Source organism: Paracoccus sp. M683 (assembly GCF_007096355.1).
In the GTDB taxonomy this organism is placed as follows: domain Bacteria; phylum Pseudomonadota; class Alphaproteobacteria; order Rhodobacterales; family Rhodobacteraceae; genus Paracoccus.
The window spans coordinates 1-57671 of record NZ_VKDF01000005.1 but is presented as its reverse complement, the minus strand read 5'-3'; the positions used below and the strand labels follow the sequence as shown (position 1 = coordinate 57671).

Genomic DNA, 57671 nt, shown 5'->3' with positions numbered 1-57671 from the left:
AGCTTGAAGATCAGCGCCACATCCGCGACGTAATCCGATGCCGCCGGGTCGAAGGTAAAGATGCCCTGCGCCCAGGCCATGAACCTGACCATTTCCCCGCCATCCAGATGTTGCAGCGAGACAAAGATCGTCAGCAGCCCCAGCACAAGCTGCGCCAGAAGCAGGCCCAGAATGGCGATGTCCCAGAAGCTGGAATTGCGCCGGATGCGCGGGTCGGTCCAGCGGCGATGGAACAGCATCCCCCCGCCGATCAGCGCCATCACACCGGCAATGCCGCCGGCGACGACCGCCAGAATCTGTTTCGCGCCATGGCTGACGCCAAGCATGTCAAAGACCCAGATCGGCGTCAGCAGGCCGACCAGATGGCCGAAGAAGATAACCAGAACGCCAACATGAAACAGCACCGAGCCGATGACCAGTTGCCGCCGCCTCAGCAATTGCGAGGAGGATGATTTCCAGGTGAAGGGATCGCGTTCATAGCGCGCAATGGTCCCCATGATCCCCACGCCAAGCGCGATATAGGGATAGATGCCGAACAGGAAATGGTTCATCTGATGCCTCCCTTCACTCTGCCACCACGCCGCGCGGGGCGGGGCTGATCGGTTGGTCCATGCGCGACAGCATGTCGCGCATCTGCGGGCAGCCGGCATTGGGATCGGGGCCAAAGATGACCTCGCTTTCCTGCCAGACCTCGTCCAGCGCCTGCAAATCGTTGGGATCGGTCTCGGGCTGGTCCAGCAGTTCGGCCACGGCCTGCTTGTCGGCACTGACCCCGGCCAGTTGCAACAGCGCCGCCGGCACCGCCGCATAGGCACTTTCGCGGCGTTCCAGCCGGGTGCGCAGCGCCTCTAGAATGGGCGCGGCATCGGCCAGAATTTCCTGCGCCTCGGCCTTTGGCTGGGTCGACAGAAACTCCAGCAGCACCGGCAGATGGTCGGGCAGTTCGGTTGTCACCGGCTCGAAACCCGCCTCGCGATAGGTTTCCAGCAGCGACACCATCGCCCCGCCCCGGTCCCGGCTTTCGCCATGAACATGTTCGAACAGGTTCAGCGACAAGGTGCGCGAACGGTCGAACAGCATCACGAACCGTTCCTGCAAGTCATAGGGATCGCCCTGGCCAAGTTCCTGAACCAGCGGGCGCAACGCCCGCCGGGTGGCTGCGGTCAGCCGCGTCTCGGCGGCCAGCACGCCGCCGATCTCGGGCATGGCATCCTGCAAGGCTGGCGTGGGATAACACAGCAGCAGAGACAGCGCCTTCAGCGTGCGGTCTTGGGTTTGCAGGGTCATCAGCGCACCTCCTCGGGCATTTTCAGCGGACGTTTCGAGCCGCCGAAAAGCGAGCCCTTGGACATGCCGGTCGAGCAGCCATTGCCATCGGTAAAGCCGCAGCCGCCGCGCAGGTCGTAAGCCTCTTCGACCTGTTCGCGATGGGTGGTCGGGATGACAAAGCGATCCTCGTAATCGGCCAGCGCGAGGATGCGATACATATCCTCGATCACCGCGCCCGACAGGCCCACCCGTTCGGCGATGCCTTCGTCAATCACGCCCTCGACCGTCTTCGACCGCATATAGGCCCGCATGGCCAGCATGCGTTCCAGCGCGGTGGCAATCGGCGCCTCGTCCCCTGCCGTCAGCATATTCGCCAGATAGCGCAGCGGAATGCGCAGATTGCGCACATCGGGCATGGCGCCGTCCATGCCGATGGCACCGGCCTGCGCGGCGTTCTGGATGGGCGACAGCGGCGGGATATACCACACCATCGGCAGCGTCCGGTATTCTGGATGCAGCGGGAATGCCAGCTTCCACTCCATCGCCATCTTCCAGATCGGGCTGTCCTGCGCGGCCTTGATCCAATCCTCGGGCACACCATCGGCACGCGCGGCGGCGATCACCTGCGGGTCGTTCGGGTCCATGAAAACGCCAAGCTGCGCATCATAAAGGTCCATGACCTCGGCCGCATTCGCCGCCTCTTCGATGCGGTCGGCGTCATACAGGATCACCCCGATATAGCGGATGCGCCCGACGCAGGTTTCCGAACAGACCGTCGGGTTACCGCTTTCGATGCGCGGATAGCACAGGGTGCATTTTTCCGATTTGCCGGTCGACCAGTTGTAATAAACCTTTTTATAGGGGCAGCCCGACACGCACATCCGCCAGCCCCGGCATTTTTCCTGGTCTATCAGGACGATGCCGTCCTCTTCGCGCTTATAGATCGCGCCCGAGGGGCAACTGGCGGCACAGGCCGGGTTAAGGCAATGTTCGCACAGACGCGGCAGATACATCATGAAGGTGTTTTCGTATTCACCATAGATCTGCTTTTCGACGCCCTCGAAATTGTAGTCCTGCGACCGCTTGGAAAATTCGCCGCCAAGGATTTCGTCCCAGTTCGGGCCTTTCTCGATCTTCTCGATCCGCTCGCCGCTGATCTTGGAACGCGGGCGGGCGGTCGGAAAGGCCTCCATCTCGGGCGCGGATTTCAGGTGGTCATAGTCGAAATCGAAGGGTTCATAATAATCGTCGATCTCGGGCAGGTCGGGATTTGCAAAGATATTCGCCAGAATCCGCCACTTGCCGCCCTGCCGGGGTTGCAGCTTGCCCGAGCGGGTGCGTTCCCAGCCACCGCGCCAGCGATCCTGATTTTCCCAATCGGTCGGATAGCCGGTGCCGGGCTTGGATTCGACATTGTTGAACCATGCATATTCAACGCCGTCGCGGCTGGTCCAGACGTTCTTGCAGGTCACTGAACAGGTATGGCAGCCGATGCATTTGTCCAGGTTCAGCACCATGCCGATTTGCGCACGTATCTTCATTCCGCTGCCTCCTTCGGGGTCGCTTCGCGATCGAGCCAGTCGACCTTGTTCATTTTCCTGACGACGACGAATTCGTCCCGGTTCGAACCCACGGTGCCGTAATAGTTGAAGCCGTAGGATTGATGGGCATAGCCGCCGATCATATGGGTAGGTTTCAGCACCACGCGGGTCACCGAATTGTGGATGCCGCCGCGCTTGCCGGTCTTTTCGGAACCGGGCGTGTTCACGATCTTTTCCTGCGCGTGATACATGAAGGTCGAGCCCTCTTTGATCCGCTGCGACACCACGGCCCGCGCCGTCAGGGCGCCATTCGCGTTGTAAAGTTCGACCCAGTCATTATCGACGATCCCGGCCTTTTGCGCGTCCCGTTCGGACATCCAGATCACCGGGCCGCCGCGATTCAGCGTCAGCATCAGCAGGTTGTCGGTATAGGTCGAGTGGATGCCCCATTTCTGATGCGGCGTCAGGAAGTTCAGCACCACATGCGGGCGGTCCTTGTCGGTATGAACCGCATCGGTAATGGCCTTCAGGTCCAGTGGCGGGCGATAGGCCACGAAACCCTCGCCAAACACCCGCATCCACAGATGATCCTGATACAGCTGCTGCCGCCCCGTCAGGGTGCGCCACGGGATCAGTTCATGCACGTTGGTATAGCCCGCATTATAGCTGACCTTCTCGCTTTCGATGCCCGACCATGTGGGGGACGAGATGATCTTTCGCGGCTGCGCGGCGATATCGCGAAAGCGGATCTTCTGGTGATGCTCGCCCTCGGCCAGGTGCACGTGATCGCGGCCGGTGAATTTGCCAAGCGCCTGCCAGGCCTTGACCGCGACATCGCCATTGGTTTCAGGCGCCAGCATCAGCACCACCTCGGCCGCGTCGATGGCGCTGTCGATGACAGGGCGCCCCTTGGCCGCGCCATCGCGACGCACACCGTTCAGATCGCCCAGTGCGGCGATTTCCTTTTCGGTGTTCCAGCCTATGCCCTTGCCGCCATTGCCCAGCTTGTCCAGTAACGGCCCAAGCGCGGTAAAACGATCATAGATCGCGCCATAGTCCCGCTGAACCGCGATGAAATTCGGCGCGGTCTTGCCGGGAATCAGATCGCATTCGCCCTTTTTCCAATCCAGCACCTGATCCTGCGCGATCTCGGCCGGGGTGTCGTGCAGGATCGGCAGGGCGACGATATCGGTTTCTTCGCCCAGATAGCCGGGAACGATTTCCTGGAACTTCTTCGCGATGGATTTGAAGATTTCCCAGTCTGATCGGGACTCGTATGCCGGATCAACCGCCGCTTGCAGCGGGTGGATGAACGGATGCATGTCCGAGGTGTTCAGATCGTCCTTTTCATACCAGCTGGCCGTGGGCAGCACGATGTCGGAATAGACGCAGGTGGTCGACATGCGGAAGTCGATGGTGACCAGCAGGTCCAGCTTGCCGCGCGCCCCTTTCTCGTGCCAGCGCGCCTCTTTGGGCAGTTGCCGCCCCTCTTCGCCCAGATCGCGGCCCATCACGCCGTCATCGGTGCCCAGCAGGTGACGCAGGAAATACTCATGCCCCTTGCCCGACGATCCCAACAGGTTGGACCGCCAGACAAACAAGTTGCGCGGCCAGTTGGCCGGGTCGTCCGGGTCTTCGCAGGACATCTGCAAGCCGCCCGATTTCAACTGCTCGGTCACGTATTCGGCCGGCTCTTTCCCGGCCGCCTTGGCAAAGTGGGCAACCTCCAGCGGGTTGGTCTTCAACTGCGGCGCCGAGGGCAGCCAGCCCATCCGTTCAGCCTGAATGTTATAGTCGATCAGCGAAATGTCCCAATCGCCACTGGGCGCAGTGGGCGATACTAGCTCATCCGCCGCGACCGTCTCATAGCGCCACTGATCGGAATGGGCATACCAGGCAGAGGTGGAATTCATGTGCCGTGGCGGGCGGTTCCAGTCCAGCGCGAAAGCCAAGGGCAGCCAGCCCGTCTGCGGGCGCAGCTTTTCCTGACCGACATAATGCGCCCAGCCCCCGCCCGACTGGCCGACGCAACCGCACATCACCAGCATGTTGATGACGCCGCGATAATTCATGTCCATGTGGAACCAGTGGTTCATCGCCGCGCCAATGATGATCATCGAGCGGCCCTGCGTCTTCTCGGCGTTCTGCGCGAACTCGCGGGCGACATGGATGATCTTGTCGGCCGAAACGCCGGTGATCTTTTCGGCCCATGCCGGCGTGCCCGGCACATCCTCGGAATATTCGGATGCAACCCAATCGCCACCCAGCCCACGATCCAGCCCGTAATTGGCGCAGAACAGGTCGAATACCGTGGCCACGGCCACCTCAGCCCCATCCGCCAGCTTGATCCGCCGAACCGGGATATTCCGGGTCAGCACACCCGGCCGGGCATCGCCGGTCGAGAATGCGGGGGTCGCCTGTGCACCGAAATAGGGGAAATCGACGCCCAGAATATCGTCGTGATCTTCCTCCATCACCAGCGTCATTTTCAGCTTGGTTTCGGCATCGGCGGCGCGTTCTTCCAGATTCCATTCGCCCTGCTGGCCCCAACGGAACCCGATAGAGCCGTTGGGCGCGACATAGCCGCCCGAAATCTCGTCAACGGCCACGGTCTTCCAGTCGGGGTTGTTATCCTCGCCCAGGCCGCCATCCAGATCGGATGCGCGCAGGAAACGGCCGGGGATCAGGCGGCCATCCTGTTCGTCCAGCCGCACCAGCATCGGGAAGTCGGAGTATTTGCGGCAGTATTCCTCGAAATAGGGGATCTGCTGGTCCAGATGAAATTCGCGCAGGATGACATGGCCGAACGCCATGGCCAGCGCCGCATCGGTGCCCTGCTTCACGTTCAGCCAGACATCGCCAAACTTGGCGGCCTCGGAATAGTCGGGGCAGATGACGGCGGATTTCGTGCCCTTGTAGCGCACCTCGGTATAGAAATGCGCATCCGGCGTACGGGTCTGTGGCACGTTCGAACCCCAGATCAGCAGATAGCCCGAATTATACCAATCGGCGCTTTCGGGCACATCGGTCTGTTCGCCCCATGTCATCGGCGAGGCCGGCGGCAGATCGCAATACCAGTCATAAAAACTCATGCAGACGCCGCCCAGCAGACTGAGATAGCGAGAGCCAGCAGCATAGGAAATCATCGACATGGCCGGGATCGGTGAAAAGCCGAACACGCGATCGGGGCCATAGGTCTTGGCGGTATAGGCATTGGCCGCCGCCGTGATCTCGGTCGCCTCGTCCCAGGTGGCACGAACGAAACCGCCCTTGCCGCGCGTCTCGACATAGGATGCGCGCAGGATCGGATCGTTCTGGATCGCCGTCCATGCGTCAATCGGCGACATGGTGGCCCGCATCCGCCGCCAGGCCTTCATCAGCCGGCCACGCACCAGCGGGTTCTTCACCCGGTTCGCGGAATACAGATACCAGCTGTAGGATGCGCCGCGCGCGCAGCCGCGCGGTTCGTGATTGGGCAGGTCGGGGCGCGTGCGCGGATAGTCGGTCTGCTGGGTTTCCCATGTCACGATGCCGGATTTGACATAGATCTTCCACGAACATGACCCGGTGCAGTTCACCCCATGGGTCGAGCGCACGATCTTGTCGTGACGCCAGCGGTTGCGGTAGCTGTCCTCCCAGTCACGGTTCTCGCGCGTGACCTGGCCGTAACCGTCCGAGAAGGTCCCCAGTTGTTTTGGCTGAAGAAAGTTCAGCCGGTCCAGCAGATGGCTCATATCGCTATCCTTTTCAGTGTTGATCCGGGATGCGGGCGATCGTCGTGACCGCCCGCACCCATCGCGTCGGTCGTTATCGGGCCGGGCTGGCGGGGCTGGCCGCGCCGGATGCGGCGGATGCGGCGGATGCGGCGAGATTGCCCGCCTTGCCGCGCTCTAATGCGTGCAACAGCCCGCCGGGGCGCGTGTAATAGGCCCAGGTCAGCGCCAGGCAGATCACATAGAAGCCCAGGAAGCCCCACAGCGCGGCCACTGGCCCGCCGGTCCAGGCGATCGAGGTGCCATAGGCCTTGGGGATGAAGAAGGCGCCATAGGCGGCGATCGCCGAGGTAAAGGCGATGATCGCGGCGCTTTCACGCTCGGCCTGGCGGCGGGTTGCGTCAGCATCCAGACCGGGCATCAGCCGCGGCACCTCGCGCCCCATGATCGCGGGGATCATCTGGAAGGTCGAGGCATTGCCAACGCCGGTCAGGAAGAACAGCGCGATGAAACCCGCGAAAAAGGCCAGGAAGCTGCCCGCGCCAAGCGCCGCGATCACCCCGAATGTCGCCACGATCATGGCGCCAAAGGTCCAGAAGGTGACCCGCCCGCCACCAAAGCGGTCGCTGACCCAGCCCGTTCCCGCCCGGCTAAACGCGCCGACAAACGGCCCGATGAACACATATCGCAGCGCGTCGACCTCGGGGAAGGCAAGTTTGGTCAGCAGGGGGAAGCCCGCCGAAAAGCCGATGAAACTGCCGAATGTGCCGGTATAGAGGATGCACATCAGCCAGTTATGCTTGCGGCTGAAGATGATCGCCTGTTCGCGGAAACTGGCCCGCGCGTCGGCGATGTCGTTCATCCCCAGCCAGGCGGCGGCCGTGGCGATCAGGATGAAGGGCACCCAGACGAAACCGGCATTCTGCATCCACAGCTGACCGCCCGCAGTCAGTTCCTGCGGCGCCCCGCCCATGGCGCCGAACACGCCCGCAGTGACGACGATCGGCACCAGGAATTGCATGACCGAGACGCCCAGATTGCCCAGCCCCGCATTCAGCGCCAGCGCATTGCCCTTTTCCGCCTTGGGGAAGAAGAAGGCGATATTGGCCATGGACGAGGCAAAGTTCCCGCCGCCAAACCCGCAAAGAAGCGCCAGAGTCAGAAAGATCAGATAGGGCGTATCGGGGTTCTGCACGGCATAGCCGATCCCCATCGCTGGCAGCAGCAGCGAGGCGGTCGACAGCGTCGTCCACAGCCGCCCGCCAAAGATCGGCACCATGAAGCTGTAGAAGATGCGCAGTGTCGCGCCCGACAGACCCGGCAGCGCCGCCAGCCAGAACAGTTGCCCGGTCGAGAACTGGAACCCGATCACCGGCAATTGCGCCACGACCATCGACCAGACCATCCAGACGGCAAAGGCCAGAAGCAGTGCCGGAATCGAAATCCACAGGTTGCGCCTTGCGATCCTGCGGCCCTTTTCCGCCCAGAATTGCGGATCTTCGGGGCGCCAATCCTCCAGCACGCGCGGCATGGCGGTGCGCGCGGGATCGTGGATCTCTTGCATTTCGGGCAGGGCCGGCAACTGGTCCAAGGCCTCGCCATGCACCTTGCGTTCCATCGCGCGCACCGACAGGTGCATCCAGCCAAGCGCCACCGTGACCAGCACGAACAAAAGCGCGAAACAGGACGTGTAAATCCCCGTCAGGTCCAGCAGCGCGCCGAACGCCATGGGCAGGACAAAGCCGCCCAGGCCCCCGATCATGCCGACCAGACCGCCGACGGCGCCCACGTGATCGGGGTAATAGACCGGGATATGCTTGAACACGGCCGCCTTGCCCAGGCTCATGAAGAAACCCAGTGCGAACAGCAGCGCGACAAAGGGCCACAGCCCCATCGAGGTCGAGAACGAGATCAGCCCGTCCTTGCCCTGAATGATGTAATCCGTCGGCGGATAGGACAGCATGAACAGCAGGATCATCGAAAAGCCGAAGGTCCAGTACATGACCGTCCGCGCGCCGAACTTGTCGCTGAGATGGCCGCCATAGGCGCGGAACAGGCTGGCCGACAGGCTGAAAGAGGCCGCCGCCATGCCTGCTGTTTTCACATCGACGCCATAGACGTCGATCAGGTAATGCGGCAACCACAGCGCCAGCGCCACGAAGGCCCCGAAAACAAAGAAATAATACAGCGAGAAGCGCCAGACCTGAAGGTTCTTCAGCGGCGCGAACTGTTCGGCAAAGGAAGGCGCGCGAATGCCTTTCTGCCGCCGCTCGACCAGTTTCGGATCGTCCTTGGCAAACAGGAAGAAAGCCACACCCATCAGCGCCAGCCCCGCGGCCCAGGCATAGGCGACCCCGTGCCAGCCATAGGCGACCATGACGAAGGGGGCCACGAATTTCGTCACCGCCGCGCCGACATTGCCCGCGCCGAAAATCCCAAGCGCGGTGCCCTGATGGGCGGCATCATACCAGCGCGACACATAGGCCACGCCGATAATGAACGACCCGCCCGCCAACCCGACGCCAAGCGCGGCGATCAGGTATGAAATATAGGTGTCGGCCAGCGTCAGCGCCCAGGTCGCCAGCGCGGTCAGGATCATCTGCGCCGAAAAGACGATGCGACCGCCATAGCGTTCGGTCCAGACGCCCAGAAACAGGCGCGTGACCGAGCCGGTCAGAATCGGCGTGGCGACCAGAAGGCCGAACTGGAATTCGGTCAGGCCCAGTTCGGATTTGATCGCGACGCCGATGATGGAAAAGATCGTCCAGACCGCGAAACAGGCGGTGAAGGCGATGGTGCTCAGCCCGAGCGCCCGGTTCTGATCGGCGCGCGAGGCTGTGGCTGCTGTCTGCATGGCTTTGCCTCCGAGAGCGTTTCAGCGGAACCCGGCCGGATGTCCCCGTCACCGAATGCCCCTGATCATTGCGACCCGGCGGATAACATAATTCGAAAATAATTGTTAGAAATAAATGACTTACAGAAATTTGTCATGCATTCAGATGGGCGGAATCAAACCGATGGGTGACAGCGGAAAAGTCATGCCTTGACATTTATCAAGTGCGGTGTTGACATCCTTTGGACGACATCCAGTGCAGGAATTTCTGACAACATGGCGGAAGCGCAGCTATCGGATGTCCGTGACCTGGATTTGTTCTGCGCCATGGCGGATGAACATTTCGAAACGCTGATGCGCGCCTCTTATGTGCAGACCTTTCCGCCCAGGATCGAGCTGATCCAGGAGGGCGATCTCAGCGATTTTCTGCATATCGTGCTGACCGGCTCGGTCGAACTGTTCTCGACCTGGAACGGGCGCGAGACCAGCATGGCGACGGTGCGGCCCGTATCGACCTTCATTCTTGCCGCGACGGTCCGCAACTCGCCCTATCTGATGTCGGCGCGCACATTGGAAAAAAGCCGGGTCGTGCTGATCCCCAGCCAGGATATTCGCACCGCCTTCGACATGGATCTTGGATTTGCCCGCGCCATCGTCAGCGAATTGGCGCAATGCTATCGCGCCGTCATCAAGAACACCAAGGATCTGAAACTGCGCAGTTCGCTGGAACGGCTGGCCAATTACCTGATCCGCGAACAGCACCGCGCGGGCGGGCGCACGGCCTTTCAGCTGCCCTATGACAAGCGACGGCTGGCCTCGTTTCTGGGGATGACGCCGGAAAACCTGAGCCGCGCGTTCAAAAGCCTTCAAGATTACGGCGTCGAGGTCGATGGCGCGCGCATCACCATCGCCGATCAGCCGCGGATCGAACGCTTTGCCAAGCCTGACCGGCTGATCGACGATTATTCGGTCTAGCCGGGCGGCCCCGCGCCCCGATCAGCCCTTGTCGCCCAAGGCCCTTGCCCGGTCGCGCAGCAGGAATTTCTGGATCTTCCCTGTCGAGGTCTTGGGCAGGTCGTCGAAAACAAAGGTCTTGGGCACCTTGAACCGGGCCATGTGCTGCCGGCAGAAATCGGTCATCCCTTCGGCGGTTAGAACCTGCCCCGCCTTGGGCGTGACAAAGGCACAGGGGGTTTCACCCCAGGTCTCGTCGGGACGAGCGACGACGGCGGCCTCCAGCACACCGGGATGGCGATACAGCACGTCCTCGACCTCGACGGATGAGATGTTCTCGCCGCCCGAGATGATGATGTCCTTGGACCGGTCCTTGATCTCGATATAGCCATCGGGATGCATCACCCCCAGATCGCCCGAGGCGAACCAGCCGCCGCGAAAGGCCTTTTCCGTGGCCGAGGGGTTTTTCAGATAGCCCTTCATGACGACATTGCCGCGCATGAAGATCTCGCCGATGGTCTGGCCGTCATGGGGCACGGGATCCAGCGTTTCGGGATCGGCGACCATCAGCCCTTCCAGCGCGATGTTCGGAACGCCCTGCCGCGCCTTCAGACGCGCGCGGGCATCGGCGTCCAGACTGTCCCATTTCGACTGCCACGGGCTGACCACCGAGGGGCCATAGGTTTCCGTCAGCCCATAGACATGGGTGACGTCGACGCCCATCGCCTCCATATTGGCGATGACAGCGGCGGGGGGCGGGGCGCCGGCGGTCATCACCTTGACCTCGTGGGTGAAGTCCTTCAGCGCCTCGGGTGCGTTGACCAGCATATTCAGAATGATCGGCGCGCCGCAGAAATGGGTCACCTTCTCGTCGCGGATCAGCTGGAATATCGGCTCGGCCCGAACCGCCCGCAGGCAGACGCACAGCCCGGCATTGGCGGCAATGGTCCAGGGAAAGCACCAGCCGTTGCAGTGAAACATCGGCAGCGTCCACAGATAGCGCGAATGCTGCGCCATGTCCCAGGTGACGATATTCGACATCGCGTTCAGCAGCGCGCCTCGATGGTGATAGACCACGCCCTTGGGATCGCCCGTCGTGCCCGAGGTATAGTTCAGACTGATCGCGTCCCATTCGCTGCCGGGCAGCGACCAGACGAAATCCGGGTCGCCCTCGGCCAGCAGGCCGTCCCAGGTCAGGCTGCCGATCGGGCGGCCGCCATCGAAACTGGCATCCTCGATATCGACGATCAGCATGTCGGGGCGATGGGCTATCCCGACGGCGCGTTCGACCAGGTCGGCAAATTCCGGGTCGACCAGCAGCACCTGCGCCTCGGCATGGTTCAGGATGAAGGCGATGGTTTCGGCATCAAGCCTGGTGTTGATGGTGTTCAGAACCGCGCCCGACATGGGCACGCCGAAATGCGCCTCGAACATTTCGGGGATATTGGCGGCGATGATCGACACCGTATCCCCCTTGCCGATGCCGCGCCGGCTCAGCGCGCTGGCAAGACGGCGGGTGCGGGCATAGGTTTCGGCCCAGTTGCGGCGGATATGGCCATAGCTGATGGCGGGCAGGTCGGGATAGATCGCTGCCGTCCGCGCGATGAAGGACAATGGCGACAGCTGCGCGAAATTCGCCGCATTGGCGTCAAGACCAAGCGCATAGATATCAGTGGTATCTGTCATCTGCCTTCCCTTCCCTACCCTGCCCGAATCGGCCGCGAGGCAAGCATAGCAAACGGCGCGGCGCGCGTATTTGCCGGCGGCAGGCCGCCGGCCAGCTTGCACCGGGCTCAGGCGATCAGCACGTTCAGCAGGGCGCTGCGCCGTTCCTGCTGAACCACCTGCAAGGCCTGATCCAGAGCCGCGCGCAGATCACCGGGTTCACGCACCTCGCGCGTGAAGGCGCGGCTGGCCTGGGCCACCTTGCAGAAATCGGGGCTGGGCGTCAGGCCGGTCAGCGGCATGGTATTGGCCCGCGCGGCCGCCCCGCCGGGGTAAAGCCCCGCGACCGACTGGCGCACCGCGCCCCATTCGCCATTGTTCAGCACCATGATCAGCACCGGCAGATCCAGCGCCTCGGCGATCTGGTGGCAGGCCACCGGATTGGCGAACATATAGCTGCCATCTCCCATGGTCGCCACGCACAGCCGCCCCGGATCGGCCAGTTGCGCGCCAAGCGCGGCGGGGAACGCCCAGCCCAACCCGCCGGAATGAGGTTCCTGAAACCACGACCGATGATCGCGGCGGGGCAATGTGCCCAGCATCGCACCCAGTTCCGAAAAGACGGTGCTTGGCGCGTCCTGCGCATCCAGCGCCTCGCCCAGCACGCGGCTGACCATGGCCTTGGTCAGCCGGTCGCCCTGAGGCACGGCAGCCGCCACCAGCGCATCCCGCTGCGCAGCCGAGGCCTGCGCCAGACGTGCCCGGCGCTCGGCGATGGCCGGTTCGTCACGCGGCAGGTCCGACATGGCGCCGATCAGCGCCGGGATGGTCTGGGCGCTTTCGCCTGTGATTGCCAGGTCGGCGCGGAAATTCCTGACCGGAAAGCGGTGGAACAACGGATCGGGTCCGATATGGGCGATCCTCGCATCGGCGCGCGGGCCATGTGCATCCGGCATCCATGGCGCAAGGCAATCCAGCACCACGACCACATCGGCATCCGCCAGCCACGGCCCCGGATCGGCACCGACATGGCAGGGATGATCGGTCGCGATCGGCAGATGGGTGGCCCACCAGGAACAGACAGCGATACCCCAGTCCTGCGCCCAATCGGCAAAGGCTGCAAAGCTGTCCGCATCCCCTGCCCCGCGCTGCGCGATGACCAGAGGCGCGCGCGCTTGCGCCAGCCAGCCCGCCAATTGCGCCAGCGCGGCCGGATCGGGCGCGGCGGCGGCCGGACGCATCAGGGGTGGGGCGTCCAGCCCCGCCTCGGGGATCTGTTCGCACAGCACCTCGCGCGGGATCGACAGATAGACCGGGCCCTTGGGCGTGCTTTCCGCGATGGCCTGGGCGCGGTCCAGCAGCTGTGCGATCTGTTCGGGGAATTTCAGCTCATATTCCCATTTGCAGGCCTCGCGCACCAGCGCCGCCTGATCGCGCATCTCCTGCCCCCAGCCAATCGGCACGGTGCGCGCACCGAAACGGCCCTGTTCGGTCACCGGCGTGCGGCCGGACATCAGGATCATCGGCACATGTTCACAGGCCGCGTTGATCGCACCGATGGCGCCATTGGCCAGCCCCACATTGGTGTGCAGCATCACAGCCTGCGCCCGGCCCGTCATCAGGTAATAGCCATGGGCCATGCCCAACGCCGCTTGTTCATGCGGCATGACCAGCGCCTGAGGCAGATCCAGCCCATCGGCGGCGGCCTGGGCCAACCCCTCGATGATGGGCGGGAAATCGGTGCCGGAATTGGCAAAGACCACATCCACGCCAAGCGCCTTGAGACGCGGGAAGATCGCGCCCCCCGCAGTTACGGTAGGTTCGGTCATGTCGTCTCTCTATCCCCTTAACAGATAGGGCAGCCACAATGTCAGCGCCGGAAAGGCCAGCAACAGCGCCACGCGCAGCAGCTCGGCCAGAAAGAAGGGCGCGACGCCCTTGAAGGTCTCGATCATCGGCACATCCTTGGCCATGGCCGAGATGATGAACACATTCATCCCCACCGGCGGCGTGATCAGCCCAAGTTCCACCACGATCAGCGCCAGAATGCCGAACCAGACCTTCAGATCCTCGGTGCTCATGCCGAAGCCGGCGCCCTCGGCACCCTGATAGATGCCGCCGTTGATCTCCATCAGCATGGGCCAGAAGAAGGGGATGACCAGCAGGATCATCGACAGCGAATCCATCAGACAGCCCAGCAGGATCAGCGCCACCAGCAGCAACACCATGACGGCCATCGGCGCCATGCCGCTTTCCGCGATCCAGGCGGCGGCCTGTTGCGGCAAGCCGATGCGGGACATGAAGATCTTCATCAGTTCCGCGCCCAGCAGGATCAGATAGATCATGCCGCTGGTCCTGGCGGTGGATTTCAGCGCCTCGGTCAGTTCCGCCCGCCCGATCAACCGCCGCACCGTGCCATAGAGCCAGACCAGGAACACCCCGATCGCAGCGGCGGGCGTGGGGTTGAAGAACCCGGCATAGATGCCGCCCAGCACCAGCCCGAAGATCACCATCACCGGCAAAAGGCCCATCGTCGCCGCGATGAACTCGGCCCGGTCGGCAGCACCGCCGGGCGGGCCTGCCTCGGGGCGGATGCGGACATAGATGGCGATGGTGACGATGAACAGGATCACCGCCATGATGCCGGGCAAAAGCGCCGCGGCGAACATGGTGACGATATTGGCCTCGACGATGACGGCATAGACGATCAGCACCACCGAGGGCGGGATCAGGATGCCCAGCACCCCCCCTGCCGCCAGCGATCCCGTCGCCAGCGCGGGCGAATAGCGATAGCGTCGCAATTCCGGCAGCGCCACCTTGCCCATGGTCGAGGCCGTGGCCAGCGACGATCCGCAGACCGAGCCGAAACCGGCGCATCCGGCGATGGCGGCCATGGCCGTGCCCCCGCGCATCCAGCCCAGCCAGGCATTCGCCCCCCTGAACAGCGCCGTGGATAGGCCCGCGACGGTGGCCAATTCGCCCATCAGCACGAACATCGGCACGACCGACAGGTCGTAGATCGAGAATTGCCCATAGGCCAGGGTCTTCAACTGGCTCAGCAGCAGTTGCGGGCCATTGACCAGCGCCACGCCGGCGCCGCCGACAAGGATCATAGCATAGGCGACCGGGATGCGGATGGCGATCAACGCAACCAGAATGACCAGCGCGGTGATGCCCAATGTGATCGGATCGCTGATCATTGGCGGATCTCGCGCAGGGCATCGCTCAGGCTGACAGCGGCGGCCGCGATCAGCAACCCGATCGAGATCAGCGCCGGCACAAAGGCCCACCAGATCGGGATCTGAAGAATGGTGGTGGTATAGTTATAGGCTTTCTGGTCCAGCATGCCCAAACCCATGCGCCACAAAAGGATGGCGGCAAAGCCAAAGGCGATGGCCGAGGCCAGCGCCCGCAGCACCCCAAGAACCGGCCGCGAGGCGCGGGCGGTGAAGATATCGGCGGTGACATTGGCGTCGGTCAGCTGGCAATAGGGCAGAAAGGCGAACACGGCGATGGCCACGCCCATTTCCGTCAGTTCGAAATCGCCGGGCACCGCAAAGCCGAAGATGCCGCCCAGCACCGTTGCCGCATTGACCAGAACCACCGCCAGCAGCAGCAACCCGCCCAACAGCGCCCAGCCTGTCACCAGCCGGGCGATCGCAGCGGAAATTCCGCTGCGGCCCTGTGTTTCCTCGTCGGCAAAGTTCATTGGCCGGTATTCTGGGCGATCAGCCCGCGAGCGGTTTCGACCAGCGTCGCGCCGTCGATACCCTGCCCCGACACATCCGTGATCCAGCGCTGCACCACGGGTTCCAGTGCTGTCTGGAAGGCGGCGGTTTCCTCTTCGGTCAGGGTCACATGGGTGTTGCCGGCATCGGTCGCGACCTTGATGCCGCGTTCGTCGATGTCGCGCCAGATCCGCCCCACCTCGGCAACCCAATCGCGATCCGAGGCATCGCGGAAGGCCTGCTGAATATCGGCGGGCAGCGCATCCCAACGCGCCTTGTTCATCGAGACCTGGAAGGTCGTCGTGCCAAGCCGCGCCTTGTCAAAACCCTCGATCTGGAAATCGGTCTGGTCCTGGACCTTCAGCGCCGGGATGATTTCCCACGGGATCAGCGCGCCGTCGACCACCTTCTTGGACAGGGCCTGCGGCAGGTCGGGCACCGGCATCGACACGGCCTGCGCGCCAAGCGCCTCGATCACCCAGGCACCGGTTCGCGTGGGAATGCGCAGCTTCAGGCCGGCCAGATCGGCGGGGCTGCGCACCTCTTTGTCGACCATCTGCATCGCCTGGCCGGCATGGACATGCAGAAACATCGGCTCGACGCCCTGATATTCGGGGGCAAGATGTTCGTCATACATGTCGAACAGCGCCAGATTGGCCGCCACCGGATCGTTGACATAGACGAAGGGCAGTTCCATCACCTCGGTGCGCGGAAACAGCCCCGGCGTATAGCCGTTGACGGTCCAGATCAGATCGACCACCCCGTCGCGGACCTGGTTGATCAGCTCGGGCGGGCGGCCGCCAAGCGTCATCGAGGGATAGATCTCGATCTTGACCTGCCCGCCCGAGTTTTCCTCGACCGCGCGGGCCCAGGGTTCCAGCATGTCGGTTTGGGCGGGTGCGCCCGCGCCAAGGAAATGGTGCAGCTTGAACACATATTCCTGCGCCCATGCACCGCCGCCGGTCAGCATGGCCAGCGTAGCACCCAGTGCCAGTTTCGTCAGTTTCCCCATCGTCTCCTCCCTTGTCAGATCGGGTAATGCAGATCGCCATCTTGCGTGGTGATCCAGCGAAGTTCGGTAAATTCGTTCACCCCCCAAATGCCGCCGAAACGACCGTAGCCGCTTTCCTTCATGCCACCAAAGGGCATTTGCGCCTCGTCATGAACGGTGGGGCCGTTCACATGGCAGATCCCGCTTTCGATGCGCTTGGCGACGGCCAATGCGCGGCTTTGGTCGTGCCCGAACACGGCGGCGGACAGGCCGAAATCGCTTTCATTCGCGACGCGGACGGCCTCGTCAACGCTGCCCACGCGGATGATCGCGGCGACCGGGCCAAAGCTTTCCTCGGCATAAAGCCGCATCGAGGGGGTCACCCCGTCCAGCGCGGCGGCGTTCAGCAAGGTGCCATCGCCGCCCCCGCCGATCAGCCGCGCGCCCTTGGTCACGGCATCCAGCGTCAGGTCGCGGATGCGGTCGGCGGCGGCGCTGTTCACCAGACTGCCCAGAGGCGCGCGCGCCTCGTCCGGGTTGCCGGCGGGCAGGCTTTCGACCTTGCGGGCAAAGGCCGCCACGAAATCATCGGCGATGGCGTCCATCACGATGATGCGTTCGGTCGACATGCAGATCTGGCCCTGGTTCATGAAGGCCCCGAAACCGGCCGCCGCAACCGCCGCGTCGATATCGGCATCATCCAGCACGATGAAGGGCGCCTTGCCGCCCAGTTCCAGCAGCGCCGGCTTAAGATGCCGGCCGCACAGTTCCGCGATGATCCGGCCCACGCGGGTCGAGCCGGTGAAATTCACCCGGCGCACGGCGGGCTGTGCAACCAGCGTCTCGACCAGTTCGGCCGCATCCTCGGGTGCGTTCGAGATGGCATTCACCACGCCCTTGGGCAGCCCGGCCTCGGCCACGGCTTCCAGGATCAGCGCATGGGTGCGGGGGCACAGTTCCGAGGTTTTCATCACCACCGTATTGCCGCAGGCCAGGGGCGTCGCGATCGAGCGCACGCCCAGAATGACCGGCGCGTTCCAGGGGGCCATGGCCAGCACCACCCCCGCCGGCTGGCGCACCGCATAGGCGGTCGAGCCGGGGCGGTTGGTGGGCAGGATCTCGCCCTTGATCTGGGTGCACAGGCTTGCCGCCTCGATCAGCATTTCGGTGGCCAGCATGACATTGAACCGCGCCCAGGACTCGGTCGCGCCGATCTCGGCCTTCATTGCGGCAACGATGTCATCGCCCCGACCCTCCAGTGCCTCGGCCGCCTTCAGCAGCATGCGGCGACGCTGGCCGGGCGGAACGGCGGCCCAACCCGGAAAGGCAGCGGCGGCGGCATCGACCGCGCGGATCGCATCGGCCTTGCTGGCGGCTGCCGCGCGGGTCGCGACCTGACCTGTGATCGGGTTGGCGCGTTCAAAAACGCGCTCATTCTCGGCGCTTACATGTTCGCCATTGATAAACAGGTTCAGACTTTCCACAGATATTCCTTTCTTTCCACTCACTGCAATGGCGGGGTCGGTGCCAGTTGCTTACGCCCCCGCCGCAACTCCTCCCAGAAATGCCCGCTGCACGGCCGGGTCATTCTGTAACTGCTGCGCCGTGCCCTCGCCCACGACGCGCCCTGCCTCCAGCAGATAGCCGCGTGTGGCCAGCCGCAGCGTGGCGCGCACATTCTGTTCCACGATCACCAGCGTCAGCCCGGTCTCGCGGATCCGGGCCAGCGCGGCGAACACCTCTTTCACCACGATGGGCGCCAGCCCAAGGCTGGGTTCGTCCAGCAGCAGAAGGTCGGGCTTGCTCATCAGCGCGCGGGCGATGGCGACCATCTGCTGCTCGCCCCCCGACATGGTGCCGACGATCTGGCGCGAGCGGTCGGCCAGACGCGGAAACAGGGCCAGAACCTCGGCCCGGCGGCGGTCGGCCCCCTCGCGTGCACGCGCCGGATGGGCGCCAAGCGCAAGGTTGTCGGCCACGTTCATCCGGCTAAAGACTCCGCGCCCCTCGGGGACCAGCGCGATGCCGCGCTCGACCATGGCAAAGGGCGGCACGGGGGCCATGTCGGCGCCCTCGTGCCGGATCGTCCCGCCGATGGCCGGCACAATGCCACCCACCGCCTTCAGCAGCGACGATTTTCCCGCCCCGTTGGCGCCAAGGATCACCACGCATTCGCCGCGCCCGACCCGCATGCTTACCCCGTCCAGCGCCCGGTGCATGCCATAGCTGACGGCGAGATTCTCGATCTCAAGCATCGGCATCCTCTCCCAGATAGGCGGCGATGACATGACGGTCCGCAAGCGCCTCGGAGGTGGGGCCATCCGCGATCAGCCGGCCCGAATTCATCACCACTGATCGCGGGCACAGGGCGCGCACGGCGTCTATGATATGTTCGACCATGATGATGGTCAGCCCGTCGCCCGACAGCTTGCGGATCAGGGCGATGCCGTCTTGCAGCTCGGTCGGGTTCAGCCCGGCCAGCCATTCATCCAGCAGCAACAGGCGCGGTCGGGCTGCCAGCGCTCGGGCCAATTCCAGCCGCTTCTGGTCGATATAGGTCAGATCGCCCGCGCTTTGATCCGCCCGTGCGTCCAGCCCGACGGCCGACAGGCAATCGCGCACCCGCGCCGCCAGCAGATCACCCCACAGCCGGTCCGGCCCATAGGCCGCGGGCACCATCACATTTTCCTTCAGCGTCAGCGAAGGCAGGATGCGCACCAGCTGAAAGGTCCGCGCAACGCCAGCCCGCGCGATCCGGTCCGGCCGCGCGCCGGTCATGTCGTGCCCGCCGATCCGCAGCCCTCCGCCCGAGGGCCGCAACGCCCCCGAGATCAGGTTCAAAAGCGTCGTCTTGCCCGAGCCGTTCGGCCCCAGCAGCCCCAGCACCTCGCCCGGCCGCACCGCCAGCGACACGCCATCGACCGCGACCAGCCCGCCAAAGCGTTTTGTCAGCCCCTGCGTTTCAAGGATCATGCCTTGGTCTCCTTCAGCACGGACGGTCGGCGGATACGTTCCAACGCGGCCAGCACGCCATCGGGCAGCGCATAGACCACGGCCAGGAACATCAGCCCCAGCAGGATCGAGAAATGATCGGGGAACCGTGCCGACAGCCATTCGAACAGCAGAAATAGCGGTACGGCACCGGCGACCGGGCCCCACAGCCGGTTGGCCCCGCCAAGCAGCGCCATGATCACCGTCAGAAAACTGACCGTCGGGTTGAACACGATCGAGGGCTCGACATAGACCCAACGCGGGGCCTGCACGGCGCCGACCAAAGTGATGATCGTGGCCGAGATGACGAACAGCACCAGCTTGGTCCGCGCCACCGGGATGCCGGCATGGGCGGCAACCACCTCGTCATCGCCGATCACCCGCAGCGCCAGCCCCAGCCGTGACCGCCTGATCCACCAGCCCGCGCCCAATGTCAGCACGGCCAGCGCCAGCAGCTGCCAATAAATGTCGCGCGCCGTCAGATCCAGAAAGATATAGCGGCCCAGGGTGCCGGTCACGTTGACCTCGAACCAGGTGATCAGCTGGCGCACCAGCTCGGCCAGGCCGAAGGTGAAGATGACGAAATAGATCCCCGCAAGCCGCAGTGTCGACAGCCCCACGACCAGCGCCATCCCGGCCCCGGTCAGCGCAGCACAGAACAGCACCACCGGATAGGGCAGCACCTCGTTCAGCACGGCCACGACATAGGCACCCACGCCAAAGAAGGCGACCGTCGCCAGCGAGACATAGCGCGTCGGCCCCGAAAACAGCGCCCAGGCACTGGCCAGCACGACATAGCCCATCAGCCCGACCAGCAGCCCGGTGCCATAATCCCCCGCAAACAGCGGCAGCACGGCCAAGAGGGCAAAGGCGATTGCGGAAAAAACATATCCCATGGCCTAGCCCCCCACCCGGCCGAACAGCCCCGTCGGCCGCCACAGCAACACGACCAGAAACAGCGCATAGGTCGCGGCCAGCGTCAGTCCGGGGTCGATGAAAGCGGCGACTAAGACCTCGGCCAGCCCCAGCAGCAGCCCCGCCACCAGCGCGCCCAGCACATTGCCCACACCGCCCATGATGACCACGATCAGGGCCTTCATGGTGAACACCACGCCATCAGCAGCCGAGAAGGTCAGGAACATGGAAACCAGCGCCCCGCCCGCGGCGGCCAGCGCGCCGCCCAGCGCAAATCCCTGTCTGCCCATCCGGTCCACGTCGATGCCGACCAGCCAGGCGCTTTGCGGCGCCAGCGCCACGGCGCGCATCGCCCGGCCCCAATTGCTGCGCATCAGCACCGCATAAAGTCCCAGCCCGATGGCCAGCGAAACCGCCAGCGCAACCAGCCTGTTGGCCGCCACCGTCACCCCCAGCAGCGATACGCCCTGATCGAGATAGCTGTAGGATGTGAAATCGCTGCCAAAGACGATCAGCATGATCCCCTGCAACACGAACAGCAGCCCGAATGTGGCCAGGATGGTGTCGACCTCCAGCCGGCCGGCATCGCCGCGCCGCAACAGCGGGCTCATCATGCCGGCATGGACCAGCCAGCCCAGCGCATAGCCTGCCGGCGTGACCACCAGCAACCCCAGCAGCGGGCCGATGCCCCAGGCCGTGAACAGCCCCGTCACCACAAAGCAGGACAGCAGCATGAACTCGCCATAGGCAAGGTTCAGGATCCGGGCGATGCCGTATTGCAGGGTCAGGCCCATGGCCAACAGCGCATAGGTGCCGCCAAGGATAATCCCCAGCGCAAGTGTCGAAGCAAGCATGTCAGTTCCTCGCAGGCGGGGCGGACGGGCACGCGGCACGCGCCCGGCCCCGGCCTGTTACCATTCGGGCTTGGGGATGACGGGGGCTGTCGCGCCCTGACGCTCGGCCGGGTTGACGGCGACGAATTTGTCGCCCTGCCACTGGCCGACCCACCACAGGTCGCGCAGCTGATTGTCCTGCATCTTCAGATCGCCCACGACGGTCTGAAACGTCCCGGTGGCGATTTCCTGCGCCAGCGCCTGATGATCCAGCCCAACCCGCTGGACCGCCTGTTCCAGCACCTCAAGCGAGGCATAGGTCACGGCGCTGGCCCAGCTGTCGGGCGGGCTGCCCGCGCTGTCGGTATGGCGCTGGAAATAATCCTGAATGGCGGGCGAAGCCGAGTCGACGCCACCGATGGACATCACGCCCCCGGCCTTGCCACCCGCGACCTGTGGGAAATTCGGGAAAGCCCCGCCGACGCCGACGTAAAAGACCTTGGGATTATAACCCATGGTCTGCGCCTGCTTGGTCACGCCGAAGCTGCCCGGCGGATAGGAAAAGGCCACGAAACTGTCGGCGCCCGAGCGTTGAACCTCGTTCATGATCGCCGCGAAGTCCGAGGTGCCCAGTGGATAGGTCTCGTCATAGGCAAGGGTGAAGCCGGCCGCTTCAAAGGCCGGGCGGGCGGCGCTGACCAGGTCGATGCCGAACCCGTCCGCGACCGAGATCATCGCAACCTGATCGTTGATCTGCCCGGCCTCGCGCGCGGCCACAAGCGTCTGGACCAGCGCCTCGGCATAGTCATGCCCGCCGCCCAGCATCCAGAAGGACCGCTTCCACCGGTCGGCAAATTCCGGCGCCTTGTCAGTGACCGAGGTGACCGCCAGATGCGGATAGCCGGCCTTGTCCATCAGCGGCGCAATGGCCAGGTTCGGCCCGGTTCCCCATGGCGGCAGGATCAGATCTACCTTGTCCTGTTCGGCAAGCCGGGCAATGGCGCGGACCAGATCCTCGGTATTCGAGCGGTCGTCATATTCCACCACCTCGATCATCCGGCGGCTGCCATCGGGCATTTCCAGCCCGCCCTGGGCATTCACCTCGGCCACCCACATCTGATAGTTCGGAATGGTGGTGATGCCAGCGCCCGTTGCATTGGGTCCGCTTTTGGCCACGGCATAGCCGATCCGCACCACGTCCTGCGCGGCACCAACTCCCGGCAGGGCCAGGGACAGCGCAATCGTCATCGGCAACGCCCCAAGCAGGGCGCGTCGTGATGTCATCGTCATTTCTATCCTCCGATTGATACCTTGGGCATCATTGTTGGGTGGCCGCACACCTTCCCCCCCCGGTCGGGCACGGCCGCCCTGGAAATAAGGCTAGGCGCTTTCTTAGCTTCATAAAATGCACTTATAATATTAATAATTGGACCAATACGTCGCATTTCGCCATTAGAGACCTCTTGTCAGAGCCGCATCACCCTCGTCCTGCCGCACCCATGCTGATGCCGATTCAGGTGCGCAGCCCCCTGTCCGAGACCACCTATGGGATCGGCGCGCGCCTGGCCTGTCTGGTGGTTCTGGATGCCGGCCGCGGGGATGTGCGGCGTGACGGTGGCAACATGCGGTTCGAGGCGCCGCGCCTGTTCTGGCTGGCACCCGGAGCGGCCGGCGAGCTGCGCCTGTCGCCAGGCAGCCGGGGCGAGATCCTGCTTTTGTCCCAGGGCGCGCTGTCCACCGCCATGCCCGCCAGCGCCTTTGGCGAGGAAATGGCGCTGCTGCTGCGGACCGATCTGTCGGCCACCCTTGGCACTGCCCAGACCGCCACCACCGACCGTATGGCCGAGTTGCGCCGTGAACTGGGCGAGGACGCGCCGGGTGCCGGCATGATGGCCCAGCATCTGATCGCCATGTTGATGATCTGCCTGTGGCGCGCTGCAAAAGAGGGGCGCGCGCGACCCGATGCGGTGCCCGGCGGCCTGGTGCAGGGCTTTATCCGGCTGGCGGGTCTGCATCTGCGCGATCATTGGCAGGTCGGCGATTACGCCGATGCGCTTGGCGTCACCCGCGACCGGCTTGCCGCCGCCGTCCGCCGCGCCACCGGCAAATCGCCGCAAGCCTGGCTGCACGAGGCGCTGCTGCGCGAGGCCGTGCAGCTGCTGACCCATTCCGGCCTGCCGGTGTCACAGGTCGGCTTTCGCCTCGGGTTCACCGACCCGGCCTATTTCAACCGATTTTTCAACAGGATGCAGGGCGAGCCGCCATCACGCTATCGGCGAAGGATGGCACGGCGGGCAGAACCCGCGCCATCCTATGCGGCATGGCCGTGACGGCGGCGACCGGGCGGGCGGGCGGGCGATGCCGCTAGGCCAGCCGGCTGGCACGCAGGTCGCCGGCCTCTTCGACGATGGGATAGGCGACATAGGTGAAATCGGTATTCACCTGCTTCAACGCCCGGACGGTTTCCTGATGCAGGTTCGTCGTCTCGACCGAGGCGCGGTTATTGGCCCGCAGCCGCGCCAGATGTGCATTCTGCAAGTCCTGCTCGGCTGCGCGGGTGCGGTCCTTTTCCTCGATCAGCTGGCGCGCGATTTCGCTGTCGGCGGTCATCAGCACGTTCAGCGCAAGCCGCGCATTGGACAGGACGCGATCATGAAAATCGGTCAATTCGCGCAGCCCGTCGGCTGAAAATACCACGCCCTGCTGATGCATCCGCCGTGCCAGATCGACCAGATTGGCCGAAATCTGGTCGCCGGCATCTTCCAGATGGTTCGCGATCATGGTGATCGCCATGGCGCGGCGCGACTGGTCGGCCGTCAAATCGGCCTCGCTAAGCCGCGAGAGATACAGCTTGATGTCATAATGCATCCGGTCCACCTGCTGCTCGCGCGCGGCGATCCGGTCAGAGATGGCGCCGTCCCAGGTCTGGAACAGGCCCAGCACGGGTTGCAGCATCAGATGGGTTTCCTCGGCCATGCGCAGCAATTCGCGCTGCGCATTGATCAGGGCCTGCGGCGGATTGGACAGCATCTGTTCGTCCAGCGCGCTTGGTCGGTCCTCGGCGCTGCCGCGCCCGGCAGGAAGCAGCGCGTCGGCCAACCGCGCCACGGCAGGGATGAAAGGCAGCGCCAGCAGGGCAACCGTCAGGTTGAAGGCAAGATGCAGGTTGATCGCCTGACGCGCCGCCCCCGCGCCCAGCAAGGCCAGAAGATCGGGCCGGGCCAGCAGCACCAGCAGCAGCGCAACCGCCCCGCCACCGCGCAGTAGCAGGTTCGACAGCATGATCTGCCGCGCCCGCCGCTCGCCACGCATGGTCAGCACAAAGGGGATGGCCGCCCCGCCCAGATTGGCACCCAACACCATCGCCGCCGCCGCATTGTCGGGCAGCAACCCCTGCGCGGCGAAGGTGACGAACATCAGCACCGCCGCGATCGAGGAATGCATCGCATAGGTGATCAGCGCCGCCAGCAGAAAGGCCGAGGCCGGATCGCTGCCCAGCCGCCCCAGCACGGCATCGACCAGCGGGTTGTCGCGCAGCGGCTCGGTCGCCTCGCGGATCAGGGAAAGTGACAGCAGCACCAGCGCAAGGCCGACAAGAATGCGGCCGGCCTGCCGGGGACGGCGGGATTCGGCTTTCAAAAACAGAGTCACGCCCAGAATCAGCAACACCGGCACAAGCCAATGGATCGGCGACAGCAGGATCTGCGCGGCAATGGCCGAGCCCAGATCCGCCCCAAGGATCAGCGCCACCCCGGCAATGATCGACAGCGTGCCGGTGGCTGCGAAACCCGCCGTCAGCATCGCCACCGCGGTCGAGCTTTGCAGCAGCACCGCCGAGCCAGCCCCCGCCGCCACCGCCCGCAACCGCGACCCGGTCGCCCGGCGCAGCAGCCGCCGCAGCGGTGACATGAACGCCCGCTCGACCCCGGTTCGGATCATCCGCACCGAGAAAAGCAGCAGGGCCACCGCCCCGGCCAGATTCACCATGAACAGGATCATGCACCGATATCCGTGATCACAGGGCCGTTGACGGCCCTGCCGCCACAGCAACACCGAAATGTTGTATATGCAACATTTTTTCTTGCCATAATTGGCAATTGCCAACAATCTGAACGGGCTGACCACGACAGTGACGACAACGCCTATGGATGTCGGACCGCATGACGCAACTGGACCAGCTGAAAACCTCTGCCTTGCCGCGGCTGCGCAAGGCCGACCGGCGCAAGCAGATCCTGCTTGATTTGAAGTTGCGGCCGCATCTGCGCATTTCCGAACTGGCCGAACGTTTCGGCGTCTCGACCGAGACGGTGCGCCGCGATGTCGATGCGCTGGCGGGCAAGGGGCTGATCGACCGCGCCCATGGCGGTGCCTCGCGGCCGGTGCCAGGGCCCTATCCTTCGCTGGACGAACGCCAGCGCGACAGGCGGATAGAACGGGAACGGATCGGCCGGCTTGCCGCCGGGCTGGTCCAACCGGGCGAGACGCTGATGGTCGATTCCGGCTCGACCACCTTGCAGATGGCGCGGTTTCTGGCCTTTGCCGGGACGCCCTGCCGGGTGATCACCAATTCGCTGCATATCGCCATGACCCTTGGCAGCAGTGACAGGGCCAGCGTGATCCTGTGTCCGGGCGACTATCTGGCCCGTGAATCCGCCGTGATCGGCGACGAGGCGTTGGAATTTCTGGCCCGCTATCATGTCGATCGCGCCATGATCGGCGCCACGGCGCTGCATATCGGCGGGGTGCTGGAAACGGTGCCCGGCTTTGCCGCGATCAAGCGCAGGATGCTGGCCCAGGCGGCACAGCGCCATCTGCTGATCCATGGCGATAAGTTCGGCGGCTCGGGCTTTCGCAAGACGGCGGATCTGGATCAGTTGCATTCAGTCCTGGTCGACCGCGCGCCCCCCGCCGATCTGGCGCGGGCCTTGCAGGCCGCCGGCACCCGGATCAGCATTGCCGATTGATCCGGGCTGCTGATCGGGATCCTCGGTCATCTGCCGCGCCAGATCGGTCATCCCGTCGCGCAGCAGGGCAAAGCGGTGCATCCGGGTCGCGGCCTGCGCGCGCGCGCTCGGCAAAGGCGCGGGCCGCACAGGCGCAGGCAGGCCATCACCATCCGCCACCTGCCGGATCCCTTCGGCGTGCAGCGCCATCTGCACCAATCCAAGTGCGGTCGTTTCCACCTCGGCCGCGCGGATCAGGGGGCGGCGCGTCAACCCGGCCAGAAAGCGCAGCAGATAGTCGTTGCGCGCCATGCCACCATCGACCGAGACCCGGCGCAAGGGCTGGATCGCCTCGATCGCGCGCAGATTTTCGGCCACCCGCAGCGCGATGCCTTCGATCAGCGCCTGCATCATCTGCTGGCGGCCGGTCTCCAGTGACAACCCGAACCAGGCGCCACGGGTCTGCCGATCCCAATGCGGACAAGCCAGACCCGCCAGCGCCGGCAAAAAGATCAGCCCGCTGTCGATGGCGGCGGGGCCGGCGAAATCGCTGATCTCGGCGAAGTCCTGAAACAAGCCCAGATCGCGCGCCCAATCCACCGCCGCCGCCGCCGTATAGACCGCCCCATCCAGCGCATAGCAGACCGGCTGATCGGGCAATTGCCAGGCCACGGTGGGCAAGGGGCCCGGTTGGATCGGCCGGACCAGCCCATCGGTCAGCGCCTGCACGAAGGCGCCGGTGCCGAAGGTGACCTTGGCATCGCCCGGCTGGCGGCAACCATGGCCGAACAGCGCGGCCTGCTGATCGACGAGACTGGCGACAAGCCGCGCCCCCGAGGGCAGCCATCCCAGATCCCCCGCCGTGGGCGTGATCGCCGGCAGCGCCTGGATGGGCACGCCGAACAGCGCGCAAAGCCGTTCGTCCCAGGCGCCTGTTTCCAGATTCATCAGCGACGTGCGCGAGGCCGTGGCGATGTCCGTCTCGAACCGGTCGGTCAGATGGTCGCGAAAAAAGGCGTCGGTGGTGCCCAGCCGCAATCGTCCCTGCCGCAGCAGGTCGCCCGCCTCGGGGCTGTGCCGCAGGATCCAGCCCAGCTTTGCCGCCGAGAAATAGGCGTCCAGCGGCAGTCCGGCGCGGGCCATTACCTCGGGGCCGGCGCCGGCATCGCGCAGCGTGCGCAGCATCGGCTCGGTCCGCTGGTCCTGCCAGACGATCACCGGGCTGATGGGGCGACCATCACGGGCATCCCAGGCGAGGCAGCTTTCGCCCTGATTGGCCAGCGCGACCAGTTCGACATCGGCGGTGGCGCAATCGGCGACATTGCGCAGCAGTTCTGCGGGGTCATGTTCGACATGGCCGGGCCTGGGCAGGTTCTGGCGGTGGCGGATCTGCCGCAGCAGCCGCAGCCCGGTCCCCTCGGCCCCGCCCAGGAAGGCGCGGGTCGAGGTCGTGCCCTGATCAATCGCCAGAACCTTCACCTGCGTTTCTCCAGTGCCAAGACCAGCGGGCCCTGCCCCAACCCCGGAGGGATTGGCATGGTAACGCGCCTTTCGGGTCGTGCGTCGATGCGCTGGCGGGCAATGACGCGGTCCTGCTGCATCAGGCGCAACTCGCCCACGACCGGGCGGGCGACGCGCAACTGGATATGGTCATGCCGGCCCGGTCCCGCCGGCAGGATCAGCTGCGGCAAGGCATAGCGGATCGCGTCGCCGTCGATCCGCAGCGGCAACGCCCCGGCACGGCCTGGCAGCGCGCCGGCCAGATGGGCGGCGATGGCATCTGCGGCGCGCAGGCCCTCGGCCCAGCAGGCACCGGCGGTTTCGACCGGACGCAGCAGATTGCCGGCGGCGAAAAAGCCCGGTTGATCCAACCGCCCGAAGCTGTCGATCACGGGGCCGGTGGACAGCGGGTCCAGCGCCAGCCCCGCCATGGCCAGCAACCCGGCCTCGGACCGGAAAGCGCCGGTCAGCAGCACCCCGTCGGCGGCGATCTGATGCGCGCCGTCCGGCCCCTCGACGGCAACCGCCTCGACCCGGTCGCGCCCGATGATCCGGGTGATCCGCGTCGTCAGCATCAGCGGCACACCCAACAGGCGCGGCAGCAGGCCGGCGCCGCGACGGGCGACGACGCGCGGTCCCGGCTCGATCATGGCGGCGGGACGGATGCCCGCCTGCCGACAGGTCAGCAGTGCCGAGAAGGAAACCACTTCCGTGCCCAGCACCACCGGGCGCAGAAAGGGCCGCTGGTGGTTCAGGTGAACGATGCCCTGAAGCGCGCCGGTCGTCAGGATGCCGCCGGGCTTTTGCCCGCCGATCATCCGCTGCACCCGGCTGGATTCGCGCGTGCCGGTGGCCAGAAGCACCGCCCGCGCCGACAGCCGGGTGACGCCGCCGGGGCCGGACAGTTCCAGCGCCGGTCCGGGCAGCAGCGCGATGGCGGTGGTGTCGCACAGGATCGTCGCCCCGGCGGCACGCGCACCAGCCGCCAGCCGGGCGGCATAGGCCTGCCCGCCCAGAATCCGGTGAAATTCACGCATGCCAAAGGGCGAGTGGCCGCAATGACGCGGGATGCCGCCGGGCTGCGGCTCGCGTTCGATCACCGCCACCCGGCCGATGCCCTGCGCGGCCAACCGCGTCGCGGCGGCAAGACCCGCCGGCCCGGCGCCGATGATGGCAATGTCAGCCTGCATTGCCATCCTCCCCGCCGCAGAAGGGTTGCGTGAACCGGCCCTCGGTCAGCTGTGCCAGCCGGGCCGAGCAATAAAAACCCTGACAGCGCCCCATCGTCACCCGCGTCCGTCGCTTCAATCCGGCCAAAGAATTGGCCGGCGCAGGGGCATCCAGCGCGGCCAGAATCTCTCGCTGCGTGACCCATTCGCAATGGCAGACGATGCCCTCATTCCCGGCGTCGCGCCAGTCGCGCCGCCCACCCTGCGCCAGCACCGGCATCTGCGGCCAGTGATCGGGCTGCCGCCTGGCCGCGCCCCCCACCAGCCGCGCCACATGGGCCGCGATGCCCAAAGCCGCCGACAACCCGGTCGAGCGGATACCGCCCACCGTAACCAGCCCCTGCCCCCGATCGGCGCGGATGCGATAGCCCTTTTCCTCGGTCGCAGGGCGCAGGCCGGCATAGGCGGCCGCCACCTCTTGCCCGGCCAGCGCGGGCAGAATGGCCTGCCCGGTCTGACGCAGCGCCGCCAGCGTCTCGGGGATCAGCATGGCGGTATCGCGGTCGTCCTGTTCCTCGGCGGTGGGACCGACCAGCAGGTTGCCGAACACCGTGCGGCAGACCACGACGCCCTTGGTCACCTTGCTGGGCACCGGCAGCAGGATATGCCTGGCCAGCGCCGCGGCGGGCTTGTCGAACAGGATGAACTGCCCCTTGCGCGGGCGGATCTGGAACCAGCTTTCCCCCGTCAGCAGCCGTTGGACATGGTCGCCCCACAACCCGGCTGCGTTGACGACCAGCGCCGCCTGAACCTCGCCCACAGTGGTCTGCAACTGCCAGCGATCCGACAGCCGCCGCCCGCCCGTGACCTCGGCCCGGCAGCGCAGCTGCGCGCCATGGGCGATCGCCTGATACAGATAGGCATGGGCTGCCGACCAGGGGTCGATCAGCGCCTCGCCCGGCACCCGGAACCCGGCCCGGACCGAGGGCGCCAGGTTCGGCTCGGCCGCCAGCAGCGCCTCGCGGTCCATCGGCTGAATGTCGGTCACGCCGTTGGCGCGGGCCTGTGCCATCAGCGCGGGCAGCGCGGCCTGTTCTTCATCGGTCCAGGCCAGAACCAGCGCGCCACACCGATCCAGAGGCAGGTTCAGCTGGTCATGTATGTCCAGATACTCGGCATGGCCGGCACGGATGCAATCCAGTTCCAGACTGTCCCCAGGCGCATCAAAACCCGTGTGCAGAATGGCACTGTTGCCCTTGGACGCGCCGTCCAGCACGTCATGGGCACGTTCCAGCAGCAGCACCCGCGCCCCATCGACGGCAAAGCGCCGGGCAATCGCGCAACCGACCACGCCCGCCCCGATCACTGCCACATCGAACCCGGTATCCGTTGCCAATGCCGCCTCCGCCTCTGTGATGGTTGTAGCCGTCAGTTGCCCGAATGGGCAAGCATCTTGCCCATACCGCAAGTTATTTTCGGCAAAATTGCCCCTTGATCAGGGAAATATGTTGACACGGGCGATGCTCGTGGGGTCGCATGGAGGAAAGGAATGGGACAGCGATGAAGCCACGCGACCGACGGCTGCAAATCGAGAGCATCATTCAGGAACAGGGCTCGGCCAGCGTCGAGCAGCTGGCAGAACGGTTCACCGTATCGACCGAGACCATCCGCCGCGATCTGTCGCGACTGGCACAGGCCGGACGGATCATGAAGGTTCATGGCGGGGCGCGCAGCACGCGGTTGCTTGCCGAACCCAGCATGCCGGTGCGCGCGGCGCTGGCCAATGCCGAAAAGACCCGGATCGGCCAGCGGCTTGCCCATGCGATTGAACCGGGCGACACGCTGTTCGTCGATACCGGCTCGACCACGCTTGCGGCCGCGCCGGCGCTGGCGGCGATACCGGGGCTGACGATCATCACGAATTCCTGGCAATTGGCCGACGCCCTGTCGCAGCAGGGGTCGGATGCCGCTATCTATCTGCTGGGCGGGCGCTATGTCGCCGGCAATGCGCAGACCGTGGGGCCGGCGGCCCTGGGACAGGTGGGCGATTTTCAGGCGGATCATTGCGTGCTGACCGTCGCCGCCCTGTCACCCGAGATCGGCGCCATGGATGCCAGCCATGACGAGGCCCAGATTGCCCGCGCGATGGTGGCCAATGCCCGCAACCTGATCATCCTGGCCGACAGCACCAAACTGGGTCGCCGCGCTGCCTTTACCGTCTGCCGGACCGACGAGATCGGTCTGGTCATCACCGATGACCGCGTTGGCGGGGCGGAACGCGCCGGGTTCGGGTCGCGGGGCGTCAAGGTCTGGGTCTGAAAGCAAGGGAAAGAAGGGGACGATGCCGGAAATCATTCGCAGATATGTGCGCGTCGTGGACCGGGTCAGCGATTGGGCCGGCTGGCTTGCGGCCTCGCTGATCTTCGTGATGGGGGCGACGCTGCTGCTGGATGCGGTGACGCGCAATGTCATCAATATCCCCGTTCACTGGGCGATCGAGCTGACCCAGTTCACGCTGGCCGCCTATTATTTCCTGGGCGGCCCCTTCACGCTGAAGCATGACGACCATGTGCGCATGGACCTGCTGTATTCACACCTGTCCGAACGCGGTCGCGCGCGGCTGGACCTGATCACCGTCTGGTGCCTGATCTTCTATCTGGGCGTGATGCTGGCCGGCGGGATCAGCAGCCTGCAATACGCCATCGCCACGGATGAGAGGCGGTTTTCCATGTGGAACCCCTCGGTCATTCCGATCAAGGCGCTGATGGTCTTTTGCCTCGTGCTGATGCTGCTTCAGGCCTTTTCGCTGGTCTTCAAGCACTGGGCCACCCTGAAGGGAGAGCCGATCGCATGAGCTATGAGGCCATAGCCCTTCTGATGTTCGCATCCATGGTGCTTCTGCTGGTCAGTGGCCAGCGGGTCTTTGCCGCCATCGGCTTTGTCGCCGCCGGTGCGGCGCTGCTGCTGTATGGGCAAGGCGCGATAGAGTTGCCGTTTAACCAGGTGTTCAAGCTGTTCAACTGGTACGCCATGCTGACCCTGCCGATGTTCATCTATATGGGTTACGTGCTGTCGGAATCGGGCATCGCGGAAGATCTGTACAAGATGCTTCATGTCTGGTTCGGCCGGCTTCCCGGCGGGCTGGCCATCGGAACCATTCTGCTGATGGTGATCATCTCGGCCATGAACGGGCTGTCGGTCGCCGGCATGGCCATCGGCGCGACCATCGCCCTGCCGGAAATGCTGCGGCGCGGATATGACAAGGTGCTGATCTCGGGCGTGGTGCAGGGCGGCGCGTCGCTTGGCATCCTGATCCCGCCCTCGGTGGTGATGGTGCTTTACGGCATGATCGCACGCCAGCCAGTGTCGAAACTGTGGTTCGCGGGACTGGTGCCCGGCCTGATCATGGCGGCGATGTTCGTGATCTATATCCTTGTCCGAGCACGGATGAACCCGGCGCTGGCCCCGGTCGTCGACGAGGAAGAACTGAACATGCCGCTTTCGGAAAAGCTGGCACTGGCGCGGGCCGGGATCATTCCCTTCCTGATCTTCTTCACCATGACCGGCCTGTTCGTCATGGGCTATACCTCGCTGGTCGAAAGCTCTGCCGTGGGGGCAACGGCGGCAACGCTGGCCGCGCTGTTGAAAGGTCGGGTGACGTGGCAGCTGATCAAGGACACCTCGCTGAAAACGCTCAGCGTCAGTTGCATGTTCCTGTGGCTGATCCTTGCGGCGCTGGCCTTTGGCGCGGTGTTCGACGGGCTGGGTGCCGTGCGGGCAATCGAGAATCTGTTCCTGAACACATGGGATATGGGGCCCTGGCAGGTCATCATCATGATGCAGCTTAGTTTTATCCTGATGGGCATCTTTCTTGATGACACCGCCATGCTGGTCATCGTCGCGCCGCTTTATGTGCCGCTGGTCGGCTCGCTGGATCTGGGCATCGACAACCAGTTGATCTGGTTCGGCGTGCTTTACACCATCACCTGCCAGATCGCCTATATCACCCCGCCCTTCGGCTATAACCTGTTCCTGATGCGATCACTCGCGCCCAAGGAAATCACGCTGGTCGATATCTATCGCTCGATCTGGCCCTTTGCGCTGATGATGGTGCTGACCATCATACTGGTGATGATCTGGCCGGGCCTCGCCATGTGGCTGCCCGAACATATGAGCGTCAGGGGCTGACCCCCCGCAAAACACCCCCCAAAAGACCCCGGCAAGAGGGTCGCAACCCCAACATCGGAGAGAAACGACATGACCAAGAAGCTGATTACCCCATCCGAACGCATCCTGTCCGGCCGGCGCGAGTTTCTGAAGCGCGCGGGTCTTGGCGCGGGGGCGGCCGCAGCCTCGACCCTTGCCGCGCCGGCAGTGCTGGCACAAGGCGCGCCGATCAAATGGCGTTTGCAATCCTATTCCGGCGCCCCGCTTGGCGCCCATGTCATCAAGCCGCAGATCGAGGCATTCAACGCCGCCGCCAATGGCGAGATGGAGATCGAACTGTATTACGCCGACCAGCTTGTTCCCACCGCCGACCTGTTCCGCGCCTTGCAGAACGGCACATTGGACGCGGTGCAATCGGACGAGGCGACGATGGCCTCGCCGGTCGACATCTCGGTCTTTGGCGGGTATTTCCCCTTTGCCACGCGCTACAGCCTGGATGTGCCTGCGCTGTTCAACTACTACGGGCTGAACGAGATCTGGGCCGAGGCTTACGGCGAGGTCGACAACGTCACATGGCTGTCAAGCGGCGCATGGGATCCGCTGCATATCTTCACCGTGGACAAGCCGATCCGCAGTCTGGCGGATATGAAGGGCCTGCGCGTCTTTGGCGTGCCCACGGCGGGCAAGTTCCTGTCGCGTTACGGGCTGATCCCGGTGACGATCCCATGGGACAACGTCGAAGTCGCCATGCAGACGGGCGAATTGGACGGCGTCGCATGGTGCGGATTTACCGAAGCCTATGAGGTGGGCTGGGCCGATGTCTGCAACTATGCGCTGACCAATTCCGTCACCGGCGCGTGGTTCGGCAGCTATTTCGCCAATACGGCAAGCTGGGAAAAGGTGCCGCCGCATTTGCAGCAACTGTTCCGCATCACCATCGACCAGTCCCATTACTACCGCAATGTCTGGTATTGGGGTGGCGAGGCCAAGCTGCGGGTCGAGGGCGAGAAAATGGAACTGACCAGCCTGCCCGAGGAAGAATGGGCACAGGTCACCAAGGATGCCGAGGGCTTCTGGGACGAGGTCGCCGGCTCCAGCGAGCGCGCCGGCCGCGTGGTTCAGGCCTTCAAGGATTACGCCGCGAATATGGAAAAGGCCGGCTATCCCTATCGCTAGGGCGGCCCTGTTTCCGCATTGCGACTGCCGGGCGCGGGTCATCCGCCGCGCCCGGCCTTATCCGAACGGAGGTGAACCATGCCCGCAAACCTGACCCTCGACAGCCTGAAAGCCGCCATCGACGCGGGCGAGATCGACACGGTCGCCGTGGCGCTGATCGACATGCAGGGCCGGCTGATGGGCAAGCGCTTTCACGCGCGGCATTTTCTGGATGCCCATGATGAAACGCATTGCTGCAACTATCTGCTGGCCACGGATTACGAAATGTTCACCGTGCCGGGCTTTGCTTCGGCCAGCTGGGAAAAGGGCTATGGCGATTATGTCATGCGCCCCGATCTGACCACGCTGCGCCGCCTGCCATGGGCGCCCGGCACGGCGCTGTGCATGGCCGATCTGCTGGATCATCACAGCCATCAGCCGGTGCCCCACGCCCCCCGCAACGTGCTGGCCGCTCAGGTCGCCCGCGCCCGCGCCATGGGGCTGGAACCCATGATGGCCACCGAGCTTGAGTTCTTCATGTTCGAGGAAAGCTTCAAGCAACTGTTCGACAGCGGTTATCGCGACCTGACGCCCACCGCGCGCTATAATGTCGATTACGCCCTGACCGAAACCGCGGGCGACGAGGTGGTGATGCGCGCGCTGCGCAACGGGCTTTACGATGCCGGCGTGCCCGTCGAATGTTCCAAGGGCGAGGCTGAACGCGGCCAGCACGAGATCAACGCCCGCTATTCCGACGCGCTGGATGCGGCCGATATGCATGTGCTGATCAAGGCCGCGACGCATGACATTGCGCGGCAGGCAGGGCGGTCAGCCACCTTCATGGCCAAGTATCACCACGACAAGGTCGGCAGTTCATCCCATGTGCATCAGTCGCTTTTCCGCGACGGCGCGAATGCCTTTGTCGATGCGGGCGATCCGCTTGGCATGTCCGCGCTGATGAAATCCTATGTCGCGGGGCAACTGGCCCATGCCAGCGCCATCACCCTGTTCCTTGCGCCGAATATCAACAGCTATAAGCGTTTCGTCACCGGCACGTTCGCCCCCACCCGCGCAGTATGGAGCGTGGACAACAGAACCGCCGGCTTCCGCCTGTGTGGCGAGGGCAGCAAGGCCGTGCGGATCGAATGTCGCATCGGCGGGGCCGATCTGAACCCCTATATGGCCTGCGCCGCGCTGCTGGCCGCCGGGCTGGACGGGATCGACAAGGGAATGACGCTTGATCCGCCCCTGACGGGCGATGCCTATCTGGTCGCCGACGCCCCGCAGGTGCCGCGCACGCTTGGCGATGCGGCGGCGGCGGCGATGGGATCGGACATGCTGCGCGCGGCCTTTGGGCAGGACGTGATGGCCCACTATCACCGCGCCGCGCTTTGGGAGATAGAAGAACAAAACCGCGTGGTAAGCGATTGGGAACTTGCCCGAGGATTCGAACGCGCCTGAGGCGCAGAAATGGAAGCCGCAAGATGACTGCCACGATCAAGCTGATCTCGCCCGTGGATGGCGCGGTCTATGTCGAACGCCCGGTGCTGACCACCGATCAGGCACGCGCCGCCGCCCAACGCGCCCGCGCCGCCCAACCCTCATGGGCCGCGCGCCCGCTGGCCGAACGTGTGGCGCTGGTCATGGCGGGCGTCGAGGCGCTGATTGCCATGAACGACCAGATCGTGCCGGAACTGGCCCGGATGATGGGTCGCCCCGTGCGCTACGGCGGCGAAATGGGCGGCGTGCGCGAACGCGCCGAATATATGGCCGGCATCGCCGCACAGGCTCTGGCCCCGCAGGTGGTCGAGGACAGCGACCGTTTCCGCCGCGAATTGCATCGCGCGCCCGTTGGCGTGGTGTTTGTGATTGCGCCCTGGAATTATCCCTTCCTGACGGCGATCAACGCCGTTGTTCCGGCGCTGATGGCGGGTAATTCGGTGGTGCTGAAACATGCCAGCCAGACCCTGCTGGCGGGCGAGCGGCTGGCTGAGGCCATGCATAAAGGCGGCGTGCCGGAAGACGTGTTCCAGAACCTCGTGCTGGATCACGCGACCACCGAAGCACTGATCCGCGACCGCGCATTCGGTTTCGTGAACTTCACCGGCTCGGTCGGTGGTGGTCAGGCGATCGAACGCGCGGCGGCGGGCGGTTTCACCGGCACCGGGCTGGAACTGGGCGGCAAGGACCCCGGCTATGTCGCCGAGGATGCCGATCTGGATGCTGCCGTGAACGGGCTGATGGATGGGGCGATGTTCAATTCGGGGCAGTGCTGCTGTGGGATTGAACGGATTTATGTGCATGAAAGCCTGTATGACGATTTCATTGCCAAGGCGACGGATTGGGTGCGCGGCCTGAACCTTGGCGATCCGACCCTGGCCGAGACGACCATGGGGCCGATGGCCAATACCCGCTTTGCCCGCATCGTCCGCGATCAGGTGGCCGAGGCCCTGGCCCAAGGCGCCCGCCCGCTGATCGCGCAGGGCGATTTTCCGGCGGATGACGGCGGCGCCTATCTGGCCCCGCAGGTGCTGGTCGATGTGACCCATGACATGCGGGTCATGCGCGAGGAAAGCTTTGGCCCGGTCGTGGGGATCATGAAGGTCACGGGCGATGATCAGGCTGTGGCGCTGATGAATGACAGCGATTACGGGCTGACGGCGTCGATCTGGACAGCCGACCCCGACCGAGCGGCGGATATCGGCAACCGGCTGGATACCGGCACCGTCTTCATGAACCGCTGCGATTATCTGGACCCGGCCTTGTGCTGGACCGGGGTGAAGGATACCGGCCGGGGCGCAAGCCTGTCCGCGCTTGGTTTCCATGCCGTCACCCGCCCCAAATCCTTCCATCTGAAAAAGGTCACGCAATGAGCAGCCCCCGCGCCAACTGGTCCTATCCCACCGCCGTCAAATTCGGCGCCGGCCGCATCAGCGAACTGGCCGATCAGTGCAAGGCCGTGGGCATGAAACGCCCGCTTCTGGTGACCGACCGGGCGCTGGCCAGCCTGCCGATCACCGCGCAGGCACTGGATATTCTGGACGATGCCGGCCTTGGCCGCGCCGTCTTTGCCGAGGTCGACCCCAACCCGAACGAGGGCAATATGCAGGCCGGGCTGGCCGCCTATCGCGCGGGCGGGCATGACGGCGTTGTCTGTTTCGGCGGCGGCTCGGCGCTGGATCTGGGCAAGATGATCGCGCTGATGGTGGATCAGCCGGTCTCGGTCTGGGATCTGGAGGATATCGGCGACTGGTGGACGCGCGCCAATCCCGACACCATCGCCCCGATCATCGCCGTGCCCACGACGGCGGGAACGGGGTCCGAGGTCGGCCGCGCGGGCGTGCTGACCAACAGCCAGACCCATAAGAAAAAGATCATCTTTCACCCGAAACTTCTGCCGGCAGTCACGATCTGTGATCCCGAACTGACCGTCGGCATGCCCCGCGCCATCACCGCCGGCACCGGCATGGATGCATTCGCGCATTGTCTGGAGGCTTACAGCAGCCCGCATTACCACCCGATGAGTCAGGGCATCGCGCTGGAAGGCATGCGGCTGGTGCTGGAAAACCTGCCCCGCGCCTATGCCACGCCCGATGATATCGAGGCCCGCGCCAATATGATGGCGGCCGCCGCCATGGGTGCGGTCGCCTTCCAGAAGGGACTGGGTGCGATTCACAGCCTCAGCCATCCGGTCGGTGCGGTCTATGGCACCCATCACGGCACCACGAATGCCGTGGTCATGCCCATGGTGCTGGATTTCAACCGCCCCGCCATCCGCAACCAGATCACCCGTGCCGCGAATTATCTGGGCATCAAGGGTGGTTTCGCCGGATTCCGTGGGCGCGTGCTGGAACTGCGCGCCGAACTGGGCATTCCCGGCAATCTGGCCGAAATGGGGGTCGAGGAAAGCCGGCTGGACGAGTTGACCGAAATGGCGCTGGAAGACCCGTCCTGCGGCGGCAACCCGGTCAAGATGACGGCAAAGAACACTCGCGCGCTGTTTCAGGCAGCCATGTCCGACGCGGTCTGATCTGCCGGGCCGGCCTATACGGCCGCGCGGATTTCCGCGACCATCGCGTTTTGCGCCGGCGTCGGCTGCCAGTCTATGCGATGGGTCAACCCGATGGGGCGCGGCGTCACACTGCCGGGATAGGGCAGCTCGGCCACAAGGCCGCGCTCGATCTCGCGCATGGCCTGGGCCTTGGACACGCAGGCCAGATGCCGCCCGTCGCCCACCACCTCGCGCATCAGGATGACCGAGCCTGTCTCGGTGATGCTGTCCGGCAACGGCAGGCCGGCATCGGTGAACAGCGCCTCGAACTGGGTCCGCGTCGGCGTGCCGATGCTGGGAACCAGCCAGGGACGCTGGCGCAATTGCGCCAGATCGGCACCCCCGGTCAGAAGCGGATCGGATGGGCCCGCAAGGATCGCCAGCACGTCATCGAACAGCGGCTCCTGCACCACATCGGCCACCGGCATCCGCTGACGCAGCGCGCCGATCAGAAAGTCGATCTCGCCCCGGCGCAGCCGGTCCAGCAGGTCATCGTAGACGCCATCGACGATGCGGATCGCCTGCAAGGGCCGGGTTTCGCGAAACCGGATCAGCGCATGCGGCAGGATATGGGATCGCGACAGTGGCATGGCGCCGATGACGACCTCACCCACCTCGGCCCCCTGCAATTCGGCCAGTTCGGCCACCGCCTGATCAAGCTCGGCAAAGGCCAGCTGTGCAGCCCGCGCCAGTGCCGCCGCCTGCCTTGTAGGCGCGACACCCACGGGGCTGCGCTGAAACAGCGCGCGTCCGACCGATGCCTCGATGGTGGTGATCGCGCGATGCACGGTTGGCTGGGCGATCCCCAGCCGATGCGCGGCCAGCGTGAAGTTCTGCGCCTCGACCGTGGCGATCAGCGCCTGCAATTGCGACCGGGTGGCAGTGATGGTCAGCCGGGGTGCGATGTCGCCAATCGCCGCGTCCAGCATGGCCAGCGCCCGCGCCACGCGACGGCGCAGCACCTGCCCTGCCTCGGTCGGGAACAACCCCTGCTGGGTGCGCAGGAACAGCGGCGCCCCTGCTTCGCATTCCAGCTTGGCAATGGCCTGGGTGACAGCGGGCTGCGAGACGAACCCCGCCGCCGCCGCCTTGGTGACCGAACCGGATTCGGCCACGCCCAGAAACACCCTCAGGTGCCGGAGATTGCCGACGAGCATAGCGCCTCTTCGATCATTACCAGCCGTTCGCGGACATCGCCATCAAGGCCGCGCAGTTCCAGGTCGCCGATGCGCTGCTGCCAATCGGCCGTGGCACCGGCCATGCTGCCATCCAGCCCAAGCGCCGCGACGGTCGCCGTGACCTCGCGCATCTCGGCGGCGCGACGCAGCCCGTGCTGCATCATCCGTTCCAGGTTGTATTCGGCCCGTTCGCGCCAGTCGCTTGGCGGTGCCGAGGCCTGCAAGGAATCCAGCACATCATCCAGCACCCCCGCCCGTTCCGCCGCGATGAAGCACTCGGCCGACAGCGCCTCGATCCCCTTGACCATGACCGAGCGGATCATCTTGACGGCAGAGGCCGAACCGATCTCGGCGCCGCGATAGCGATAATTCATCCCCATCTCGTCAAGGAAGGGCAAGGCCTCGGCCGGCCCGGCGATCAGCAGGGCCGTGCGGTGCAGCCCCGGATGGATCGGGGCCATGATGGCCATGTCGACATAGGTGCCGCCAGCCCCTTCGATGAGGGCGGCGGCCTCGCGCTTGCTGTCGGGGGCGCAGGAATTGCCGTCATACCAGATCGCGCCGGAGGCCAGATGCGGCGCCGCGCTGCGTGCGGCGGCAACCGCCTGATCGGCTGTCACAAGACACAGCACATGGCGCGCCTCGGCCAACGCCTCGGCCGGGGTTTCGGCAATGGCAACGCCGGTCTCGGCACCGGCCTGAAGGATCGCATCCGCCTCGTCGCCATGGATCTTCAGATCATAGGCAATCATCTCTTCCGTAGCCGGCCGTCCCCAACCCGAGGCGACGGCGCTGCCGGCCTCGCCAAATCCGATGAATGCTGTTTCCGCGGCCATATTCCCCTCCATGTTTCGCTGACCAACCTGCGGCAGGCCGCCCCCGGAACCAATAGATTATAGCAAGAACTTATCACATGGGAACGCTTTCTGAATTGTCGTTCCGGGCCTGCCGATGCGATCCATATGGCCAAGACGCCCCCGGCACGCCCACCAAAGGAACACGCCATGTCAGCCCCCACGACCGCCCCCAAGACCGCCTTGGTGATTTCCGCCCATGCCGCCGATTTCGTCTGGCGCTGTGGCGGCGCCATCGCCCTGCATGCCGCCATGGGATATCAGGTCACCGTGGTCTGCCTGTCCTTCGGCGAGCGCGGCGAAAGCGCGAAATTGTGGAAGGATCCCGGCATGACGCTGGACCGGGTGAAATCCGCCCGCCGCGCCGAGGCCGAGGCCGCCGCCGCCGCCCTGGGCGTGCATGACCTGATCGAGTTCGATCTGGGCGATTACCCGCTGCATCTGACCCAGGATGACAAGTTCCGGCTGGTCGATGTGATCCGCAAGGTTCAGCCGCGCTTCATGCTGAGCCACAGCCAATATGACCCCTATAACACCGATCACATGTATACGACGCAAGTGGCGCTGGAATGCCGGATGATCGCGCAGGCCTGGGGGCATAATCCCGGTGAAAAGGTGCTGGGCGCGCCGCAGCTTTACCTGTTCGAGCCGCACCAGACCGAGCAGATGGGCTGGAAGCCCGATACCTTCCTGGACATCACCCCGGTCTGGGACAAGAAGCGCGCCGCCATCGAATGCATGGAAGGCCAGGAACATCTGTGGGACTACTATACCCGCGTCGCCCAGAACCGCGCCAATCACTTCATGCGCAATTCGGGCGGTCAGGGCGGCGGGCGCAAGGCCCAGTTCGCCGAAGGCTTCCAGTCGATCTTTCCGCGCACCGTCGACGAACTGTAACGGCGCTGCGCGTGCCAAGGTCCGCATGTCAGGCGGGCGTCGCCCGCCGCCCCCTTGCGGCTGGCCGGCCGATTTTTGAGGAGGAGAAGATATCAGGAAAGCGATCTTCAACATCGCCGCCGCTGCGGTTCTGGGGCTGGGCGTGACCCTTGCTGCGCCCGTCGCCATGGCGGAAACCCGCGTTATCGTGCTGGGCACCGGCACGCCGGTTCCCAATGGCGACCGCGCCGGTTCCGGGCTGGCGATCATTCATGATGGCGAGGCCTATCTGTTCGATGCCGGCCACGGCATGATGCAGAACGCCATCAAGGCGTGGAAAGATCTCGACGCCGAAGAACTGAACCCCACGAAAATCAAGCAGGTCTTCATCACCCATCTGCACAGCGATCACACGCTGGACTATCCCGAACTGGCATCAACCTATTGGTGGCGGCGCGAAGAGCGGCTGAAGGCCATCGGCCCAAAGGGCCTGCAAGCGATGACCGACGGCTTTTACGAGATGATGCAGGCCGACATCGCGATCCGCACCAGCGGCGTCAACCCGGTCAAGGACCCGAGCATGTATCAGGTCGACGTGACCGAGATCGAACAGGACGGCGTGGTCTTTGACGAGAATGGCGTGACGGTAGAGGCGTTCACCGTCGATCACGGCGAAGTCAAGCCGGCTTATGGGTTCAAGGTCACCACGCCTGACAGAACCATCGTGATCTCGGGCGATACGGCCTATAGTGAAACGCTGATCGAAAAGGCCAAGGGGGTCGATATCCTTGTCCATGAGGTGATCGGCGAAGAAGGTCTGCGCGGGCTGTCCCCCGAATGGCAGGAATATCACCGTTCGGTCCATACGCTGACCAGCGAGTTGGCCGATATCGCCAATCAGGCCCAGCCCGGCACCTTGGTGCTGACCCATATCGCCACCTATGCCGCGCCGCTGGAAACCGCCAAGACCGAAGTCGAGGCGCTGTATGATGGCAAGGTCGTGCTGGCCAGCGATCTGGATGAATTCTGATATGTCGGTTGGGCGCTGCCTTGCGCCCGCCCAGACCGACCAAACGGGGATTTGCGATGCCTGAACCGACCAACCCGTCCTTCGACCTTGCCCATCTGGGCCATGTCGAGATGCTGACGGACCGCTTTGATGAAAGCCTCGATTTCTTCACCCGTGTCTATGGGCTGAAGCTGTCGGGGCAGGACGAAAACAGCGCCTATCTGCGCGCATGGGACGATTACGAATATCACAGCCTGAAGCTGACCCGGTCCGATCGTACCGGCGTCGGCCATATCGGCTATCGCGCCGCTTCCCCCGAGGCGCTTGACCGCCGGGTGAAGGCGATCGAGGCATCGGGTTATAAGACCCATGGCTGGGTCGAGGGCGATCAAGGTCATGGCCGCGCCTTCCGTTTCGAGGATCCCTTTGGTCATGTCTTTGAAATCTATTACGATACCGTCTGGTATGAAGCACAGGACGAGGCCGAGCGCGCGGCACTGAAAAACACCGCCAGCGCCTTTACAGGCGCCCCCCCGCGCCGGCTGGATCACCTGAACCTGCTTGCCGAGGACGTGGCCGAGTTCCGCCGCTTCATGGAGACCTGCCTTGGCAGCCGGGTGACCGAGATGATACAGTTGAACAATGGCCGCATCGGCGGCTGCTGGTTCACCGTCAATAACAAGACCTATGATCTGGCCTGCACCGAGGAACATGGCGGCGGCGCGGGCCGTCTGCATCACGTCACCTATGCCACCGACCAGCGCGAGGACATCCTGCGCGCGGCCGACATCTTCCTGCAAAACGGTGTCCATATCGAGACAGGCCCGCATAAACACGCCGTTCAGGGCACGTTCTTCCTGTATGTCTGGGAACCGGCCGGCAACCGGGTGGAACTGGCCAATGCCGGCGCCCGCCTGATCCTTGCGCCCGACTGGCAGCCCGTGATCTGGACCGAGACCGACCGCAAGAAGGGCCAGGCATGGGGCCTGAAAACCATCGAAACATTCCACACGCACGGCACTCCGCCGGTGCAGAAGAAAGGTTGAGCCATGGCTATTGTCGTCCAGAATATCGACCGTGCCGATCCCGATACGATCCGGGGGCTGGCCGATGCCGGCGTGGCCACCGTTCACGAGGCGCAGGGCCGCATCGGCTGTCTGGCCAGCCATATGCGCCCGATCTATCCCGGCCCGCGCATCGCCGGTTCGGCGGTGACGATCAGCGCGCCCCCCGGCGACAACTGGATGCTGCATGTCGCCATCGAGCAGTTGCAGGACGGCGATGTCCTGGTGCTGGCACCAACCTCGCCCTGTGACAACGGCTATTTCGGCGATCTTCTGGCCACCAGCGCCATGGCGCGGGGCTGTCGGGGGCTGGTGATCGACGCGGGTGTGCGCGATGTGCGCGACCTGACCCAGATGGGCTTTCCGGTCTGGTCCAAGGCCATCAGCGCGCAGGGAACGGTCAAGGAAACCTTGGGTTCGGTCAATGTGCCCATCGTCTGCGCCGGTCAGGCGATCGAGGCGGGCGATGTGATCGTTGCCGATGACGATGGCGTCTGTGTCGTGCGCCGTGCCGATGCCGCGCAGGTTCTGGCCGCCGCCCGCAAGCGCATGGATGCCGAAGAGGCAAAGCGCGCACGGCTGGCCTCGGGCGAGTCGGGACTGGACATTTATGACATGCGCGCCCGGCTTGAGGCCAAGGGGCTGCGCTATGTCTGATGCGGGATAAAGGGGGCGCTCGCGCCCCCTCTTGCCCGTGCCGGGCAATTCACCCCCCGAGGATATTGGGATGAAGAAGAAAGAGGACGAAAATGGCGAAAGCCGGGTCTGTTGATGGCATCCCCTGCCTTTGGATGCGCGGGGGAACCTCGAAGGGGGCATATTTTCTGGCCTCGGATCTGCCCACGGATGAGGTGTCGCGGGATGCGCTGCTGCTGCGGATCATGGGATCGCCCGATCCGCGCCAGATCGACGGGATTGGCGGGGCCGATCCGCTGACGTCGAAGGTGGCGATCCTGTCGCCCTCGACACGGGACGACGCGGATGTGGATTATCTGTTCTTGCAGGTCTTTGTCGATCAGCCGGTGGTCTCTGGCGCGCAGGGTTGCGGAAACATTCTGGCAGGCGTGGGGCCGGTCGCCATCGAACGGGGGTTGGTCGCCGCCGCTGGCGAGGTGACCCCGGTGCGCATCCACATGCTGAATACCGGCGAGGTCGCCGTGGCGACCGTGGCGACGCCCGGCGGGCGCGTCAGCTATCGCGGCGACGCGGCCATTGATGGGGTGCCGGGCACGGCAGCGGCGGTGCCGCTGATGTTTCAGAACATTGCCGGGTCGATGAGCGGCGCCCTGCTGCCGACGGGCCGGGCTGTCGATGTGATCGAGGGGGTCGAGTGCACCCTGATCGACAATGGCATGCCCTGCGTGATCATGCGGGCCGGGGATTTCGGGCTGACCGGGCAGGAAAGCCGCGAGGCATTGGAGGCCGCAACCGGGGTCAAGGCGCGGATCGAGGCGATCCGGCTGATCGCCGGGCCGATGATGAACCTTGGCGATGTCGCGGCGAAATCGGTGCCCAAGATGACGCTGGTATCGGCGCCGCGATCAGGCGGCGCGATCAGCACCCGCAGTTTCATTCCCCACCGCGCCCATGCCTCGATCGGGGTTTTTGCCGCCATCAGCGTGGCAACGGCCTGCACCCTGCCCGGCTCACCCGCAGCAGGGCTGGCGCATCTGCCAGAGGACGGGCGTTTCGCCATCGAGCATCCAAGCGGCGCCGCCGAAGTGCTGATCGAGCGCGGCTCCGACGGCCAGATGCTGCGTGCGGGAACGCTGCGAACCGCGCGCAAGCTGTTCGACGGCAGGGTGTTTGCCGACTGAGGCGATGATGCCGTCTTACGCGCTGGTCCGGTCGAGGAAGGTCGCCATCCGCTGATAAAGTTGATGCAGCACCGCGCCACCCCCGGCACGGGCCAGAAGCGCGGTCATCGGTGCCTCGACCGACAGGTCGATATTTGTGGGCAGCGCCCGCAGAAAGGCCGGCAGGTCGATCTGGCCGTCACCGGGGGCAAGACGCTCGGCGCGGGCTGCGTGCAGCAGGGCTTCGGTCGTATAGGGCGGCTGGCGTGGCGCATCGCAGATATGGGCAAAGGGCAGCCGCTTGGCGGGGATCGCTCGCAGCAAGGCCAGATCCCAGTTCGAGCGGTCGAAATGCAGGCTGTCGACCAGAATGCCCGGTTCCGCGCCGGCCTGTTGCACGACGTTCCAGCAGGTCGCGAGGTCGGGCACGTCGGTCCAGGGAAAGAATTCCAGCACCGGCTGAATGCCACGAGCGCGAGACAGCTCGGTGATCGCGGCCAGCGTTGCGGCAAGCCGCGACAGGTCGCTGTCATAGGGGGCGCAGATCAGGCGCCGCGCGCGCAGGGCCGCGCCGGCATCCAGCAACGGTTCCAGCGTTGCCGGGTTCAGATCGGCGGTAATGCGGACAAATTCGATGTCGCTGACCACAAGTCCCGTGGCTTGCTGCGCCGCTTGCGTCCTGCGCAGCGCGGCGGGATCATCCATCAGCGGATAGCCGGGGCTGTCATCCGTCACCCGCAGCAGACGCAGCCCGACACCGTCGAAGCCGGCGACCGAGGCAGTCTCGATGAAATCCGGGGGCGGCAGGGTAATCGCCGACAGGTGAGCGACAGACAGGTGATGTGGCACGGGGTCAGTATCCTTCTGCTGCGTCGCGACCGGCGATAAAGCCGAAGGTCAGGGCCGGGCCAAGATTGATCCCGCCCGCCGGGTAATGCCCGCCAAAGACGCTGAGACTGTCGGTTCCAGCGGCATAGAGGCCGGGGATCGCCATGCCCGCACTGTCCAGCACGCGTGCGCGGGCATCGGTTGCAATCCCCGCAAAGGTGCCGAAGCTGCCGGGCACGACCGGCACCGCATAGAACGGGCCGCATTCAATCGGCGCCAGGCAGGGGTTCGGCCGCTGTTCCGGGTCGCCCTGAAGGCGCATATAGGCCGTGGTGCCTCGGCCGAAATCGGGATCCTCGCCAGCACTGGCGTGACGGTTGAACCGCTCGATCGTGCGCAGCAGGCCGGTTGGCTCGATCCCGGCGGCCAGCGCCAGCGCAGTCAGCGTGTCGGCGCGCGTCAGATAGCCCGAGCGCACCCACCCCCCAAGCGGCAAGGGCGCCGGCCGCACGATGCCAAGGCCATAGCGGCGGATGAAACGGTGATCGCAGATCAGCCAGGATCGCGCCGGCTGATCCGCCGGCACCGCCGCCAGCAAGTCGCGAACATAGTCGTGATAGCCCAGCCCCTCGTTGCAGAACCGCCGGCCATCGGCCAGCACGCCGATCAGCCCCGGCTTGCCCCTGTCGATGATATGGGGAAAGCCCCCCTCGACGCCGCCCGGCCAGATCACCCGCGAGACCGGGCAGTATGCCGCCGGGGCGTCGGCTTCAACACTGAACGCCGCGCCCACAGAAAGCGCCAGCCGGGCGCCGTCGCCCGTGGCGGTGGGCACGGCCAGCGTCAGGTGTTCGGCGTTGCGGGCCAGCAGCCTGGCGCGCAGGGCCGGGTCATTGGGGAAGCCGCCCGTCGCCAGCACGACGCCCCGGTCCGCCAGGATCGCCCCGTCCGAGGTCTCGATTCCGGTGATCCGCGGGCCATGGCGGATCAGACCGGAAACCGTGACATCAGGGCGCAGATTGACACCCAGATCCAGTGCCGAGCGCAGCAGGCGGGCGATCAATGCGCTGCCATTGCGCAGCTGCATCGCGCGCCCATGGATGGCCAGATCGGCCGCATGGCGCGACACACGGCCCGCGACATGGGCGAAGGACCGGATATTGCGGGTCGCGGTCATGAAGGCCTTCAGGTCCGGGCCGGCCTGGATGGTCAGGCCGCGCAGGGTGGTTTCCGGCAGCGGCTGGCGCAGCAGCGCGATCTGCTTGCCCAGCCTGCGCCCGTCATAGGGCCTGGCGATGACCGATCGCCCGCCAGTGCCCGCAGCGGGTTGGTCGCCATAGGTGTCGGGAATATGCAGCCCGCCATCGAATTGCAGCGCTGTATGGGTTTCGAAGAAATCGACCATCTGCGGCGCCGCATCAAGAAAGGCGTCGACCCGCGCCCCGTCGAACCTGTCGCCCAGCACAGCCTGCAAATACCGGCGCGGGGCGCCTGCATCCTCGGTGATGCCGGCACGGGTCGCGACCGGATTGCCAGGCGCCCAGATCCAACCACCCGACCAGGCCGAGGTGCCCCCCATGACCGGCGCCTTTTCCAGTACCGCCACGCGCAGCCCGTAATGCGCAGCCGTTACCGCCGCCGACAGCCCGGCAGCCCCCGAACCCAGCACGATCAGATCAAAGCTTGCCGCCATCCGGTCCTCCTTGCCGGCACAATCGCGGATCGTGACCTAACGTCAAATATTCATTAGGCATTCAGATTAACCTGATGTTAAATCACCCGAAGGAGAGGGCCGTCATGCGCGAGATTACCCTGCGTCAGGTCGAGGTCATCCGCGCCGTGATGATGCGCGGAACGATCAGCGGCGCGGCCGAGCAGCTGAACGTGTCGGCCCCCGGCATCAGCAGGCTGGTCAAGCATACCGAGGAATCGCTTGGTATCCGCCTGTTCGAACGCCGTGCGGGCCGTTTCATCCCCTCGGTCGAGGCCGGCGCCGTCTTTGACCAGATCAGCAATGTCTACAAGGGCGTCGAAAACCTGCAACAGGCCATTCTGTCGCTGGAAAAGGGCCAGGATGTGCGGCTGGCCTTTGCCTCGGCGCCCTCGGTCGCGCAATTCATCGCGGCCCGCGCCATCCGCAGCATCCGCAAGCGATACCCGGACCTGTTCATCGACCTGAACATCCTGAAGATCGAAGAGACCGTCGACTATCTGTTGCTGGAACGTGGCGAGTTCGTCATCATGAGCTCGCTGATCGGGAATGCCGGGATCGAGAATGTAAAGCTGGCCGAGGCCCGGCTGGTCGCCATCCTGCCCGAGGGGCATCCGTTGGCGACGCGCAAGGTGATCTCGGTTCATGATCTGGCGGATCAGCCGCTGATCGGCGTGGATCTGAATGACCCTTACGGCGCCAAGCTGGCCGCGCCATTCATCGCCGCAGGGATCCAGCCGGTCCATTCCATGCGCGGGCGTTTCGCACAAACCGTGGTCAGCCTGGTGCGGCACGGGCTGGGCGTGGCGTTGATCGACGCCTTTTCGGTGGCCGAGGTCTATATGCCCGGTCTGGTGCGCCGCCCCCTGGCCGAGCCAAGCGGCGTTACCGTCTATGTGGCGCATAAGAAAGGGCGGGCGTTGTCGGGCTTTGCGGAATACGCGATCCAACGGTTTCGCAAGGAACTGGTGGCGACGGCCGAAGGCACCTTTGACCCGGTCACGACGACAGGTGATTAACATGACGTTAATATAACAAAGGTCTTGGTATTTGACGTTATGCGCCCCATTGCGCGATGATAAAACCACAACGGGCGAGGAGCATGGCCCGTCATGACATTGTTCAGGGAGGAAACCATGAAACATCTGATTATCGGCACCGTCTCGGCGCTGGCCTTCACCGCAACCGGCGCACTGGCGCAGGACTATCCCAGCAAGGAAATCGCCGGGATCATCCAATGGGGCGCGGGCGGCTCGACCGATACCGTAATGCGCGCCGTCACCCCCCATGCCGAGGACGTTCTGGGCGGCACGGTCGTCATGCAGAACGTCACCGGCGGCGTCGGCGCCATCGGCCTGAACCAGGTCGCCTCGGCCGCTGCCGATGGATATACCCTGCTGATGGGCGCGGAAAACCCGTTGCTCTACAAGGTCATGGGTCTGGGCCAGAAGGATTACAGCGACTTCGTGCCGATCAACATCCTGGCCCGTGGCACGCCGATCCTGGTGGCCGGCAAGGACGCGCCCTTCGACGATTACGCAGGCATGCTGGCCTATATCAAGGAAAACCCCGGCGAGGTTCGTTTCGGCTCGACCGGGCCGGGCGGCCTGCCGTCGGTCGTGACAGCGATGATCAACGCGGTCGAGGGCGAGCAGGACGTGATCTTCGTGCCCTATGATGGCGATGGCCCGGCGCTGACCGCCTTGCAGGGCGGCGCCATCGACGTGATGCCCGCCGTTCTGGGTGCCGCGATCGAGGGGATCAAGGCCGGCGCGATGAAGCCTCTGCTGGTGTTCGAACCCGAGGCCGTGGCCACCCTGCCCGACACGCCCACCGCGATTTCGGCCAATGAGGGCTACAACCAGTATCTGCCATGGGGCCCGTTCTTCGGCATCTTCGTGCGCACCGACACCCCGGCCGAGGCCGTCGAGAAGCTGACCGCCGCCTATAAGGAAGCCGCCGAGCAGGCGCCCTTCCTGGAACTGATGTCAAATCGCGGCTTCACGCCCCTGAATATCAGCGGCGACGAGGCCCAGGCTTTTCTGGATGACTGGCAGTCCACGACCGCATGGCTGATGCAGGATGCTGGTCTGACGAAAGCCTCGCCCGAGGATTTCGGGATCGCCAAACCCGCCGAATAAGATCTGCCGCGCGGGGCCATGACCGGCCCCGCGCCCGCATACCGGCGCTGGTCCCGTCCACCGCCGTTCCATCCTGAACCTGTGCGACAAGGAGGGTGCCATGTCCCCGACCGATCACGACACAGATGCGATGCAGGACGACGTAACCGATCTTCATGAACATCCCCGCGACACCCGTCGTCCGGGCGAGGCCGGTTTTACCATCCTGCTGCTTCTGGCAAGCCTGTTCCTGCTGTATAGCGCCTATGACATCTCGGGTTTCGAGGCCCTGTCGGCGCCCGGAACCCTGCCCATGGTCACCACGCTGATCATGTGCCTTACCGGGGGGCTGATCGCCCTGCGCACCTGGAAACTGCCGCAGATCGCGGGCCAGACCTTCAGCCGCGAGATCCTGCCCCCCGTGCTGATCGTGATGGCGCTGCTGCTGCTGGGCTATGCGCTGGCGCTGAAACCGCTTGGGTTTCTGCCGACCTCATTTCTGTTCCTGACCCTGTCGATCAAGCTGTTGTGGCGTCAGGGCTGGGGCCGGACGCTGGCCATATCGCTGCTGACGCTGGCCATCATCTATCTCGTCTTCCGCGTCATCTTTTCGGTCCTGATGCCCGCCGGCATCTTCCCCGAGGCCGAGATGCTGCAATTCTTCCGCAATATGCTGGGTGGAGGGGCCTGAGATGGACGCATTCGCAGCCTTTTTCATGGTCTTCACCGACCTCAAGCTTCTGGCACTGGTCGCTGCGGGCACCTTTGCCGGGGTCTATATCGGCGCCATTCCCGGCCTGTCGGTCACCATGGCCGTCTCGATCCTGATTTCCTTCACCTTCTCATGGGATGTGCATCCCGCCATCGCGCTGATGATCGGCATCTTCATGGGCGGGGTCTATGGCGGCTCGCGCACGGCCATCCTGCTGAACATCCCCGGCGCGCCCTCGGCCATTGCCACCGCCATGGACGGCTATCCCATGGCGCAGCGCGGCGAGGCGGGCACCGCCATCGGCATCACCACGGTCATGTCCTTCTTTGGCGGTTTCATCGGCATCATCGTGCTGGCGCTGGCCGCGCCGTCGGTGTCACAATTCGCGCTGAAATTCCAGCCGCGCGACTATATGTTGCTGGCGATCCTGGGCATTCTGCTGGTCGGTTCACTGTCGGGTGAAAGCCTGGTCAAGGGCATCTTCTCGGGCGCCTTCGGCATCCTGATCGGCATGGTGGGCATGGACCCGCTGACCTTTACCGGCCGCTTCACCTATGACCTGCCCTTGATGCAGTCGGGGATTTCCTTCATCGCCGTGATGATCGGCATGTTCGGCGTATCCGAGGCTTTGGCCCAGTTGCACCACCTGGACTCGGCCGCCGTCAAGCAAAAGATCAGCCGTATCGTCCCCAGCTTTGGCACGATCAAGAAATACCTGCCCCTGTCGCTGCAAACCTCGTCCATCGGGGTGATCATCGGCGCGCTGCCGGGCACGGGCGGGGATATCGCCGCGCTGATGGCCTATGACCACGCCAAGCGCGTGACCCGCAAGCCCTCGCGCCCCTTTGGCAAGGGCGCCATCGAGGGGCTGGTCGCGCCCGAGACCGCCAATAACGCGGCCGTGGGCGGGGCCTTCATCCCGATGATGACGCTTGGCATTCCGGGCGATGCGGTCACCGCCATCATGATTGGCGCGCTGTTCATCCACGGGCTGAACCCCGGCCCGATGCTGATGGTGGAACAGCCGGACATGTTCTGGTTCATCGTCGGCGCGCTGGTCGTCGCGAACTTCTTCATGCTGATCTTCGGCCTGACCGGCATCAGGCTGTTCACCAAGATCGTGGAAATGCCGCGCGCCGTGCTGATCCCGATGATCATGCTGCTGTCGGTGGTCGGTGCCTATGCCGTCAACAACTCGATCACCGATGTCTATTGGATGTTGGCCTTTGGTGTGCTGGGATATTTCATGCGCAGCTATGGCTATCCGCTTGGGCCCGTCATTCTGGGCGTGATCCTGTCGCGGCTGCTGGATGACAACTGGCGCCGGGCGATCATTTCCGAACGCGAGGATCTGGGCCGCTTTTTCCATGGCATCCTCACCAGCCCCCTGTCGCTGGCTCTGTTTCTGGCGGTGATTTTCATCTTCTTCAGCCAGACCCCGCTATGGACCCGGCTGAAGGCAAAACTGCTGCGCAACAAGAACCAGGAGGCACAGTAATGTCCGCCCCGACCCTGCATCTGGGCCTGATCGGCGACAATATCGCCAAATCGCGCACGCCCTTGCTGCAAACGCTGGCCGGTCGCCAGAACGGCGTTGCCGTCACCTATGACCGGCTGGTGCCGCAGCAGATGGGGCGCGACTTCGACCAGCTTTTCGCCGATTGCGCGGCGGGCGATTTTCGCGGCATCAACGTCACCTATCCCTATAAGGAACGGGCGGCGAAAAAGGTGCGGATCGACGATCCGCTGGTCGCGGCCATCGCGGCGGTGAATACGGTGATCTTCGGGGCGAGTGGTCCCGAAGGCCACAACACCGACTATTCCGGCTTTGTCGCAGCCTATCACCTTGTGCGCGGCGAGACCCCGCCCGGAGCGGTGCTGATGATCGGAACCGGAGGCGTCGGCCGCGCCGTCGCCTTCGGCCTGATCGCCCTTGGCGCCTCAAGCCTGCGGCTGGTCGACCGCGACATGGCCAAGGCCGAGGCTTTGGCCGAGGACCTGCGCCGCGCCACCCCGGCGATGGTCGTGACGGTGCATCAGAATGCCGAAGAGGCCGCGAGGGGCGTCCAAGGCGTCATCAACTGCACCCCTGTCGGGATGGTCGGATATGAAGGGACGCCGATTGCCGGCGCGGCGCTTGCCGGTACGGAATGGGCCTTTGACGCGGTCTATACGCCCCCCGACACGCAATTCCTGACCGAAGCCGCAGCCCATGGGCTGAAGATCGTATCCGGGTGGGAATTGTTCTTCTTTCAGGGCGTCCATGCCTGGAAACTGTTCTCGGGCCTGCCGCTGGACGCGGATGCCCTGCGCCATCAGCTTCTGACAACGGATGAAGTGGTATGAAAACCTCGATCGCGACGGTCTCGATCTCGGGCACATTCACGGAAAAGCTGGACGCCATCGCGGCGGCCGGCTTTGACGGGATCGAGATCTTCGAGCAGGATTTCATCGCCTCGGACCATGCCCCGCAGGATGTGGGCCGCATGGTCCGCGATGCGGGCCTGGAAATCACCCTGTTCCAGCCCTTCCGCGATTTCGAGGGCCTGCCCGAGCCCCTGCGCGCCCGCGCCTTCGCCCGCGCCGAACGCAAGTTCGAGCTGATGAACCAGCTTGGCACCGATCTGATCCTTGTCTGTTCCTCGGTCCATCCGCAGGCTTTGGGCGGGATCAGCCGCATGGCTGACGACTTTGCCGAACTGGGCGAGTTGGCGCGGAAGCACGGCGTCCGCGTCGGTTTCGAGGCACTTTGCTGGGGCCGCCACATCAACGACCACCGCGACGCGTGGGAGGTCGTGCGCCGCGCCGATCATCCGAATGTCGGGCTGATCCTTGACAGTTTCCACACGCTTGGCCGCGGCATCGACCCGGCCAGCATCCGCAGCATTCCGGGCGACCGCATCTTTTTCGTGCAACTGGCCGACGCACCCGCGATCCCGATGGACCTGCTTTACTGGTCGCGCCATTTCCGCAACATGCCGGGCGAGGGCGATCTGGACGTATCCGGCTTCATGCGCGCCGTCGCCGCCACCGGCTATGACGGGCCGCTGAGCCTGGAAATCTTCAACGACCAGTTCCGCGCGGGCCTGCCCCGGCTGGTCGCGCAGGACGGCCATCGCAGCCTGATCGCCACCATGGACAAGGTCCGGCGCGAGGAACCTGCCCTGCCAGTCGACCTGCCCCCCTTCCCAGCCCCCGAGCAGGTTCAACGGATCGAGTTCATCGAATTCGCCACCTCGGATACCGACGCCCCGGCGCTGGAAAACATGCTGCACGCCCTGGGCTTTTCCCGTGCCGGGCGGCATGTATCCAAGCCCGTAACGCTGTGGCGGCAGGGCGGCGCGAATGTGCTGGTCAATACCGATAGCGAGGGGTTTGCCGGCAGCTCTTACGTTGCGCATGGCACCACGGTTTCGGAAATCGCGCTGATGATGCCCGATGCGCAGGCGGGTTTCGACCGGGCCACGGCGCTGCTGGCGCGGCCCCATCCGCAGGCCAACCCCAAGGGCGAACTCACGATCCCGGCCATTCGCGGGGTCGGCGGCAGCATGATCCGGTTTCTGGACAGCAGTTCCGATCTGGGCCGCATCTGGGACGTGGATTTCACCACCCAGCCCGCCCCGCCGGGCGCCGGCCTGACCGGCATCGACCATATCGCGCAGACCATGGCCTATGACGAAATGCTCAGTTGGTCACTGTTCTACACCTCGATCTTCGAGGCGCAGAAGGCGCCGATGGTCGATGTGGCCGATCCCGCCGGTCTGGTGCGGTCGCAAGCCGTGCAATCTGGGGGCCTGCGCGTCACCCTGAACGGGGCCGAGGCGCGCGGCACCTTGGCCGGGCGCTTTATTGCGGACAGCTTTGGTTCATCGGTCCAGCATGTCGCACTGGCCACCGACGACATCTTTGCCAGCGCCAAGACCATGTCCGAGCGCGGCTTTCCGGTGTTGCAGATCGGCGCGAATTACTATGACGACGTGGCGGCGCGGTTCGGCCTTTCCGCCGATCTGGTCGCCCGGATGCGCCAGGCGAATGTGCTTTATGACGAGGATGACAGGGGCCGGTTCTTCCAGTTCTATTCGGACACCCAGCCCGGTGGCTTCTTCTTCGAGATCATCCAGCGCGAGAACGGCTATCAGGGTTACGGCGCCCCCAACGCCCCCTTCCGCATCGCGGCACAGAAACGCGGTGCCCGCCCCGCTGCCGTGCCCCGTCGCTAGCCATGCGGGGCCGCGTCCTGCGCCAGCTGCATCAGCAGGTCCAGCCCCGGCACCGGCGCCCCCGACTGGCGATAGGTCAGCCCCACGGCGCCCGACAGGAACCGCACCCCGGTCGGCAGCTCGACCAGATCGCCGCGTTCCAGTTCCGCCTCGATCACCCCGCGCGAGATGAACCAGACCGCGTCCGAGGCCGCCAGAATGCCGCGCCCGATGGCCAGCGCGGCGGTCTCGAAGGCGGGGCGCAGACCGATCAGGTTCAACGCGGCCAGATATTCATTCACCGGGCGGCGGATGATCGCGGTTTCAGGCGGCAGCACCACCGGCACCTGCCGCAGCAACTCGCGCGGCGCAAGCCTGGCCAAGGGATGCCCGGCGCGGGCGACCAGAACAACCTCTTCCTCGTAGAGATGCTGGAAGGCCAGACCCGCCGTCTGATCCGCATCCGGCATCCGGCCCACCATCAGGTCGATCTGCCCGTCGCGCAACATGCGGACCAGATAGGTATGCGGCCCGGTCTCGATCTTCAGCAGCAGCTCCGGGGCGATCTCGCGAAGGCGCAGCGCCACGCGCGGGAACAGGCGCGTGGCCGCCGTGGGCAGGATGCCCACCCGGATCACCCCGCCGGTCGCGCCGGGCCGGGTCGCCGCAGCCCCCGCATCCAGCGCCTGCAAGGCCAGATGCACATGGCGGCGAAAGACCGCGCCCTGCGGGGTCAGGATCAGGCGGCGATTTTCGCGGTGAAACAGCGGGGCGCCCAACAGGGCCTCAAGCTCGGCCAGCGTGCGGCTGATCGCGGGCTGGCTGACGCCCTGCGCGCGGGCGACGGCGGACAGGCTGCCTTCATCAGCGATGGCGGCAAAGGCGCGCAGGTGCCGCAATTTGACCCCAGGATGCATAATCATACGGTTATGAAAATCGCCTCATTTTGCATTATTCCTGCCGCTTCATGGCGGATATGTTATGAACAGGAGGATTTCTGATGCAAGACAAATCGCCATCGCGCCATGATGCCGGCATGGCCATCCGCCGCAAGGTTCTGGGCGATGCCCATGTGAACCGGGCCGAGGCCGCCAAGACCGATCTGGACGCGCCCTTCCAGCAGATGATCACCGAAGGGGCCTGGGGCACGGTCTGGGCCAGCGATGCGATCAGCTTGCGCGAGCGGTCCATGCTGACGCTGGCATTGCTGGCCGCGACCGGGAATTTCGAGGAAATCCCGATGCATATCCGCGCCACCGCCCGCACGGGTGCCAGCCGCCGCGACGTGGCCGAGGCGTTCCAGCATGTCGCCATCTATGCTGGCGTGCCGCGCGCCAATCATGCGCTGAAACTGGCGCGACAGACCTATGCCGAAATGGACGCAGCCAAGGTAAATGGGGAGGATGACCAATGACCCAAGGTGAATATTATCAACGTGACCGGCGCCTGCACCCGCCCGCGCTGACCCCCGACTACAAGACCTCGGTGGCGCGCAGCCCGCGCTATTCAATGATCTCGTTGCAGCAATCGGCCAGCGAAATCACCGGCCCCACCTTTGGCCATGGCGATATCGACCCGATCGACAATGACCTGATCCGCAACTATGCCAAATCCGGCGACCCGGTGGGCGAGCGGATCATTCTTCATGGCCGGGTGCTGGATGAAAACGCCCGTCCGGTGCCCAATACGCTGGTCGAGATCTGGCAGGCCAATGCCAGCGGCCGCTATCGCCACAAGAAGGATACCTATCTGGGCGCGCTGGACCCGAATTTCGGCGGCTGCGGGCGCACGATCACCGACGATCAGGGGCGCTATGTGTTCCGCACCATCAAGCCCGGCGCCTATCCCTGGCGTAACTGGGTGAACAACTGGCGTCCGGCACATATCCATGTCTCGGTTTTTGGCCATTCCTTCAGCCAGCGCCTGATCACCCAGCTGTATTTCGAAGGTGACCCGCTGATCCCGATCTGCCCTATCGTGGCCACGATTCCCGATGCGGATGCCATCCAGCAGCTGACCGCCAGGCTGGACATGAACGCGACGGTGCCGCTGGACAGCATCGCCTACAAGTTCGACATCGTGCTGCGCGGGCGGCGTTCGACCTATTTCGAGAACCGGCCGGAGGGGAACTGAGCCATGACACAAAAGCTTGATTATCTTCGTGAAAGCGCCTCGCAGACCGCTGGTCCATATGTCCATATCGGCCTTGCGCCGGGCGCTGCCGGCTTTGACATCTACCGCGAAGAGCTGGGCTGGGATATTGCCGGGCCGAATGCCAAGGGCGAGCGGATCCGGGTCGAGGGGCTGGTGATCGACGGCATTGGCAGCCCGGTCAAGGACGTGCTGATCGAGGTCTGGCAGGCCAATGCCGACGGCCATTACGCCCATCCCGAGGGCGGCGGCCAGGTCGAGGACGGCTTTCGTGGCTGGGGCCGCGTCATCACCGATTTCGACACCGGGAAATGGGGTTTTGACACGGTCAAGCCCGGCGCGGTCATGGGCCGCTATGGTCGCTTGATGGCACCGCATATGAACCTGTGGATCGTCGCGCGCGGCATCAATATCGGGCTGAACACGCGGATGTATTTCAGCGACGAGGCCGAGGCGAACGCGAACGACCCGGTCATCAATCTGGTCGAATGGGAAAAGCGCCGCGCCACGCTGATCGCGAAACGCGAAGATCGCGACGGCACCCCTGTCTATCGCTTCGACATCCGCCTGCAAGGCGATGACGAAACCGTATTCTTTGATATCTGAGGCATCGCAATGACCACGCCCTGCATTATCTGTGTTGCCATCACGGGCAGCCTTCCGACCAAGTCGAACAACCCAGCGGTCCCGATCACCGTTGCGGAACAGATCGAATCGACCCATGCCGCCTTCGAGGCCGGCGCCTCCATCGCCCA

Annotated in this window: 50 protein-coding genes (1 of these 50 running past the window's edge); 25 read left to right on the top strand and 25 right to left on the bottom strand. The window is 64.7% G+C overall.

Translation table 11 applies throughout. The annotated features are described in order from the left end of the window. The 5 genes from narI to FNJ84_RS10580 form a co-directional block, all read right to left on the bottom strand. A protein-coding gene (narI, locus tag FNJ84_RS10600) for a respiratory nitrate reductase subunit gamma (protein WP_143793108.1) crosses the window boundary here: on the bottom strand, nt 1-551 show its 5' portion. 163 nt of this gene lie to the left of the window's left edge; 551 of the gene's 714 nt are visible here — the first part of the coding sequence; its start codon is at nt 549-551; its stop codon lies beyond the left edge, outside the window. 13 nt (nt 552-564) lie between these two features. After that, entirely contained in the window at nt 565-1287 is a 723-nt protein-coding gene (narJ, locus tag FNJ84_RS10595) for a nitrate reductase molybdenum cofactor assembly chaperone (protein ID WP_143793107.1), read from the bottom strand. Then, complete coding sequence (gene narH / locus FNJ84_RS10590; RefSeq protein WP_143793106.1) at nt 1287-2810, bottom strand: nitrate reductase subunit beta; 1524 nt, start codon at nt 2808-2810, stop codon at nt 1287-1289. The genes narJ and narH overlap by 1 nt, the downstream gene beginning before the upstream one ends. Further along, nucleotides 2807-6544 (bottom strand): nitrate reductase subunit alpha, encoded by a 3738-nt coding sequence (locus tag FNJ84_RS10585; protein WP_143793105.1) that lies wholly within the window; start codon nt 6542-6544, stop codon nt 2807-2809. Before FNJ84_RS10585 ends, narH begins: the two co-directional genes overlap by 4 nt. Nucleotides 6545-6617: 73 nt before the next feature. Beyond that, nucleotides 6618-9377 (bottom strand): MFS transporter, encoded by a 2760-nt coding sequence (locus FNJ84_RS10580; protein WP_143793104.1) that lies wholly within the window; start codon nt 9375-9377, stop codon nt 6618-6620. 255 nt (nt 9378-9632) lie between these two features. On the opposite strand from FNJ84_RS10580, the gene FNJ84_RS10575 reads away from it, so the two are divergent. After that, a complete protein-coding gene (locus tag FNJ84_RS10575) occupies nt 9633-10331 on the top strand; it encodes a cyclic nucleotide-binding domain-containing protein (RefSeq protein WP_143793103.1) in 699 nt (232 codons plus the stop codon). Between the two features lie 21 nt (nt 10332-10352). On the opposite strand, the gene FNJ84_RS10570 is transcribed toward FNJ84_RS10575, so the two are convergent. The 11 genes from FNJ84_RS10570 to FNJ84_RS10520 all read right to left on the bottom strand — a co-directional run bounded on the left by FNJ84_RS10570 (nt 10353) and on the right by FNJ84_RS10520 (nt 22723). Further along, nucleotides 10353-11996: an acyl-CoA synthetase gene (locus FNJ84_RS10570; RefSeq protein WP_143793102.1), complete on the bottom strand. Its 1644-nt coding sequence runs from the start codon at nt 11994-11996 to the stop codon at nt 10353-10355. A gap of 107 nt (nt 11997-12103) precedes the next feature. Next, complete coding sequence (locus FNJ84_RS10565) at nt 12104-13804, bottom strand: thiamine pyrophosphate-requiring protein (protein ID WP_143793101.1); 1701 nt, start codon at nt 13802-13804, stop codon at nt 12104-12106. Nucleotides 13805-13813: 9 nt separating this feature from the next. Continuing rightward, complete coding sequence (locus tag FNJ84_RS10560) at nt 13814-15172, bottom strand: TRAP transporter large permease (RefSeq protein WP_143793489.1); 1359 nt, start codon at nt 15170-15172, stop codon at nt 13814-13816. Further along, nucleotides 15172-15684 carry a TRAP transporter small permease gene (locus tag FNJ84_RS10555; RefSeq protein ID WP_143793100.1) on the bottom strand — a complete coding sequence of 171 codons (513 nt, stop codon included), beginning with the start codon at nt 15682-15684 and terminating at the stop codon, nt 15172-15174. Before FNJ84_RS10555 ends, FNJ84_RS10560 begins: the two co-directional genes overlap by 1 nt. After that, on the bottom strand, nt 15681-16715 hold the full coding sequence (locus FNJ84_RS10550) for a TRAP transporter substrate-binding protein (RefSeq protein WP_143793099.1): 1035 nt from the start codon (nt 16713-16715) through the stop codon (nt 15681-15683). Before FNJ84_RS10550 ends, FNJ84_RS10555 begins: the two co-directional genes overlap by 4 nt. A gap of 14 nt (nt 16716-16729) precedes the next feature. Beyond that, on the bottom strand, nt 16730-18178 hold the full coding sequence (locus FNJ84_RS10545; RefSeq protein WP_143793098.1) for an aldehyde dehydrogenase: 1449 nt from the start codon (nt 18176-18178) through the stop codon (nt 16730-16732). A gap of 51 nt (nt 18179-18229) precedes the next feature. Then, complete coding sequence (locus tag FNJ84_RS10540; protein WP_143793097.1) at nt 18230-18949, bottom strand: ABC transporter ATP-binding protein; 720 nt, start codon at nt 18947-18949, stop codon at nt 18230-18232. Then, the gene (locus FNJ84_RS10535) at nt 18942-19667 is read right to left on the bottom strand and encodes an ABC transporter ATP-binding protein (RefSeq protein ID WP_143793096.1); all 726 of its coding nucleotides are present in this window, start codon (nt 19665-19667) and stop codon (nt 18942-18944) included. The genes FNJ84_RS10540 and FNJ84_RS10535 overlap by 8 nt, the downstream gene beginning before the upstream one ends. Then, entirely contained in the window at nt 19664-20581 is a 918-nt protein-coding gene (locus FNJ84_RS10530) for a branched-chain amino acid ABC transporter permease (RefSeq protein WP_143793095.1), read from the bottom strand. The genes FNJ84_RS10535 and FNJ84_RS10530 overlap by 4 nt, the downstream gene beginning before the upstream one ends. Before the next feature lie 3 nt (nt 20582-20584). Beyond that, the gene (locus tag FNJ84_RS10525) at nt 20585-21454 is read right to left on the bottom strand and encodes a branched-chain amino acid ABC transporter permease (protein WP_143793094.1); all 870 of its coding nucleotides are present in this window, start codon (nt 21452-21454) and stop codon (nt 20585-20587) included. Nucleotides 21455-21511: 57 nt separating this feature from the next. Next, a complete protein-coding gene (locus FNJ84_RS10520; RefSeq protein ID WP_143793093.1) occupies nt 21512-22723 on the bottom strand; it encodes an amino acid ABC transporter substrate-binding protein in 1212 nt (403 codons plus the stop codon). 209 nt (nt 22724-22932) lie between these two features. Here FNJ84_RS10520 and FNJ84_RS10515 point away from each other — a divergent pair, with 209 nt between their 5' ends. Beyond that, the gene (locus FNJ84_RS10515; RefSeq protein WP_143793092.1) at nt 22933-23763 is read left to right on the top strand and encodes a helix-turn-helix domain-containing protein; all 831 of its coding nucleotides are present in this window, start codon (nt 22933-22935) and stop codon (nt 23761-23763) included. A 34-nt stretch (nt 23764-23797) separates the two neighbouring features. Here FNJ84_RS10515 and FNJ84_RS10510 read toward each other — a convergent pair whose 3' ends face one another. Next, nucleotides 23798-25432 carry a Na/Pi cotransporter family protein gene (locus FNJ84_RS10510; RefSeq protein ID WP_143793091.1) on the bottom strand — a complete coding sequence of 545 codons (1635 nt, stop codon included), beginning with the start codon at nt 25430-25432 and terminating at the stop codon, nt 23798-23800. 161 nt (nt 25433-25593) lie between these two features. Between FNJ84_RS10510 and FNJ84_RS10505 the strand changes: the two genes are divergently transcribed. Beyond that, nucleotides 25594-26397: a DeoR/GlpR family DNA-binding transcription regulator gene (locus tag FNJ84_RS10505; protein WP_185968492.1), complete on the top strand. Its 804-nt coding sequence runs from the start codon at nt 25594-25596 to the stop codon at nt 26395-26397. Here FNJ84_RS10505 and FNJ84_RS10500 read toward each other — a convergent pair. Genes FNJ84_RS10500 through FNJ84_RS10490 form a run of 3 tightly spaced genes read right to left on the bottom strand, consistent with a single transcriptional unit; the run spans nt 26314 to nt 30441 of the window. Next, complete coding sequence (locus FNJ84_RS10500; RefSeq protein ID WP_143793089.1) at nt 26314-27855, bottom strand: FGGY family carbohydrate kinase; 1542 nt, start codon at nt 27853-27855, stop codon at nt 26314-26316. The two genes, FNJ84_RS10505 and FNJ84_RS10500, sit on opposite strands and share 84 nt — an antisense overlap. After that, a complete protein-coding gene (locus tag FNJ84_RS10495; RefSeq protein WP_221931965.1) occupies nt 27852-29066 on the bottom strand; it encodes an FAD-dependent oxidoreductase in 1215 nt (404 codons plus the stop codon). Before FNJ84_RS10495 ends, FNJ84_RS10500 begins: the two co-directional genes overlap by 4 nt. After that, nucleotides 29056-30441 (bottom strand): NAD(P)/FAD-dependent oxidoreductase, encoded by a 1386-nt coding sequence (locus FNJ84_RS10490; RefSeq protein ID WP_221931964.1) that lies wholly within the window; start codon nt 30439-30441, stop codon nt 29056-29058. The genes FNJ84_RS10495 and FNJ84_RS10490 overlap by 11 nt, the downstream gene beginning before the upstream one ends. A gap of 164 nt (nt 30442-30605) precedes the next feature. On the opposite strand from FNJ84_RS10490, the gene FNJ84_RS10485 reads away from it, so the two are divergent. The 7 genes from FNJ84_RS10485 to FNJ84_RS10455 all read left to right on the top strand — a co-directional run bounded on the left by FNJ84_RS10485 (nt 30606) and on the right by FNJ84_RS10455 (nt 38397). Continuing rightward, nucleotides 30606-31364, top strand: coding sequence for a DeoR/GlpR family DNA-binding transcription regulator (locus FNJ84_RS10485; protein ID WP_143793088.1), 759 nt, complete (start codon nt 30606-30608; stop codon nt 31362-31364). A gap of 22 nt (nt 31365-31386) precedes the next feature. Further along, nucleotides 31387-31899: a TRAP transporter small permease subunit gene (locus FNJ84_RS10480; RefSeq protein ID WP_143793087.1), complete on the top strand. Its 513-nt coding sequence runs from the start codon at nt 31387-31389 to the stop codon at nt 31897-31899. Then, entirely contained in the window at nt 31896-33233 is a 1338-nt protein-coding gene (locus tag FNJ84_RS10475) for a TRAP transporter large permease subunit (RefSeq protein ID WP_143793086.1), read from the top strand. The genes FNJ84_RS10480 and FNJ84_RS10475 overlap by 4 nt, the downstream gene beginning before the upstream one ends. 105 nt (nt 33234-33338) lie before the next feature. Next, nucleotides 33339-34388 carry a C4-dicarboxylate ABC transporter gene (locus FNJ84_RS10470; RefSeq protein ID WP_221931974.1) on the top strand — a complete coding sequence of 350 codons (1050 nt, stop codon included), beginning with the start codon at nt 33339-33341 and terminating at the stop codon, nt 34386-34388. A gap of 78 nt (nt 34389-34466) precedes the next feature. Then, nucleotides 34467-35828 carry a glutamine synthetase family protein gene (locus FNJ84_RS10465; protein WP_143793084.1) on the top strand — a complete coding sequence of 454 codons (1362 nt, stop codon included), beginning with the start codon at nt 34467-34469 and terminating at the stop codon, nt 35826-35828. A gap of 23 nt (nt 35829-35851) precedes the next feature. Next, complete coding sequence (locus FNJ84_RS10460; RefSeq protein ID WP_143793083.1) at nt 35852-37240, top strand: aldehyde dehydrogenase family protein; 1389 nt, start codon at nt 35852-35854, stop codon at nt 37238-37240. Beyond that, the gene (locus tag FNJ84_RS10455) at nt 37237-38397 is read left to right on the top strand and encodes an iron-containing alcohol dehydrogenase (RefSeq protein WP_143793082.1); all 1161 of its coding nucleotides are present in this window, start codon (nt 37237-37239) and stop codon (nt 38395-38397) included. Before FNJ84_RS10460 ends, FNJ84_RS10455 begins: the two co-directional genes overlap by 4 nt. A gap of 14 nt (nt 38398-38411) precedes the next feature. On the opposite strand, the gene FNJ84_RS10450 is transcribed toward FNJ84_RS10455, so the two are convergent. Both FNJ84_RS10450 and FNJ84_RS10445 read right to left on the bottom strand, forming a co-directional pair. Further along, the gene (locus FNJ84_RS10450) at nt 38412-39575 is read right to left on the bottom strand and encodes a LysR family transcriptional regulator (protein WP_143793081.1); all 1164 of its coding nucleotides are present in this window, start codon (nt 39573-39575) and stop codon (nt 38412-38414) included. After that, entirely contained in the window at nt 39548-40432 is an 885-nt protein-coding gene (locus FNJ84_RS10445; RefSeq protein WP_143793080.1) for an NAD(P)-dependent oxidoreductase, read from the bottom strand. Before FNJ84_RS10445 ends, FNJ84_RS10450 begins: the two co-directional genes overlap by 28 nt. Nucleotides 40433-40600: 168 nt before the next feature. Between FNJ84_RS10445 and FNJ84_RS10440 the strand changes: the two genes are divergently transcribed. From FNJ84_RS10440 to FNJ84_RS10420, 5 genes are all read left to right on the top strand, one after another. Next, nucleotides 40601-41347: a PIG-L deacetylase family protein gene (locus tag FNJ84_RS10440; RefSeq protein WP_143793079.1), complete on the top strand. Its 747-nt coding sequence runs from the start codon at nt 40601-40603 to the stop codon at nt 41345-41347. A gap of 142 nt (nt 41348-41489) precedes the next feature. Further along, nucleotides 41490-42356 (top strand): MBL fold metallo-hydrolase, encoded by an 867-nt coding sequence (locus FNJ84_RS10435; RefSeq protein ID WP_221931963.1) that lies wholly within the window; start codon nt 41490-41492, stop codon nt 42354-42356. A gap of 56 nt (nt 42357-42412) precedes the next feature. Continuing rightward, the gene (locus FNJ84_RS10430) at nt 42413-43381 is read left to right on the top strand and encodes a VOC family protein (RefSeq protein WP_143793078.1); all 969 of its coding nucleotides are present in this window, start codon (nt 42413-42415) and stop codon (nt 43379-43381) included. A 3-nt stretch (nt 43382-43384) separates the two neighbouring features. Continuing rightward, nucleotides 43385-44056: a 4-carboxy-4-hydroxy-2-oxoadipate aldolase/oxaloacetate decarboxylase gene (locus tag FNJ84_RS10425; RefSeq protein ID WP_143793077.1), complete on the top strand. Its 672-nt coding sequence runs from the start codon at nt 43385-43387 to the stop codon at nt 44054-44056. A gap of 92 nt (nt 44057-44148) precedes the next feature. After that, nucleotides 44149-45216 carry a 4-oxalomesaconate tautomerase gene (locus FNJ84_RS10420; protein ID WP_143793076.1) on the top strand — a complete coding sequence of 356 codons (1068 nt, stop codon included), beginning with the start codon at nt 44149-44151 and terminating at the stop codon, nt 45214-45216. A gap of 15 nt (nt 45217-45231) precedes the next feature. On the opposite strand, the gene FNJ84_RS10415 is transcribed toward FNJ84_RS10420, so the two are convergent. Both FNJ84_RS10415 and FNJ84_RS10410 read right to left on the bottom strand, forming a co-directional pair. Then, entirely contained in the window at nt 45232-46044 is an 813-nt protein-coding gene (locus FNJ84_RS10415; RefSeq protein ID WP_143793075.1) for a sugar phosphate isomerase/epimerase, read from the bottom strand. A 4-nt stretch (nt 46045-46048) separates the two neighbouring features. After that, on the bottom strand, nt 46049-47716 hold the full coding sequence (locus FNJ84_RS10410; protein WP_143793074.1) for an FAD-dependent oxidoreductase: 1668 nt from the start codon (nt 47714-47716) through the stop codon (nt 46049-46051). A gap of 104 nt (nt 47717-47820) precedes the next feature. On the opposite strand from FNJ84_RS10410, the gene FNJ84_RS10405 reads away from it, so the two are divergent. From FNJ84_RS10405 to FNJ84_RS10380, 6 genes are all read left to right on the top strand, one after another. Further along, the gene (locus FNJ84_RS10405; protein ID WP_143793073.1) at nt 47821-48753 is read left to right on the top strand and encodes a LysR family transcriptional regulator; all 933 of its coding nucleotides are present in this window, start codon (nt 47821-47823) and stop codon (nt 48751-48753) included. Nucleotides 48754-48870: 117 nt separating this feature from the next. After that, nucleotides 48871-49875 carry a tripartite tricarboxylate transporter substrate binding protein gene (locus tag FNJ84_RS10400; protein WP_143793072.1) on the top strand — a complete coding sequence of 335 codons (1005 nt, stop codon included), beginning with the start codon at nt 48871-48873 and terminating at the stop codon, nt 49873-49875. 100 nt (nt 49876-49975) lie between these two features. Next, nucleotides 49976-50545, top strand: a complete 570-nt coding sequence (locus tag FNJ84_RS10395; RefSeq protein ID WP_221931962.1) for a tripartite tricarboxylate transporter TctB family protein — start codon at nt 49976-49978, stop codon at nt 50543-50545. Between the two features lies 1 nt (nt 50546). Next, nucleotides 50547-52064: a tripartite tricarboxylate transporter permease gene (locus tag FNJ84_RS10390; protein WP_143793071.1), complete on the top strand. Its 1518-nt coding sequence runs from the start codon at nt 50547-50549 to the stop codon at nt 52062-52064. Next, nucleotides 52064-52912: a shikimate dehydrogenase gene (locus FNJ84_RS10385; RefSeq protein ID WP_143793070.1), complete on the top strand. Its 849-nt coding sequence runs from the start codon at nt 52064-52066 to the stop codon at nt 52910-52912. Before FNJ84_RS10390 ends, FNJ84_RS10385 begins: the two co-directional genes overlap by 1 nt. Beyond that, nucleotides 52909-54786, top strand: coding sequence for a bifunctional sugar phosphate isomerase/epimerase/4-hydroxyphenylpyruvate dioxygenase family protein (locus FNJ84_RS10380; protein ID WP_143793069.1), 1878 nt, complete (start codon nt 52909-52911; stop codon nt 54784-54786). The genes FNJ84_RS10385 and FNJ84_RS10380 overlap by 4 nt, the downstream gene beginning before the upstream one ends. Here the strand turns inward: FNJ84_RS10380 and FNJ84_RS10375 are convergent. After that, the gene (locus FNJ84_RS10375; RefSeq protein ID WP_143793068.1) at nt 54783-55688 is read right to left on the bottom strand and encodes a LysR substrate-binding domain-containing protein; all 906 of its coding nucleotides are present in this window, start codon (nt 55686-55688) and stop codon (nt 54783-54785) included. The two genes, FNJ84_RS10380 and FNJ84_RS10375, sit on opposite strands and share 4 nt — an antisense overlap. A gap of 77 nt (nt 55689-55765) precedes the next feature. Between FNJ84_RS10375 and pcaC the strand changes: the two genes are divergently transcribed. From pcaC to FNJ84_RS10355, 4 genes are all read left to right on the top strand, one after another. Further along, the gene (gene pcaC / locus FNJ84_RS10370; RefSeq protein WP_143793067.1) at nt 55766-56179 is read left to right on the top strand and encodes a 4-carboxymuconolactone decarboxylase; all 414 of its coding nucleotides are present in this window, start codon (nt 55766-55768) and stop codon (nt 56177-56179) included. Then, nucleotides 56176-56898 (top strand): protocatechuate 3,4-dioxygenase subunit beta, encoded by a 723-nt coding sequence (pcaH, locus tag FNJ84_RS10365; RefSeq protein WP_143793066.1) that lies wholly within the window; start codon nt 56176-56178, stop codon nt 56896-56898. Before pcaC ends, pcaH begins: the two co-directional genes overlap by 4 nt. 3 nt (nt 56899-56901) lie before the next feature. Further along, complete coding sequence (gene pcaG, locus FNJ84_RS10360; RefSeq protein ID WP_143793065.1) at nt 56902-57522, top strand: protocatechuate 3,4-dioxygenase subunit alpha; 621 nt, start codon at nt 56902-56904, stop codon at nt 57520-57522. A 9-nt stretch (nt 57523-57531) separates the two neighbouring features. After that, nucleotides 57532-57671 (top strand): 3-keto-5-aminohexanoate cleavage protein (locus tag FNJ84_RS10355; RefSeq protein ID WP_143793064.1); only part of this gene is annotated, 140 nt, incomplete at its 3' end.

Bases quoted from the DNA above. Each gene is read 5' to 3' on its own strand.
- narJ (WP_143793107.1), bottom strand. From the start codon at position 1,287: ATGACCCTGCAAACCCAAGACCGCACGCTGAAGGCGCTGTCTCTGCTG.
- narH (WP_143793106.1), bottom strand. From the start codon at position 2,810: ATGAAGATACGTGCGCAAATCGGCATGGTGCTGAACCTGGACAAATGC.
- FNJ84_RS10585 (WP_143793105.1), bottom strand. From the start codon at position 6,544: ATGAGCCATCTGCTGGACCGGCTGAACTTTCTTCAGCCAAAACAACTG.
- FNJ84_RS10580 (WP_143793104.1), bottom strand. From the start codon at position 9,377: ATGCAGACAGCAGCCACAGCCTCGCGCGCCGATCAGAACCGGGCGCTC.
- FNJ84_RS10575 (WP_143793103.1), top strand. From the start codon at position 9,633: ATGGCGGAAGCGCAGCTATCGGATGTCCGTGACCTGGATTTGTTCTGC.
- FNJ84_RS10570 (WP_143793102.1), bottom strand. From the start codon at position 11,996: ATGACAGATACCACTGATATCTATGCGCTTGGTCTTGACGCCAATGCG.
- FNJ84_RS10565 (WP_143793101.1), bottom strand. From the start codon at position 13,804: ATGACCGAACCTACCGTAACTGCGGGGGGCGCGATCTTCCCGCGTCTC.
- FNJ84_RS10555 (WP_143793100.1), bottom strand. From the start codon at position 15,684: ATGAACTTTGCCGACGAGGAAACACAGGGCCGCAGCGGAATTTCCGCT.
- FNJ84_RS10550 (WP_143793099.1), bottom strand. From the start codon at position 16,715: ATGGGGAAACTGACGAAACTGGCACTGGGTGCTACGCTGGCCATGCTG.
- FNJ84_RS10540 (WP_143793097.1), bottom strand. From the start codon at position 18,949: ATGCTTGAGATCGAGAATCTCGCCGTCAGCTATGGCATGCACCGGGCG.
- FNJ84_RS10535 (WP_143793096.1), bottom strand. From the start codon at position 19,667: ATGATCCTTGAAACGCAGGGGCTGACAAAACGCTTTGGCGGGCTGGTC.
- FNJ84_RS10530 (WP_143793095.1), bottom strand. From the start codon at position 20,581: ATGGGATATGTTTTTTCCGCAATCGCCTTTGCCCTCTTGGCCGTGCTG.
- FNJ84_RS10525 (WP_143793094.1), bottom strand. From the start codon at position 21,454: ATGCTTGCTTCGACACTTGCGCTGGGGATTATCCTTGGCGGCACCTAT.
- FNJ84_RS10520 (WP_143793093.1), bottom strand. From the start codon at position 22,723: ATGACGATGACATCACGACGCGCCCTGCTTGGGGCGTTGCCGATGACG.
- FNJ84_RS10515 (WP_143793092.1), top strand. From the start codon at position 22,933: ATGCTGATGCCGATTCAGGTGCGCAGCCCCCTGTCCGAGACCACCTAT.
- FNJ84_RS10510 (WP_143793091.1), bottom strand. From the start codon at position 25,432: ATGATCCTGTTCATGGTGAATCTGGCCGGGGCGGTGGCCCTGCTGCTT.
- FNJ84_RS10505 (WP_185968492.1), top strand. From the start codon at position 25,594: ATGACGCAACTGGACCAGCTGAAAACCTCTGCCTTGCCGCGGCTGCGC.
- FNJ84_RS10495 (WP_221931965.1), bottom strand. From the start codon at position 29,066: ATGCAGGCTGACATTGCCATCATCGGCGCCGGGCCGGCGGGTCTTGCC.
- FNJ84_RS10485 (WP_143793088.1), top strand. From the start codon at position 30,606: ATGAAGCCACGCGACCGACGGCTGCAAATCGAGAGCATCATTCAGGAA.
- FNJ84_RS10480 (WP_143793087.1), top strand. From the start codon at position 31,387: ATGCCGGAAATCATTCGCAGATATGTGCGCGTCGTGGACCGGGTCAGC.
- FNJ84_RS10475 (WP_143793086.1), top strand. From the start codon at position 31,896: ATGAGCTATGAGGCCATAGCCCTTCTGATGTTCGCATCCATGGTGCTT.
- FNJ84_RS10465 (WP_143793084.1), top strand. From the start codon at position 34,467: ATGCCCGCAAACCTGACCCTCGACAGCCTGAAAGCCGCCATCGACGCG.
- FNJ84_RS10460 (WP_143793083.1), top strand. From the start codon at position 35,852: ATGACTGCCACGATCAAGCTGATCTCGCCCGTGGATGGCGCGGTCTAT.
- FNJ84_RS10455 (WP_143793082.1), top strand. From the start codon at position 37,237: ATGAGCAGCCCCCGCGCCAACTGGTCCTATCCCACCGCCGTCAAATTC.
- FNJ84_RS10450 (WP_143793081.1), bottom strand. From the start codon at position 39,575: ATGCTCGTCGGCAATCTCCGGCACCTGAGGGTGTTTCTGGGCGTGGCC.
- FNJ84_RS10445 (WP_143793080.1), bottom strand. From the start codon at position 40,432: ATGGCCGCGGAAACAGCATTCATCGGATTTGGCGAGGCCGGCAGCGCC.
- FNJ84_RS10440 (WP_143793079.1), top strand. From the start codon at position 40,601: ATGTCAGCCCCCACGACCGCCCCCAAGACCGCCTTGGTGATTTCCGCC.
- FNJ84_RS10430 (WP_143793078.1), top strand. From the start codon at position 42,413: ATGCCTGAACCGACCAACCCGTCCTTCGACCTTGCCCATCTGGGCCAT.
- FNJ84_RS10425 (WP_143793077.1), top strand. From the start codon at position 43,385: ATGGCTATTGTCGTCCAGAATATCGACCGTGCCGATCCCGATACGATC.
- FNJ84_RS10420 (WP_143793076.1), top strand. From the start codon at position 44,149: ATGGCGAAAGCCGGGTCTGTTGATGGCATCCCCTGCCTTTGGATGCGC.
- FNJ84_RS10410 (WP_143793074.1), bottom strand. From the start codon at position 47,716: ATGGCGGCAAGCTTTGATCTGATCGTGCTGGGTTCGGGGGCTGCCGGG.
- FNJ84_RS10405 (WP_143793073.1), top strand. From the start codon at position 47,821: ATGCGCGAGATTACCCTGCGTCAGGTCGAGGTCATCCGCGCCGTGATG.
- FNJ84_RS10400 (WP_143793072.1), top strand. From the start codon at position 48,871: ATGAAACATCTGATTATCGGCACCGTCTCGGCGCTGGCCTTCACCGCA.
- FNJ84_RS10395 (WP_221931962.1), top strand. From the start codon at position 49,976: ATGTCCCCGACCGATCACGACACAGATGCGATGCAGGACGACGTAACC.
- FNJ84_RS10390 (WP_143793071.1), top strand. From the start codon at position 50,547: ATGGACGCATTCGCAGCCTTTTTCATGGTCTTCACCGACCTCAAGCTT.
- FNJ84_RS10385 (WP_143793070.1), top strand. From the start codon at position 52,064: ATGTCCGCCCCGACCCTGCATCTGGGCCTGATCGGCGACAATATCGCC.
- FNJ84_RS10380 (WP_143793069.1), top strand. From the start codon at position 52,909: ATGAAAACCTCGATCGCGACGGTCTCGATCTCGGGCACATTCACGGAA.
- FNJ84_RS10375 (WP_143793068.1), bottom strand. From the start codon at position 55,688: ATGATTATGCATCCTGGGGTCAAATTGCGGCACCTGCGCGCCTTTGCC.
- pcaC (WP_143793067.1), top strand. From the start codon at position 55,766: ATGCAAGACAAATCGCCATCGCGCCATGATGCCGGCATGGCCATCCGC.
- pcaH (WP_143793066.1), top strand. From the start codon at position 56,176: ATGACCCAAGGTGAATATTATCAACGTGACCGGCGCCTGCACCCGCCC.
- pcaG (WP_143793065.1), top strand. From the start codon at position 56,902: ATGACACAAAAGCTTGATTATCTTCGTGAAAGCGCCTCGCAGACCGCT.